This is a genomic window from Nocardiopsis trehalosi NBRC 14201 (assembly GCF_001552555.1).
Taxonomy (GTDB): domain Bacteria; phylum Actinomycetota; class Actinomycetes; order Streptosporangiales; family Streptosporangiaceae; genus Nocardiopsis_B; species Nocardiopsis_B trehalosi.
In genome coordinates, this window is the sequence record NZ_BCRK01000028.1 from 1 (window position 1) to 44,810 (window position 44,810).

The 44,810-nt window shown below is 76.0% G+C and carries 44 protein-coding genes; 25 read left to right on the plus strand and 19 right to left on the minus strand.

All coding sequences use genetic code 11. The features are described from left to right. Window positions 1-27: 27 nt before the first annotated feature. The 5 genes from NT8_RS07710 to NT8_RS07730 are packed head-to-tail and all read right to left on the minus strand — an operon-like array spanning window position 28 to window position 6,499. Window positions 28-894, minus strand: coding sequence for a phytanoyl-CoA dioxygenase family protein (locus tag NT8_RS07710; RefSeq protein ID WP_067965753.1), 867 nt, complete (start codon window positions 892-894; stop codon window positions 28-30). Next, entirely contained in the window at window positions 894-1,958 is a 1,065-nt protein-coding gene (locus NT8_RS07715) for a hypothetical protein (protein WP_067965755.1), read from the minus strand. The genes NT8_RS07710 and NT8_RS07715 overlap by 1 nt, the downstream gene beginning before the upstream one ends. A 44-nt stretch (window positions 1,959-2,002) precedes the next feature. Beyond that, window positions 2,003-3,214 (minus strand): aldehyde dehydrogenase family protein, encoded by a 1,212-nt coding sequence (locus NT8_RS07720; RefSeq protein ID WP_067965757.1) that lies wholly within the window; start codon window positions 3,212-3,214, stop codon window positions 2,003-2,005. Next, window positions 3,211-5,280, minus strand: coding sequence for a DegT/DnrJ/EryC1/StrS aminotransferase family protein (locus NT8_RS07725; RefSeq protein WP_067965758.1), 2,070 nt, complete (start codon window positions 5,278-5,280; stop codon window positions 3,211-3,213). The genes NT8_RS07720 and NT8_RS07725 overlap by 4 nt, the downstream gene beginning before the upstream one ends. A gap of 10 nt (window positions 5,281-5,290) precedes the next feature. Next, a complete protein-coding gene (locus NT8_RS07730; protein WP_084468734.1) occupies window positions 5,291-6,499 on the minus strand; it encodes a radical SAM protein in 1,209 nt (402 codons plus the stop codon). Window positions 6,500-6,772: 273 nt separating this feature from the next. Here NT8_RS07730 and NT8_RS07735 point away from each other — a divergent pair, with 273 nt between their 5' ends. Further along, window positions 6,773-7,837 carry a zinc-dependent alcohol dehydrogenase gene (locus NT8_RS07735; protein WP_217999109.1) on the plus strand — a complete coding sequence of 355 codons (1,065 nt, stop codon included), beginning with the start codon at window positions 6,773-6,775 and terminating at the stop codon, window positions 7,835-7,837. Beyond that, window positions 7,819-8,832, plus strand: coding sequence for a Gfo/Idh/MocA family protein (locus NT8_RS07740; protein ID WP_067965760.1), 1,014 nt, complete (start codon window positions 7,819-7,821; stop codon window positions 8,830-8,832). The genes NT8_RS07735 and NT8_RS07740 overlap by 19 nt, the downstream gene beginning before the upstream one ends. Here the strand turns inward: NT8_RS07740 and NT8_RS07745 are convergent. Next, window positions 8,812-9,714: a TIGR03564 family F420-dependent LLM class oxidoreductase gene (locus NT8_RS07745; protein WP_067965762.1), complete on the minus strand. Its 903-nt coding sequence runs from the start codon at window positions 9,712-9,714 to the stop codon at window positions 8,812-8,814. The genes NT8_RS07740 and NT8_RS07745 overlap by 21 nt on opposite strands. 109 nt (window positions 9,715-9,823) lie before the next feature. Here NT8_RS07745 and NT8_RS07750 point away from each other — a divergent pair, with 109 nt between their 5' ends. Beyond that, window positions 9,824-10,792 (plus strand): LysR family transcriptional regulator, encoded by a 969-nt coding sequence (locus NT8_RS07750; RefSeq protein ID WP_084468735.1) that lies wholly within the window; start codon window positions 9,824-9,826, stop codon window positions 10,790-10,792. Here the strand turns inward: NT8_RS07750 and NT8_RS07755 are convergent. Next, on the minus strand, window positions 10,741-11,436 hold the full coding sequence (locus NT8_RS07755) for a pyridoxine/pyridoxamine 5'-phosphate oxidase (protein WP_067965764.1): 696 nt from the start codon (window positions 11,434-11,436) through the stop codon (window positions 10,741-10,743). The genes NT8_RS07750 and NT8_RS07755 overlap by 52 nt on opposite strands. A 168-nt stretch (window positions 11,437-11,604) precedes the next feature. Here NT8_RS07755 and NT8_RS07760 point away from each other — a divergent pair, with 168 nt between their 5' ends. After that, the gene (locus NT8_RS07760; protein WP_067965766.1) at window positions 11,605-12,456 is read left to right on the plus strand and encodes a siderophore-interacting protein; all 852 of its coding nucleotides are present in this window, start codon (window positions 11,605-11,607) and stop codon (window positions 12,454-12,456) included. 163 nt (window positions 12,457-12,619) lie between these two features. Here the strand turns inward: NT8_RS07760 and xylA are convergent, their stop codons facing one another. After that, entirely contained in the window at window positions 12,620-13,777 is a 1,158-nt protein-coding gene (gene xylA, locus NT8_RS07765; RefSeq protein ID WP_067965770.1) for a xylose isomerase, read from the minus strand. A 10-nt stretch (window positions 13,778-13,787) separates the two neighbouring features. Next, window positions 13,788-15,200: a xylulokinase gene (xylB, locus tag NT8_RS07770; RefSeq protein WP_067965773.1), complete on the minus strand. Its 1,413-nt coding sequence runs from the start codon at window positions 15,198-15,200 to the stop codon at window positions 13,788-13,790. A gap of 109 nt (window positions 15,201-15,309) precedes the next feature. Between xylB and NT8_RS07775 the strand changes: the two genes are divergently transcribed. After that, window positions 15,310-16,569: an ROK family transcriptional regulator gene (locus NT8_RS07775; protein WP_067965775.1), complete on the plus strand. Its 1,260-nt coding sequence runs from the start codon at window positions 15,310-15,312 to the stop codon at window positions 16,567-16,569. Window positions 16,570-16,674: 105 nt separating this feature from the next. Here NT8_RS07775 and NT8_RS07780 read toward each other — a convergent pair whose 3' ends face one another. Together NT8_RS07780 and NT8_RS07785 are read right to left on the minus strand one after the other, a co-directional pair. Further along, window positions 16,675-17,583, minus strand: coding sequence for a helix-turn-helix domain-containing protein (locus NT8_RS07780; RefSeq protein ID WP_067965777.1), 909 nt, complete (start codon window positions 17,581-17,583; stop codon window positions 16,675-16,677). A 289-nt stretch (window positions 17,584-17,872) separates the two neighbouring features. Then, on the minus strand, window positions 17,873-18,109 hold the full coding sequence (locus NT8_RS07785) for a DUF397 domain-containing protein (RefSeq protein ID WP_067965780.1): 237 nt from the start codon (window positions 18,107-18,109) through the stop codon (window positions 17,873-17,875). A 480-nt stretch (window positions 18,110-18,589) separates the two neighbouring features. On the opposite strand from NT8_RS07785, the gene NT8_RS07790 reads away from it, so the two are divergent. Further along, on the plus strand, window positions 18,590-19,153 hold the full coding sequence (locus NT8_RS07790; protein ID WP_067965781.1) for an ATP-binding protein: 564 nt from the start codon (window positions 18,590-18,592) through the stop codon (window positions 19,151-19,153). Between the two features lie 135 nt (window positions 19,154-19,288). On the opposite strand, the gene NT8_RS07795 is transcribed toward NT8_RS07790, so the two are convergent. Next, window positions 19,289-19,528 (minus strand): EF-hand domain-containing protein, encoded by a 240-nt coding sequence (locus NT8_RS07795; protein ID WP_394326568.1) that lies wholly within the window; start codon window positions 19,526-19,528, stop codon window positions 19,289-19,291. A gap of 159 nt (window positions 19,529-19,687) precedes the next feature. Here NT8_RS07795 and NT8_RS07800 point away from each other — a divergent pair, with 159 nt between their 5' ends. From NT8_RS07800 to NT8_RS07820, 5 genes are all read left to right on the plus strand, one after another. Beyond that, entirely contained in the window at window positions 19,688-20,008 is a 321-nt protein-coding gene (locus NT8_RS07800) for a hypothetical protein (protein WP_067965783.1), read from the plus strand. Then, window positions 19,995-21,548, plus strand: coding sequence for a sensor histidine kinase (locus NT8_RS07805; RefSeq protein ID WP_174549541.1), 1,554 nt, complete (start codon window positions 19,995-19,997; stop codon window positions 21,546-21,548). Before NT8_RS07800 ends, NT8_RS07805 begins: the two co-directional genes overlap by 14 nt. Continuing rightward, window positions 21,545-22,204, plus strand: a complete 660-nt coding sequence (locus NT8_RS07810; protein WP_067965787.1) for a response regulator transcription factor — start codon at window positions 21,545-21,547, stop codon at window positions 22,202-22,204. Before NT8_RS07805 ends, NT8_RS07810 begins: the two co-directional genes overlap by 4 nt. Window positions 22,205-22,337: 133 nt before the next feature. Beyond that, on the plus strand, window positions 22,338-23,426 hold the full coding sequence (locus tag NT8_RS07815; protein ID WP_067965789.1) for a malic enzyme protein: 1,089 nt from the start codon (window positions 22,338-22,340) through the stop codon (window positions 23,424-23,426). Next, on the plus strand, window positions 23,423-25,141 hold the full coding sequence (locus tag NT8_RS07820) for an ATP-binding cassette domain-containing protein (protein WP_067965791.1): 1,719 nt from the start codon (window positions 23,423-23,425) through the stop codon (window positions 25,139-25,141). The genes NT8_RS07815 and NT8_RS07820 overlap by 4 nt, the downstream gene beginning before the upstream one ends. 154 nt (window positions 25,142-25,295) lie before the next feature. On the opposite strand, the gene NT8_RS07825 is transcribed toward NT8_RS07820, so the two are convergent. After that, window positions 25,296-25,976, minus strand: a complete 681-nt coding sequence (locus NT8_RS07825; RefSeq protein ID WP_067965793.1) for a PhzF family phenazine biosynthesis protein — start codon at window positions 25,974-25,976, stop codon at window positions 25,296-25,298. 295 nt (window positions 25,977-26,271) lie between these two features. Between NT8_RS07825 and NT8_RS07830 the strand changes: the two genes are divergently transcribed. Then, entirely contained in the window at window positions 26,272-27,486 is a 1,215-nt protein-coding gene (locus NT8_RS07830; protein ID WP_067965795.1) for an MFS transporter, read from the plus strand. 160 nt (window positions 27,487-27,646) lie between these two features. Further along, complete coding sequence (locus NT8_RS07835; protein ID WP_067965797.1) at window positions 27,647-28,057, plus strand: VOC family protein; 411 nt, start codon at window positions 27,647-27,649, stop codon at window positions 28,055-28,057. 28 nt (window positions 28,058-28,085) lie between these two features. Here the strand turns inward: NT8_RS07835 and NT8_RS07840 are convergent, their stop codons facing one another. Next, on the minus strand, window positions 28,086-28,856 hold the full coding sequence (locus NT8_RS07840; RefSeq protein WP_067965799.1) for a DeoR/GlpR family DNA-binding transcription regulator: 771 nt from the start codon (window positions 28,854-28,856) through the stop codon (window positions 28,086-28,088). Window positions 28,857-29,111: 255 nt separating this feature from the next. Between NT8_RS07840 and NT8_RS07845 the strand changes: the two genes are divergently transcribed. The 4 genes from NT8_RS07845 (at window position 29,112) to NT8_RS07860 (ending at window position 33,112) form a co-directional block, all read left to right on the plus strand. Next, window positions 29,112-29,879: a glycerophosphodiester phosphodiesterase gene (locus NT8_RS07845; RefSeq protein WP_084468736.1), complete on the plus strand. Its 768-nt coding sequence runs from the start codon at window positions 29,112-29,114 to the stop codon at window positions 29,877-29,879. Between the two features lie 213 nt (window positions 29,880-30,092). Beyond that, entirely contained in the window at window positions 30,093-30,716 is a 624-nt protein-coding gene (locus NT8_RS07850) for a TetR family transcriptional regulator (protein WP_067965801.1), read from the plus strand. Window positions 30,717-30,797: 81 nt separating this feature from the next. Beyond that, on the plus strand, window positions 30,798-32,426 hold the full coding sequence (locus NT8_RS07855) for a sensor histidine kinase (protein ID WP_067965803.1): 1,629 nt from the start codon (window positions 30,798-30,800) through the stop codon (window positions 32,424-32,426). A gap of 26 nt (window positions 32,427-32,452) precedes the next feature. Further along, window positions 32,453-33,112 carry a response regulator transcription factor gene (locus NT8_RS07860; RefSeq protein WP_067965805.1) on the plus strand — a complete coding sequence of 220 codons (660 nt, stop codon included), beginning with the start codon at window positions 32,453-32,455 and terminating at the stop codon, window positions 33,110-33,112. Between the two features lie 171 nt (window positions 33,113-33,283). On the opposite strand, the gene NT8_RS07865 is transcribed toward NT8_RS07860, so the two are convergent. Both NT8_RS07865 and NT8_RS07870 read right to left on the minus strand, forming a co-directional pair. Beyond that, entirely contained in the window at window positions 33,284-34,084 is an 801-nt protein-coding gene (locus tag NT8_RS07865) for an ABC transporter permease (RefSeq protein ID WP_067965808.1), read from the minus strand. A 103-nt stretch (window positions 34,085-34,187) separates the two neighbouring features. Next, window positions 34,188-35,132: an ABC transporter ATP-binding protein gene (locus tag NT8_RS07870; RefSeq protein WP_067965809.1), complete on the minus strand. Its 945-nt coding sequence runs from the start codon at window positions 35,130-35,132 to the stop codon at window positions 34,188-34,190. Window positions 35,133-35,329: 197 nt separating this feature from the next. On the opposite strand from NT8_RS07870, the gene NT8_RS07875 reads away from it, so the two are divergent. Continuing rightward, window positions 35,330-35,932, plus strand: coding sequence for a PadR family transcriptional regulator (locus tag NT8_RS07875; protein WP_067965811.1), 603 nt, complete (start codon window positions 35,330-35,332; stop codon window positions 35,930-35,932). A gap of 25 nt (window positions 35,933-35,957) precedes the next feature. On the opposite strand, the gene NT8_RS07880 is transcribed toward NT8_RS07875, so the two are convergent. Then, complete coding sequence (locus tag NT8_RS07880) at window positions 35,958-36,566, minus strand: DUF5919 domain-containing protein (RefSeq protein ID WP_245646081.1); 609 nt, start codon at window positions 36,564-36,566, stop codon at window positions 35,958-35,960. Window positions 36,567-36,994: 428 nt separating this feature from the next. Between NT8_RS07880 and NT8_RS29220 the strand changes: the two genes are divergently transcribed. The 3 genes from NT8_RS29220 (at window position 36,995) to NT8_RS07895 (ending at window position 39,595) form a co-directional block, all read left to right on the plus strand. After that, window positions 36,995-37,444 (plus strand): ATP-binding protein, encoded by a 450-nt coding sequence (locus tag NT8_RS29220; RefSeq protein ID WP_067965814.1) that lies wholly within the window; start codon window positions 36,995-36,997, stop codon window positions 37,442-37,444. Window positions 37,445-37,755: 311 nt separating this feature from the next. After that, window positions 37,756-38,712 (plus strand): ATP-binding cassette domain-containing protein, encoded by a 957-nt coding sequence (locus tag NT8_RS07890; RefSeq protein WP_067965818.1) that lies wholly within the window; start codon window positions 37,756-37,758, stop codon window positions 38,710-38,712. Window positions 38,713-38,842: 130 nt separating this feature from the next. Then, window positions 38,843-39,595 (plus strand): ABC transporter permease, encoded by a 753-nt coding sequence (locus NT8_RS07895; protein WP_067965820.1) that lies wholly within the window; start codon window positions 38,843-38,845, stop codon window positions 39,593-39,595. 36 nt (window positions 39,596-39,631) lie between these two features. On the opposite strand, the gene NT8_RS07900 is transcribed toward NT8_RS07895, so the two are convergent. Further along, complete coding sequence (locus NT8_RS07900) at window positions 39,632-40,072, minus strand: Lrp/AsnC family transcriptional regulator (RefSeq protein WP_067965822.1); 441 nt, start codon at window positions 40,070-40,072, stop codon at window positions 39,632-39,634. Between the two features lie 162 nt (window positions 40,073-40,234). Here NT8_RS07900 and NT8_RS07905 point away from each other — a divergent pair, with 162 nt between their 5' ends. Together NT8_RS07905 and kynU are read left to right on the plus strand one after the other, a co-directional pair. Further along, on the plus strand, window positions 40,235-41,080 hold the full coding sequence (locus NT8_RS07905) for a tryptophan 2,3-dioxygenase (RefSeq protein WP_084468739.1): 846 nt from the start codon (window positions 40,235-40,237) through the stop codon (window positions 41,078-41,080). Between the two features lie 65 nt (window positions 41,081-41,145). After that, complete coding sequence (kynU, locus tag NT8_RS07910; RefSeq protein ID WP_067965825.1) at window positions 41,146-42,372, plus strand: kynureninase; 1,227 nt, start codon at window positions 41,146-41,148, stop codon at window positions 42,370-42,372. A gap of 44 nt (window positions 42,373-42,416) precedes the next feature. Here kynU and NT8_RS07915 read toward each other — a convergent pair whose 3' ends face one another. Continuing rightward, window positions 42,417-42,932, minus strand: a complete 516-nt coding sequence (locus NT8_RS07915; RefSeq protein ID WP_067965827.1) for a CGNR zinc finger domain-containing protein — start codon at window positions 42,930-42,932, stop codon at window positions 42,417-42,419. A gap of 25 nt (window positions 42,933-42,957) precedes the next feature. Between NT8_RS07915 and NT8_RS07920 the strand changes: the two genes are divergently transcribed. Together NT8_RS07920 and NT8_RS07925 are read left to right on the plus strand one after the other, a co-directional pair. Beyond that, complete coding sequence (locus tag NT8_RS07920; protein ID WP_067965829.1) at window positions 42,958-43,143, plus strand: hypothetical protein; 186 nt, start codon at window positions 42,958-42,960, stop codon at window positions 43,141-43,143. Window positions 43,144-43,795: 652 nt separating this feature from the next. Next, window positions 43,796-44,674 (plus strand): hypothetical protein, encoded by an 879-nt coding sequence (locus NT8_RS07925; protein ID WP_067965833.1) that lies wholly within the window; start codon window positions 43,796-43,798, stop codon window positions 44,672-44,674. Window positions 44,675-44,810: the final 136 nt, after the last annotated feature.

Here is a 44,810-nt window from a genome sequence, read left to right on the forward strand (position 1 = left end):
GGGCGGCCGCCCGCCGCGGTCGGCCGGTCAGGCGCCGTCGTCGCCCGCCCACCGGCGGGACCAGCGGGTGTCGACGGCCGCCCCGCTCCGGACGAACCGGACGTCGGCGGAGATGCGCATCCGCTCCGTCAGCGTGTCGAGCGAGGCGTGCACGATGTGCGGCCCGTGGACGTTGACGTCGCCCGCCTCGTAGTCGGCCCACAGCCAGCGGCGGCCCAGCGACCGCGCCGTCCACCCCAGGTCGTGGCTGATCGGGCGGGTGTCGCCGGGGCGGTCGGTGCGCTCGCGCAGCGGCGCCAGGGCCTCGGCCGGCAGCGTGTGCGAGCCCTCCAGGTACACCAGGCCGCCGGTCTCGACCGGGCAGTCGCCGACCGGGATCCACATGGTGACGACCTGCTCGCTGCCCTGGTCCATGTAGGCGTAGTCGGTGTGCGCCCGCGAGGCCCGGCCCTCGCCGGAGTGGAAGTGCCGCAGGATGCAGCGGGGCAGCCGGTCGGCCGGGCCGCCCAGCAGCGCCTCGGCCAGCCGGGACAGCGCCGGGTGGTCGGTGAACGCGTCGAACTCCGGCGAGCGCACGAACGCGTGCGCCGGGTGGCCCGCCACCCCGTGGGCGGGCATGTCGGGCACCCGCCCGGAGAACACGCCCTCGGCCACCGGGGTGCCGGGGGCGATCATGCCCTCGGGCAGGGTCGACAGGTAGGAGGCGCGCAACCGGACGACCTCGTCGCGGTCCAGCAGCCCGCGCAGCCGCAGCGCGCCCTGCTCGCGGAACCGCCGGCGCAGCGCGGGCGGGTCGTCCAGCAGCGCGGTGCTGTCGGGCAGCGGCGTGAACAGGTCGTCGTCGAAGGGCAGCTCCACCCCGTTCGACCGCAGGGTTCTGCGTCCTCGGTCCATCAGTACACCCCTTGCGTGGTCTCGGTGCCGGCGTCGTCGTCGGCGTAGTGTCCGATCCGGCTGACGCCCTCCCAGGGGAACCACGGGTGCGGGCCCTCGCGGACCGCGGTGTCGCGCTCCAGCAGGTTCGGCAGGAACAGGTCCTCCAGCAGCGTGGTCACCCGCACCCGGCCGCGCTCGCCGCGCGGCACCGGGCGCCACGGGTCGGCGGGGTCGACCACGTCGATCGCCGCGAACGGCGGCGGCAGGTGGTAGGTGTGCGGCGCCCCGTCCTCGGCCGGGTCGCCCTGGAGCGCGTGGCCCATGAGCGTGTTGCCGTAGGTGTCGATCCAGGACACCCCGGCCAGGTACTCGCGGCGCAGGTAGCGGGCCTCCTCGGCGGAGCACATGGTGCCGCCGGTGCACACCGCCCGCACCCCGTAGTGGGCCAGGGGTTCGGGCAGCGCGGGCGCCAGCGCCAGCAGCAGCTGGGAGGTGGTGAACAGCAGCGCCGGCTCCTCGGCCTCCAGCACCGCCCGGGTCTGGGCGACGAGGTGGTCGACGTAGTCGTCGGCGTCGGCGCCCGCCCGCAGCCGGGCCTTGACCCAGCGCGGGTCGAAGTCGATGGCGAACGCCGCCCCCGCCCAGCTGTCGGCGAGCCGCTTGACGAAGTGGCCGTAGGCGTGCGGCCCGCTGGGGGTCATGGCCAGCACGTCGCCGCCGAGCAGCCCGCGGGCCTCCAGCATCACCCGGTACATCTCGACGTCCAGCGTCGCGCGGACGACGTCGACCACCCGGCACGGCGCCCCGGACGACCCCCCGGTCTCGACCACCCGGAAGGGCCGGCCGGCGAAGCCGCGCGGCAGCAGGTCGCGCACGCGCGCGGTGCGCAGCTCGGCGGTGTCGAACAGGCCGAAGGCGCGCAGCGACGCGTAGTCGGTGATGTCGCGGAGCGGGTCGAAGGGCAGGTCGGCGCGGCGGGCCAGCCAGAACGGGGACCCGGTGGCCTCGGAGAAGTGCCAGTGCATCATCCGCACCGTCCACGCGTCGAGGGACTCCCGCATCTCGGGCACCCGCTCCCGCATGGGCTCCAGCAGCGAGGTACCGCGCGCGGCGAGGTCGATGGCGTTCAGTGTGGTCCTCCTTCTTCCACCCCCGCCGCGAACGGCGCGGTGTAGACGTAGCGCGCGCCGCCGGTGATGGCGCGCGCCCCGGCGGGGTCGGCGGCGGTGATGACGGCGAAGGGGAACAGCGGCTCGTGCCCGATCAGCGGGTGGCGGGCCCCCTCGACCCGGACGAGCGTGGGCGGCAGCGCGGGGGCGCCCCCGCCGCCGACCGGGCGGCGCCGGGTGACCACCCGGCCGCCCGCCGCCAGGCCCGAGTCGAGCGCCAGGGCCGCGCGGCGCTCCTCCTCGGCGGTGCAGCGCGCCAGCGGCCAGTGCGGGTCGGGCGGGTCGAGGGGGATGCGGTCGAGCAGGGCGCCCAGGGCGGACGCCAGCGGTCCGGGGTCGCCCAGGCAGGCGATCGTGCGCACGTTGGTGCAGAACCGGCCGCCGTCGGCGGCGATGAGCGGCACCAGGCGGGCGGCGGTGCCCTCCGGGTCGGCGAGGGCGTCCGCGTCGACCACGGCGCAGGCCCGGCCGGGGCCGCGCAGGTCGACCCGGGGGCCGTCGGCGAGGTCGACGGCGAGCCCCGGCCCGCCGTAGACGATCCGCCGATCGGCCGCGCGCACCAGGGCGGGCAGCACCCGGGGCTCGGTGGGGTAGTAGCCGAGGCGCTCGGCCGGCCAGCCGACCGCGAGCAGCGCCGCCACCAGCCGCGCCGACGACAGGGGTTCGCGCCGGCTCGGCCGGATCCACACCGCCCCGCTGTCGAGGACGGCCTCCAGGACCGCCTCCAGGCAGGTGAACGTGTTCGCGGGCAGCGACACCAGGGTCAGCCCGGCGTCGGCGCCCGGCGCGGCGGCGGGGCCGGGCGGCCCGGCCGCGAGGCGGTCGGCGGTCGCGCGCAGCGTCCCCGACCAGCGCCGCACCAGCGCCCCCGGCAGCCCGGAGCCGGCGTCGAGCGCCGCGGCGAACGCCTCGGGGCTCTGCGGCCCCAGCCCCTCGACCGGCACGGTGGCGTCGCGGAACGCGTCGACCGCCGCCGACAGCAGCCGCAGCCGCTCGGCCCGCGGCAGCGGGGCGAGGTCGGGCAGGCGCGCCCGCAGCCGCCGCGCGTCGTCGCGGACCAGGATCTCCGGGGCCAGCGACAGCCGGGCCGGCGCCCCGGGCACCGGCCCGGTGTCGTGCGACGGGTACCAGCCGGAGGGCCGCAGCAGCGGCAGCACCGGGGCGGTCACGCGAGCTCCGCGCGCAGGGCCTCGACCACCCGCCGCTGCTCGTGCTCGGTCATGCCGGGGAGCACGGGCAGGCACACGTGCCGCGACGCGAACCACGCCGCGTTGGGCACGGCCGCTCCGGAGAGGGTCGCGGCGAAGTAGGGCTGCTCGGGGATGAGGGTGTCGTAGATCTCGCCCGACAGGCCCACGCCCCGGGCGCGCAGCCGGCGCTTGAGGTCGGCCCGGTCGACCCCCTCGGGCAGGAACGCCAGGTACTTGTAGTGGTTGGTCGCCACCCCGTCCGGCACGGTGTAGCGGGTGAGCCCGGGGACGTCGGCCAGGTGGGCGTCGTACCAGGCCGCCAGGCGGCGGCGCTCGGCCAGCACGGCGTCGAGCCGGGCGAGGTGGACGGTGCCCACGGCGGCGTGCAGCTCGCTCATGCGCCAGTTGCTGCCGAGGTCGGCGTGCAGGTTCTCGGTGAAGGAGCGCTTGCCGTGGTCGCGCAGCCGGCGCGCGCGGTCGAGGTCGTCGCCGTCGGCGCTGAGCAGCCCGCCCTCGCCGGCGGTGATGACCTTGGTGGGGTAGAGCGAGAACGTGGCCAGCCGGCCGAACGTGCCCGCCGGCGCGCCGCCGAGGGTGGAGCCCAGGGCGTGCGCGGCGTCCTCGACCACGGGCACCCCCCGCTCGGCGCACAGGGCCAGGATCTCGGGCAGGGCGGGCGAGACCACGCCCGCGATGTGCACCGGGAGCACGGCGGCGGTGTCGCCGTGGGCGTCGAGTGCGGCACGGAGCGCGGCGGGGTCCATGCCCAGGCCGTCGAGCTCCATGTCGACCGCCTGGACGCGCGCGCCCGCGCGGACGGCGCTCGCGGCGGTGGCGAAGAAGGTGTTCGCCGGGACCAGGACGGTCCGGCCGGCCACCCCGACGATGCGCAGCGCGATCTCCAGCGCGGCCGACCCGGAGCTGACCACGGCGGTGCCGCGCCCCAGCACCCCGGTGGCGGCCTCCTCCAGGCCCGCGCCCACCGGCCCCAGGGTCAGCGCCCCCGAGGCGAGCGCGCCGTCGACCAGGTCGGTGACGGCGAGGCGGTCGGTGACGCTGAACGCGACCCGGGCCGGGGGGACCGGGGGCGGCGGCGGTGCGGGTTCGGCGAGGGCGCGGGTGAGGAACGCGGCGGCCTCGGCGGTGCCGGTGCCGTGCCCCATGGGCAGGGCCAGGACCTCGGCCTCGGCGCCCGCCGCGGCGTAGTCGTCGCGCACGCGCTTGCCCGCCGCCGCGGCGTCGTCGGGGTCGAGGAGCCGGTCGTCGAGCCCGTACTGCAGCTGCAGCGGGGCGGGGGCGAGCGCGGCGTAGAGGTCGGGCAGGTCGGCGTGGCGCAGGACGGACGGCAGCGCGGCGAACTGGTCCCAGGTGGCCAGCCGGCCGAACAGGGTGGCGTAGCCGCCGAGGTGGCTGGCCGCGCACACCGGGACCGGGGCGTCGTGCAGCAGCGCCGCGTGCAGCGCGACCGCGGCGCCGAGGCTGTGCCCGGCCAGCCCCACCCGGGTGGTGCCGGGGCGGTCGGCGAGCCAGGCGAGCGCCGCCCGCGCCTCGTCGACGAGCACGCCCAGCAGGCTCCGCCCGTGGAGCCGGAGTTCGCCGTCGAGCACGGTTGCGGGGTCGCGCCCCTGGTCGGCGACCGCGGCGTGGGCGCGGTCGAGCCCGTAGTCGAGCGTGAGCGTGCGCAGCCCGGCGCGCGCCAGGTGGACCGCGACGTCGCGGTCCGGGTAGTCGGGGGGTTCGCCGCCGGTGACCGCGTCGAGGCGGGCGTTGCGGCCCGGGCAGACGAGCACGGCGGGCAGCGGGTCGGGGGTGTCGGGTCCGAGCAGGACGGCCCGGACGCCGGCGCGCCCGTCGTGGTCGAACAGCAGCCGGGTGCGGCGCAGGCCGTCGCGGACGACCGTGTCGGTCTCGGCGCGCGGCTCCAGCCGGACGGGACGGGGGTCGGCCAGGCGGGCGACGGCCGCCCGGACCCGCCGGTTGCGCGCGACCTGGCGGGCGCGGCGCTCGGCGGGGTCGGACGGCCGGCCTCCGGAGTGGACGTTCACGTGCCCCCGCTCAGACGAACTCGGCGTGCAGCGGGGCGGGGACCTCGACCTTGTAGTCGGCCAGCGCCTGGTCGAGCTTGATGTGGCCGCGCTTGAGCCACTCCAGCAGCTCGTTCTGCGGCCGGTAGAAGCACGACTTGCACAGGTCGGTGCGGCGCGGGTTGGACTCCTCCCACTCCTGGCGGGGGCCGCCCTCCAGCACCTTGAGGTAGCCGTCCTTGACGACGTCGCCGATGCGGTACCGGCTGTTCAGGTGCACCTGCGGGCAGGGGTAGAGGTGGCCGTCGGCGCCGACCGCGGTGACGAACCGGCTGTAGTGGCAGTGCTCGAAGTCGCCCTCGACGTCGTCGACCTGGTCCATGGGGCCGCGGTCGAGCTTGGGGATCGACACCTCGAAGTCGTCGTCGGCGAGCCCGGCGACCTCGTCGAGCGCCCCGGAGATCTCGGCCATGCGGGCCTCGATGGTCTCGTGGCCCATGGCGCTGTAGAACTCCGGCTCGAACCGGATGTAGTGCGCCCCGGACTCCTGGGCCACGTGGGCGGCCTGCCGGATCTCCCGGTAGTTCTGCTCGGTGATGACGTAGTTGAAGCCGATCCGGAACTGGGGGTCGACCGCGTTCTCGCGCAGCCGGCCCACCGCGCCGACGAAGGAGGAGAACGTGCGCTCGCGGTCGCGCGTGATGGCGACGAACGTCTCCTCGGTGCCGGCGTTCATGCCGACCCGGACCCAGGTGTGGGTGCGGGCGATGGTGTCGGAGAGGCGGTCGCGGTGCAGCCGGGACCCGTTGGTGATGAGGCCGATGCGCAGTCCGGCCTCGTGCGCGGTGTCGCTGATGGTCGGATACCCCGGGTGGATGGTGCATTCGCCGCTGCCGCAGAACGTCACCGCGCGGCCACCGGTTTCGGCGAACTCCTTGAGGAGCTTGACGCTCTTCTCGGTGGAAAGCGAGTCCTTGAACGAGAAGAGGTCGTAGAAGTTCTCCTCGTTCGGCGAATGGAAGTTGCAGAAGTTGCAGCGCATATTGCACGCGCCCATAATCCCGATGCGCATGTGGATGGGGCGGAATGTCTCGCCCTTGACGAATTTGCGCAGGAGGTCGTCGTGGGCGAGGACCTTGTCGGGGGAATGGGCCTTGTCGAGCGTGACGTCGGCGAGGCCCTCGCGGTTCGCCGGACGTGCGGCGGTGTAGTGGGCACCCGTGCTGGTTGCGTCGCTCATGCGTGTGCCTTCCCCTCCGCGCCCCCCGGGGGGAGCGCGCCGGATTCGGAGAACGGGTGGGAGAACTCTGCCGCACGGCGAAGGAGCGCCCGGCCGGTATTTCGTGGCCGTTGCGCAAGATCGTCACGGCGGCGGGCAAGATCGTTTTCGAGGACGTTTTCGCAAGCGCCTCGGTTAAGAAAGTAGTTCGCGCCCCGGGGCGTGTCAACGCTTGCTTGCGGCGCTTCTACCGGCTGGGTAAGGTCCATGAGTCGGCAGGGATTTGGAGAATTGATGACCCAGCATTCCGCCCCGTCCGCGGCCGCGCCCCCGGCGGCGGTCCCCTCCACCATGCGCCGCTACGTGCTCGCCGGCCGCCGGCGCGTCGAGCTGCGCTCCGATGCCCCCGTCCCCGTCCCCGGGCCCGGCGAGGTCCTCGTGCGGGTCGCTGCGTGCACGGTGTGCAACCGGAGCGACCTCGCCTACTTCCACTACCACGGGCTGCGCGACCACTGCGCGACCGGCTGCTTCGGCCACGAGGTCGCCGGGACCGTCGCCGCGGTCGGCCCCGGGGTCACCCGGACCCGGCCCGGCCGCCGGGTCTTCCTGCGCACCCCGCTGACCTCCGGGTTCGCCGAGTACGCCACCGCCCGCGAGGTCGCCGTGGGCGCGCTGCCCGACACGGTGCCCTTCACCCAGGGGGCGATCCTCCAGCTCCTCCCGCTCGCGGTGCACGCCACGCGCGGGGTGCGGCTGGGCGACCGGGTGGCCATCGTCGGCCAGGGGCCGGTCGGCCTCATGGCGCTCCAGGCCGCCCGCATGCGCGGGGCCGCCGAGATCACCGTCGCCGACCTCGACCCCTGGCGGCTGGAGCGCTCCGCCCTGCTCGGCGCCGACCGCCGCGTGGTGGCCGACGGCACCGCCGCGTCCCTGGCGGCCATGGGCGGCGGGTTCGACGTCGCCATCGAGGCCGTGGGCACCCCGCTCACCGCCAACGCCTGCGTCGACCTGCTCCGGCAGAACGGGCTGGTGGTCTTCCTCGGCACCCACCACGTCGACACCCACGTCACGTTCGACATGGTCGCCTGGGAGAAGAAGGGGCTGCGCGTGCACACCGCCGCCGAGCCCACCGACCAGGACCGCGCGGCGGCCATGCGGGTCGCCGAACGCCTCGCCGCCGCCCCCGACCGGCTGCACCTGGACGCCCTGCTCACCCACGCGCACCCCCTGGAGGAGCTGCCCGACGCCCTCGACCGGCTCTCCCGCAGCCCCACGCTCGTCCCCGAGGGCACCGCCACCCCCTACACCACCCCGCCCGAGGCCACGCTGAAGATCGCGGTATGCCCCGGCGCCCCCTGAGGTGGGGGGTCGCCGGGCACGGCGACATCGTCCGGCGCCGGGCGCTGCCGGCGCTGCGCGACCTGGGCGAGCCGCCCCGGGTGCTGTGGGGGCGCGACCCCGCGCGCACCCGGGCGGCGGCCCGCGACCTCGGCGTGCCCCGCGCGACCACCGACCCCGACGCGTTCGCCGCGGCGGCCGACGTCGTGTACATCGCCACCCCGGTGGCCGCGCACGCCCCGCTGCTGGCGGCGGCGCTGCGCGCCGGGCGCCCCGCGCTCGTCGAGAAGCCGCTGTTCGGCGCGCGCGGTCCGGCGGACGGGCCGGTGCCCCCACTGCCGCCACCGGGTGGCCCGGTCGCCGGCGCCGCCTACTACCGGCGGCTGGCCCCCGCCGTGCTGCGCCTGCGCGAGCTGCTGCGCGGCCGCACCGTGACCGCCGCCGCGTCCGACTTCCGCGCCCCGTTCTCCCCGGCCGCCGACGACCCCATGCGGTGGCGGCTCGACCCCGCGGTGGCGGGCGGCGGGGTGCTCGCCGACGCGGGCAGCCACCGCCTCGACCTGCTCTGCCACCTGCTGGGCGGGGTGCCGGAGGTGGCGGCGGCCGCGGTCGACCGCACCGGCCCCGGCGGGGTCGAGCACGCCGCCCGGCTCCGCCTGGTCTGGCCGTCCGGGGCGACGGCGGACGTGCGCGCGGCCTGGGCCGAGGGGCCGGGCCGCGACCGGTTCGCCGTGGCCTGCACCGGCGGCCACCTGGCGCTCGACCCGCTCGACTCCGGCCGGATCACCGGCCGCCTCGACGGCGCCGCCGTGGACGAGGTCCACCCCCCGCACGCCAACCCGCACCTGCCGCTCCTGGCCGACTTCGGCCGCGCGGTGCGCGCCGGGACGGCCCCGGCCTGCCCGGCGGCCGAGGCGTACCGGGTCGACCGGGTCCTGACCGCCGCCTACGCCGCCGCCGACAGCGCGGCCCCGCCCGCCGCCCCGCTCCGCCGGCTAGGCGGCCAGGCCCGGTAGCAGCACCGTGGTCCGCTCGCGCTCCTCGGCCGAGCCCATCGGGATCGCCATGAACTCGGTGGTGCCCGCGTCGGCGTAGCGGCGCAGCCCGCGCGCCACCTCCTCCTCGTCCCCGGCGAGCACGGTCGCGCCGACGGAGGCCAGGCCCTGCCGGTCGAGCACCGCGCGGTAGCTGGGCATGCCGCCCGCGACCCCCAGCTGCGCGTCCACGTCCGCCCGCACGCGGTCGGGGTCGGCGGTGACGCTGACGCACACCCCGGCGACCACGCGCGGGCGGGGCCTCCCGGCGGCGTCGGCGCCGCGGGCGAGGGCGGGCACGACCTCGTCGGCGATGAGCGCGGGCCCGCTCCAGGTGAGCACGGTGCCGTCGGTCGCCTCCCCGGCCAGGCGGAGCATGCGCGGGCCGAGCGCCGAGATGAGGACGGGCGGGGGCGTGGCCCCCGGCAGGGCGAACGGGCCGCCGACGGCGGTCCAGTGGGGGCCGCGGTGCTCCACCGCCTCACCGCGCAGCAGCGGTGCGAGCGCCGCCAGGTAGTCGCGCAGGTTGGGTTCGGGGGCGGCGAAGGAGAGCCCGTAGGAGCCCTCGATGATGGCGGCGTGGCTCGGGCCGATCCCCAGCACGATCCGCCCGCCGGTGGCCGCCTGCGCGGTCAGCGCCTGCGCCGCCAGGGCCAGGGGGTGGCGCGCGTGGCTGCGGACCACGGAGGTGCCCAGGTCGATGCCGGGGGCCGCGCGGCCGATGGCGGCGAACAGCGTGAGCGGGTCCCAGCCGCCGTTCTCGCCCACCCAGGCCGTGGTGTAGCCGGCCTCGGCGGCCGCGCGGGCGCTCGCCGCCACCTCCTCCGGGGTGCCGTCGGCGGACAGCCAGATTCCCATGCGCATGGTCGCTCCTCGGGTCGTCGGGTGTCCCATGAAACCGGGGGGAAGACGGCGGGCCAAGACGCGGTTGCCCTGTGCAGCGATAGGCGGTCGTGATCGGTGGAGGTCGGGCATGGAATTGCGGCAGTTGCGGTACTTCGTCGCGGTCGCCGAGGAGCTGCACTTCGGGCGGGCGGCCGAGCGGCTGCACATCGTGCAGCCCGCGGTGAGCCAGCAGGTGCGGCGCCTGGAACGGGAGCTGGGCCTGCGGCTGTTCGACCGCACCCCCCGCCGGGTCCGGCTGACGCCCGAGGGGCGCGACCTCCTCCCCGAGGCGCGGGCCGTCCTGGCCGCCGCCGAGCGGGTGGAGCTGACGGCGGCGGCGCTGGCCGCCGACCGTCCGCGGCTGCTGCGCATCGGCACCGGCCCGGGCATCGGGGCGGGGCTCGCCCTCGGCCTGGAGGAGCTCCGGCGCATCGCCCCCGGCCTGCACGTCGAACTCGACGCCCGCCCGGCGGCCCGGCAGCAGGACGCCGTCCGCTCCGGCGAACTCGACGCCGCGCTGGTGCGCGCCGCCTCGGGCGGCCCCGGCCTGGCGGCGCTGGAGGTCTGGCGCGAACCGCTGCTGGCGGCCCTGCCCGCCGACCACCCGGCCGCCGCCCGCGCCGCCGTCGACCCGGCGGAGCTGACCGGGCTCCCGCTGCGGCTTCCGGCGGCCGACACCGACCCCCTGCTGCGCGACCTGGTGCTGCGGGCCTGCCGCGCCGCGGGCGTGGACCCCCGCCTCGGCCGCCCGGCGGGGACGGTCGCGGACACCCTGGTGGAGATCGGCGCCGGCCCGCCCGCCTGGACGGTGGTCTACGGCGAGCCCCCCGCGACGCCGCCGTACCGGACCGCCGTGCTGCCGTTCGCGCCCGCGCTGTCCGTGCCGGTCGCCCTGGTGCTGTCGGCGACGCGGCCGCCGCACTGCGTGCGGGCGCTGCGCGCCGCCTTCACCGCCCCCGACGTGGTGGCCGGTCCGCGGTTCCCGGCGCAGGCCCCGGCGCCGGATCAGGGCCGGAGCAGGGAGCGGGTCCAGCCGCCGCCGGTGGCGGCGGTGTAGCGCAGCCGGATGTGGGCGCGGTCGCGGTCGGCCTGCCAGAACTCCACGTACTCGGGGCGCAGCGTGTACAGGGTCCAGTGGGGGTCGACCAGGCCCGGGTCGGCGGCGACGCGCGCCCGCGCGGCGGCGGTGGCCTCGGCCAGTTCGGCGCGCGACGCGACGGGTGTGCTCTGCCCCCCGGCCAGCGCCTCGGCGCGCGCGGCGGGCGAGCGGGCGAGGAAGTCGGCGGCGCAGCGGCGGGGGTCCTCGGGCGCCACGGTGCCCCGTACGCGCACCTGGCGGGCCACCCGGCTCCAGTAGAAGGCGAGCGCGGCGTGCGGGTTCGCGGCGAGCTCGGCGCCCTTGGGCCCGGCCGACGTCGACGCGAACCGCCACCCGTCGGCGTCGACGTCCTTGAGCAGCAGGAACCGCGACGACGGCCGGCCCTCGGCGTCGACGGTCGCCAGGTTCACCACGTGCGGCTCCGCCACCCCGGCCGCAACGGCGTGGTCGAGCCAGGACGCGAACAGCTCGACGGGGTCGTCGGGCGCCGCGTCGGGGTCGAACCTCGGGATGGCGGTGGCGAACACGGGCAGCGCGCGCAGCCGGGCGCGCAGCCCGCTGTGCGCCGGGCGCTCGGGCGGGGGTGCGGGCGCAGGGGTCATGGTGTCCTCCGCGGACGGGGCCGGAACGGAGATCCTACGCCGTCCCCCGGCCCCGGACCGGGCGGCACCGGCGCGCCCGGGCGGGCCGTGGTGGACCACGGCGTCGGTTAGGGTTACCTAACGCCCCGGGGAGGCCGGGGGACGCGGACGTACGGAAGGCGGGCGGCCATGGCGGAACGGACGGGCGGACGCGGCAGGGCGGTCCATCGCGGCCGGGTGGTGCACGCCGCCCACGTGACCCCGCACATGATCCGGGTGGTCCTCGGCGGCGACGGCCTCGCCGCCTTCGACGCGGGGGCCTGCACCGACCACTACGTCAAGCTGCTCTTCCCGGCGCCCGGCACCGACCTCCCCGAGCCCTTCGACATCGACGCGGCCCGCCGCGACCTGCCGCGCGACCAGTGGCCGCGCATGCGCACCTACACGGTCCGCGCCTGGGACCCCGCCGCCCGCGAACTGACCGTCGACTTCGTCCACCACGGCGACCGCGGCCTGGCCGGGCCCTGGGCCGCCGCGGCGCGGCCCGGCGACGAGATCCTGTTCCTCGGCCCCGGCGGCGGCTACGCGCCCGCGCCCGACGCCGAACGCCACCTGCTCGCCGGGGACGAGAGCGCCCTGCCCGCCATCGCCGCCTCGGTCGAGCGGCTGCCCGAGGGCGTCCCGGCCGACGTCGTCGTCGAGGTCGCCGGCCCCGCCGAGGAGCAGAAGCTCGCCGCGCACAGCGGCGTCCGCGTCCAGTGGGTGCACCGGGGCGACCGGCCCGTTGGCGAGGGGCTGGTCGCGGCCGTCCGGGCCCTCGGCGCGCCGACGGGCGACCTGCACGCCTTCGTGCACGGCGAGGCCGGCTTCGTCCGCGAGCTGCGCCGCCTGCTCCGGGTGGAGTGGGGGGTGCCCCGCGAGCGGCTGTCCATCTCCGGCTACTGGCGCACGGGCAGCGACGAGGACGGCTGGCAGGCCGGCAAGGCCGAGTGGAACGCCGGGGTGGAGCGCGAGGAGGCCGCCGCGCTCGGCGGCGCCTGACCCCCCGACTGACCGGCCGCCGCGCCGCCCGGTCAGTCGGTCGGGATGAGGAACCCGCCGGTGTCGAGCTTGAGCTCGAACAGCCGCGTCGGTCGACCTGGAACTGCTGTGCCCGGGCGCCGGCGCCGCGCGGCCGGGGCCGCGCCGCGCGGCCGGGCGCGGCTCAGCGGACCCCGAGGAGGTGGTCCACGGCGAGCTGGTCGAGGCGCTCGAACGCGTAGCCGCGCTCGGCCACCGCCGCCAGGTCCAGCTCCTCGGCGAGCAGGTCGGCCGTCGTCTCCCCGGGGTCGAGCGTGGGCCGGGCGAGTTCGCCGACCCGGGCGGCCTCCAGCGCCGCCGCGACCTCGGGGTCGGCGCGGAACGCCGCCGCCTTCTCCCGCAGCACGAGGTAGTTGCGCATGCAGCCCGCCGCCGACTCCCACACGCCCGCCATGTCCTCGGTCCGCGGCGGCTTGAAGTCGAAGTGGCGCGGCCCCTCGTAGCCCGCGCTCTCCAGCAGGTCGACCAGGAAGAACGCCTCCTTCACGTCGCCCGCGCCGAACCGCAGGTCCTGGTCGTACTTGACGCCGCGCTGCCCGTTCAGGTCGATGTGGAACAGCTTGCCGTGCCACAGCGCCTGGGCGACGCCGTGCGCGAAGTTCAGCCCGGCCATCTGCTCGTGGCCGACCTCCGGGTTGACGCCGACCATCTCCGGGTGCTCCAGCTCGGAGATGAACGCGAGCGCGTGGCCCACCGTGGGCAGCAGCACGTCGCCGCGCGGCTCGTTCGGCTTGGGCTCGATGGCGAACCGCAGGTCGTAGCCCCGGTCGCGGACGTGCGCGCAGAGCAGGTCGAACGCCTCGCGCAGCCGGTCCAGCGCCGCCCGGTCGTCCTTGCCGGCCTCGGTCTCGGCGCCGTCCTGGCCGCCCCAGCACACGAAGGTGCGGGCGCCCATCTCGACCGCCAGCTCGATGTTGCGCAGCACCTTGCGCAGCGCGTAGCGGCGCACGTCGCGGCTGTTGGAGGTGAACCCGCCGTCGCGGAACACCGGGTGGGTGAACAGGTTGGTGGTCACCATCGGCACCACCAGCCCCGTCTCGTCCAGCGCGGCGCGGAACCGCTTGAGGACGGCGGCGCGCGCGGCGGCGTCGCTGCCGGGCGGGATGAGGTCGTCGTCGTGGAAGGTGATGCCGTAGGCGCCCAGGTCGGCGAGGCGGCGGACGGCCTCGGCGCCGTCGAGGGGCGGGCGGACGGCGTCGCCGAACGTGTTGACGCCGCGCCAGCCGACCGTCCACAGGCCGAAGCTGAACTTGTCCTCGGGGACGGGGCGGTAGTCGGTCATGGGTCCTCGCTCATTCTGCTCGGTCGGTGGCGGCGGTGAGCGCCGCGCGCGCCCGCGCGTAGCGCTCGCGGACGTGCGGGGCGGGGTCGGCGGTGGACTCCTCGGCGGGCCGGGCGGTCCAGGCGGGCGGCGCGGCGCCCCCCGCCAGCGCCCACGCGGCCTGCCGGGCGGCGCCGTCGGCCACGTACTCCCCGGCCTCGGGGACGAGGACGGGGCGGCCGAAGACCTGCGGGGCGACGGCGCGGACGGCGCGCGAGCGGGCGGCGCCGCCGATGAGCAGCACCCGCTCGGCGGGCACGCCCTGGGCGGTGAGGGCGTCGACCGCGTCGGCGAGCCCGCACAGCATGCCCTCCACGAACGCGCGGGCGATGGCGGGCGGCTCCAGGTTGGCGCGGGTGATCCCGTCGAGCCGGCCGGTGGCCTCGGGCAGGTCGGGGGTGCGCTCGCCGTCGAGGTAGGGCAGCAGCACCAGGCCGCGGGCCCCGGGCGGGGCGGCCAGCGCGAGCGCGTCGAACCCGGCGGGGTCGGTGCCGAGCATCCGGGCGCCCGCGTCCAGGACCCGCGCGGCGTTGAGGGTGCACACCAGCGGCAGGAAGCGCCCGGTGGCGTCGGCGAACCCGGCGACCAGGCCGGAGGGGTCGGCGGAGGGGGCACCGGCCACCGCGAACGCCGTGCCCGAGGTGCCCAGCGACACCACGACGTCACCGGGTCGGGCGTCCAGGCCCAGGGCGGCCGCCATGTTGTCGCCGGTCCCGGCGGAGACGGTGCCGATGGGCGGCAGGCCGGGGACGCGCACGGCCGGCCCGGCCTCGGCGGGGCCGGCGACGCGCGGGGTGGCGAGGTCGCGGCCGAAGGCGCGGCGGAGCAGGTCGGTGCGGTACGTCCCGGCCGCCGGGTCGAAGTAGCCGGTGCCGGAGGCGTCGCCCCGGTCGGTGGCGGGTTCGGCCGCGCCCCCGGTGAGGCGCCAGGTCAGCCAGTCGTGCGGGAGGAGCACGCGCTCCGCGCGGCGGGCGGCCTCGGGTTCGTGCTCGGCCAGCCAGCGCAGCTTGGTGACGGTGAAGCTGGCGACGGGCACCGATCCGGTGGCGCGCGCCCACGCCGCGGCGCCGAGTTCGGCCACCAGGTCGCGGGCGGCCCCGGCCGACCGGGTGTCGTTCCACAGCAGAGCGGGGCGGACGACCGCGCCGTCGCCGTCAAGGGCGACCATGCCGTGCTGCTGGGCGGCCACCCCGATCGCGTCGACGCCGTCGAGGAGGCCGCCGCCGGCGGCGGTGAGCAGCGCCCGCCACCACTCCTCGGGGTCGACCTCGGTGCCGTCGGGGTGGGGGGCGGCGGCCGAGCGGACGAGGGCGCCGGTGTCGGCGCGGCGGACCACGATCTTGGTGCCCTGGGTGGAGGAGTCGACGCCGGCGACGAGGGACATGGGGGCCTCCGGGGCGTTCTCGCCGGTAGGGGGTGGACACCGATTAGTTTGGTTTCCGTACGAACTAAAAGTCAATAGGCTGGCGGGCGAGTCGGCGGGAGGGCGGGCGATGGACGACGGGGTCAAGAGCGGGCAGCACGCCGTGCGCACCAGCAACCTGGGCCTCATCCTCCGCGCCGTCCGCCGGCGCGCGCCCTGCTCCCGCGCCGAGGTCGCCGCCGCCACCGGGCTCACCAAGTCGACCGTGTCGAGCCTGGTCGGCGAGCTGATCGACCGCGGCCTGCTGCGCGAGGCCGGCGCCGCGGCGGGCGAGCGCCGCGTCGGGCGCCCCGGGGTCATGCTGGAGGTCGACGACCGCTCCATCGCGGCGATCGGCCTGGAGGTCAACGTCGACTACCTGACCATCGTCGCGGTCGACCTGGTCGAGCGGGAGCTGTTCTCCCGGCACGCCGACTTCGACGCCCGCGCCGCCGGCCCCGGCGCCAGCGTGCACCGCATGGCCGCCCTGCTCGCCGAGGCCCTGGCCGACCCGCTGCTGGCCGAGCGCACCGTCCTGGGCGTGGGCATCGCCGTGCCCGGCCTGGTCGACGCCGCCACCGGCACCGTCACCCACGCGCCCAACCTGCGCTGGCACGACGTCGCCCTGCGCGGCCCGGTGGCCGCCGCGCTCGCCCGGCAGGGCCTCGGCGCGGTACCGGTGGCCGTCGACAACGACGCCGGCCTGGGCGCGGTCGCCGAGCACCGGGGCGGCCACCTCGCGGGCACCCCCGACCTCGTCTACGTCACCGGCGAGGTCGGCATCGGCGCCGGCGTCCTCGTGGGCGGGGTGCCGCTGCGCGGCGCCCGCGGCTACGGCGGCGAGATCGGGCACATGCCCGTCGACCGCGGCGGGCCGCGCTGCGGGTGCGGCCGCCGCGGCTGCCTGGAGGCGCGCGCCGGGATCGCCGCCATCCTCCGGGGCACCGTCCCCGACCTGCTCCCCGACGGACCCCTCGCCGGGGCGGCCATCGCCCGCGCGGTGCGCGCCACGGCCGAGCGCGCCGCCTCGGGCGACGCCCGGGCGCGCGGCGCCCTGGCCGAGGCGGGGGAGTGGCTGGGCCGCGCCGCGGCCGTCCTCGCCAACCTGCTCGACCCCAGCGCGATCGTCCTCGGCGGCTACTTCGTGCCGCTGGCCCCCTGGCTGCTGCCCGCCTGCGAGGCCGCGGTGGCCGCCCACACCATCGCCCCGCCGCGCGGCGGGGCGCTCGTGCACGCCTCCACGCTGGGCCTGCGCGCGGCCGCGCGCGGCGGTGCCGCCTCACTGGTCGACGCCCTCGACCGGGGCCGGCTGCCGCTGCCGCCCCGGCGGCGGCCCGCCCCCCGCGGGTGAGCGGACCGGCGCGGCGAGTAGCCCGGCGCGGCCGGGCGGACCCCGGACACGGCGGCGCCCCCGGTGCGGCAGCGGGAGCCGCCGGGGGCGCGGAGCGTGCCGCCGTCAGGCCAGGTCGTCGAGGATGCGGCCGAGGTAGCGCGGGGTCTCGGCCGCGGGGGCGGCCTCCAGCGCGAGCCGGTCCATGACCGCCATGTAGTGGTCGGTCTCCTCGGGCTTGTCGAAGTAGAGCGCGCTGGTGAGCTGCTCCATGTAGACGACGTCGGGCAGTTCGGCGCCGGTGAACCGGAGGATGCTGAACGGGCCGCCCGCGGCCGCGTGCCCGCCCCGGTCGAACGGCACGATCTGCAGCGTGACGTTGGGCAGCGCCGCCAGCTCGATGAGCTGCTCGATCTGGCCGCGCATGGCGTTGCGCCCGCCCAGCGGGCGGCGCAGGGCGGCCTCGTCGACGACCGCCCACAGCCGCGGCGCGTCGGGGCCGGTGAGCCGCCGCTGCCGGGCCATGCGCAGGTTGACGCGCCGCTCGACCTCCTCGGCCGGGGACTTGGCGTGCGCGAGCATGATGACCGCGCGGGCGTACTCCTCGGTCTGCAGCAGGCCGGGGATGAACTGGATCTCATAGGTCCGGATGATCGACGCGGCCTCCTCCAGGCCGACGTAGACCTCGAACCAGTTGGGCAGCACGTCGCTGTACTTGTGCCACCAGCCGGGGCTGTTGGCCTGGCGGGCGAGCCCGAGCAGGGTCTCGCGCTCGTCGGCCGCGTTCACCCCGTAAAGGGTGAGCAGGTCGGCGACGTCGCGCTCCTTGAAGCTGACCTGGCCCAGTTCCAGGCGGCTGATCTTGGCGTGCGAGGCGCGGATCTCGTATCCGGCGGCCTCGCGCGTGATGCCCTTGGCGGTGCGCAGGCGGCGGAGCTGGGTGCCGAGCAGAATGCGCAGCACCGTGGGCCCGCCACGCGATTGGGCGAGTACGTTCGCCGGTGGCGCTTCGCCATCCGGCCGCGCGATCTCCATGTGCCCTCCCCAGAGCAACCGAACCGTGGCCAGTGAATCAGAATAGTGGAGATTACGGCAATTGCCGGGGCGACCGTGATTCCGGCGATCGATAATGCGTTACGGCTGGTGGCGCGGGGTGATCATCCGGGTACCCCGCATTTCGCCCCGCCCTTGTCGCGTGCGCCTCGCCCCGTGGTGGGGCGCGACGGGCGCCGGGTGCGCGGTCGGGGCGGCGGACCGGGGTGGGTGCGCGCCGCCGCCGTCATGGCGGCGGGTGCGGCCCGCCGGCACCCGTGGCGGGGCGGTGTCAGTCGATCAGGTAGTCGAAGGCGCCCTGCTTGGCGCCCTGGACGAACGCCGTCATCTCGCCGGGGGTGTAGATCAGGGCGGGGCCGTTGGGGTGGCGCGAGTTGCGCACCGCGATCCCCCCGTCCGCCAGGCGGGCCACCTCGACGCAGTTCCCACTGGGGTTGCTGAGAGGGCTCTTGCGCCACACCGCGTCCCGCAGCCTGTTCGCGGGGATGCCGTTGTAGGCGTGCTGCATCTGTCTCTCCAATCGGGCCGGGATTCCAAGATCATCCGCGACCGGCGCAGACTACAGGATGCACGTGCATCTGTGTTTGCATCGGTCCTTGCGTCCGTAAACTACGCCATCCCGGACGAAACCAGCCAAGCGGGTGATCGCGGATCAAGCAGGTCGTTGTACCGCGAGTTGGTGCATACGCCTCCGGTGGCGCCTGAGGAGAGCCGTCCGACCGGTCGGTGGGCCGCGCTCGGCTGTCCAGAGAAGTCCCTTATGTGGCTTTTGACCGGCCCGGATGGGTGTCCGCGCGGGCGAGGACGCCGTCGGGCGGCCGGGGTTCGCTTGCGTTTTCATAACGAAGGGGCACGGGGAGGACAGAACTCTCACTACTCACTAGACTGCGTTTTGCACATGCATTCGTGCTTACGTATGTAAGTAACGAGAGAAAAGGGTGCAAGTGTCCCCATACGGTGCGAGTAGCCCCACAGTGCAAGGAACCCCATGACTGCGCACTCTGCCTACTACCGGGCCGACGGCCTGTTCGTGCACGCGGACGGCGTCCGGCTTCCGCCGCCGCGCGGCTTCGGTCACGAGCCCGCGGGCTGGCAGGGCCTGTCGGTGGCCCCGCTGCCGGTGGGCGACCACGTCATCCGCCCGGCGCGGGCCGTGCGGGGCCTGGGCTTCCACCCGGCCTCGGTGAAGGAGGCGCGGGACTTCACCTCCGCCGTCCTCGCCGACTGGGGCCTGCCGCGCCTGTGCTCCGACATCCGGCTCGTCGTCTCCGAACTGGTCACCAACGCCTGCCGGCACGCCGCCCCACCGGCCGCCGGGATGCTGTCGGAGTGGTCCATCCAGTTCGGCCTCGTCCGCGAGGGCGGCACCGTCACCTGCATGGTGTTCGACCCCAGCCGGCGGCCCCCGGTCATGGGCGACCCCGGCGACTTCAACGAGGGCGGGCGCGGACTCCGCCTCATCGAGTGCTACAGCTCCGACTGGGGCTGGGACATCCTCGACGGTCAGGGCAAGGTGGTCTGGGCGGCGTTCGCCATCCCCGGCGCGTCCTGAGGGGCACCACTTCGCCCGTGTCCGTCGTCCCAGGGCGCCGCCGCCCCCCACCCGGGGGGCGGCGGCGCCCGCTTTCCGTCCCGGGGCGCGCCCCGCGCCGCTCCGGCGCGGGCGGGCGCGCCCGCCGGGGCCGCCTCAGGCGGAGCCGGTGGACCGCTCCTCGCGCAGGTAGGCGCTCAGCTCCTCCAGCGAGATCCGGCCGTCGCCGTCGCCGTCCAGGCGCCGCACGGCCGCGTCCGCCCGCTCCTCGGAGATCTCGTCGCCCAGCGCCCGCATCAGCCGGACGAGCTCGCCGGCCGAGATCCGGCCGTCGCCGTCGGTGTCGACCAGCTCGAACGTCGCCGCGTAGTCGGTGGTGTCGGCCAAGGTGTTCACGCTTCCTCGTGGTGGGGGGCAGGTCGCCCGGCGGCGCCGGGTGATGGCACGATACCGGCGTAAGGCATAACCCGCGCATACCGACCTGCCTGCGTCGATGAACGTTTCCTCATCCCCGTTTCATCGGGACGCGCGGTTCACGCGCCGATCCTGAGGGGTATGAGACCGCTGCACCGCACCCTCCTGCTCGGCGTCCTGGCCATCGCCGTCGTCACGGCGGCGGCCACGGCCTGGGCCATGGGCCGCGACGCCCCGCCCTCCCGACCCCCGCACGAGGTCGTCGTCGGCGAGTCGCCGGGCTCCGGCGACGACGGCCCCGGCTCGGCATCGCCCGGAGCGAACGGCACCGCGCCCCGGCCGACCGCCACCCCGACCCCGAGCCCGAGCCCGACACCCGACGACGGCGTCGTCGACCCGCCCCCGGCCGTGAGCGGGGACGACGACGACGATGACGACGACGACGATGATGACGACGACTGACCCCGGCTCCCGGCCCCCATGGGGCGGGCACGGCGACGACACCGTCCCGCTCCCCCCGGGGGCCGGAGCCGCCCCCGCCCCCGCTCCCGACCCCAGCATCGGAGGCCGTATCCCCGCCCGGGTCCTCATCATGGCGTGGGTGCTGGTGCTCATGACCACCGCCCTCGCGCTGGTGAACCTCGTCACCTGGCAGGCGCTGCGCACCGAGGTGGACGACCGCATCGACCGCGCCCTCACCCAGGAGATCGACGAGTTCGAGGAGTTCGCCGCGGTCGGCGTCGACCCCGTCACCGGCGCCGGCTTCACCGACGTCGACAGCCTGTTCCGCGTCCACCTCGGCCGGCAGCACCCCGACCGCAACGAGATCATCTTCGGCCACGTCGACGAGGAGCCCGGCGCCACCGTGCGCACCGGCCGGGTCCGCCAGGGCCAGGACCCCCTCTACGACGCGTCCGCCGACTCCGGTGTGCGCGACGCCATCCTGGCCGCGGGCGGCGCGCGCGGCGAGGTCGACACCCCCGAGGGCCGGCTGCGCTGGGAGAAGCTGCGGGTCGAGTCGCCCACCGGCTCGGCCAACCCCGGCGGCTGGTTCGTCATCGGCTACTTCGTGGACGCCGACATGTCCGGCGTCAACCGCACCGTCCGCACGCTCATCCTGGTCAGCCTCGCCGGGCTCGCCCTGACCGGCGCCGCCGCGTGGTGGGTGGCCGGGCAGATCCTCGCGCCCATCCGGCTCGTCCGCCAGACCGCGGCGCAGATCACCGAGGAGGACCTCACCCGGCGCATCGACGTCCCCGGCAACGACGACGTCGCCGCCCTCGCCGAGCAGTTCAACGCGATGCTCGACCGCCTGGAGGACGCGTTCTCCGTGCAGCGGCGGTTCGTGGACGACGCCAGCCACGAACTGCGCACCCCCATCACCATCGTCCGGGGCCACCTGGAGTTGATGGGCGACGACCCCGACGAGCGGCGCGAGGTGGTGCGGCTGGTCACCGACGAACTCGACCGCATGGCCCGCATCGTCGAGGACCTGCTGCTGCTCGCCAAGGCGCAGCGCCCCGACTTCCTGCGCCCCGAGCGGGTGCCGCTCGCCGAACTCACCAGCGACGTCGACGCCAAGGTGCGCGCGCTGGGCGACCGCGACTGGCGGCTCGACGCCATCGGCGAGGGCACCGTCCACCTCGACCCCCAGCGGGTCACCCAGGCCATGGTGCAGCTCGCCTCCAACGCGGTCCGCCACACCGGGCCGGGCGACACCGTGCGCGTGGGCTCCCGCATGGCCGACGACCGCCGCACCGTCGCCTTCTGGGTCGGCGACTCCGGGCCCGGCATCCCCCTGGAGGACCAGGAGCGCATCTTCGAGCGGTTCTCCCGAGGCGGAGCCGGGACCACCGACCGGGCGGGCGCCGGGCTGGGCCTGGCCATCGTGCGGGCCATCACCGAGGCCCACCACGGCTCCGTCACCGTGCGGTCGGCCCCGGGCCAGGGCGCCCTGTTCGAGCTGACCTTCCCCGTCGACGTGAGGAGTGCGCAGACGTGACCAGCATCCTGATCGCCGAGGACGAGGACCGCATCTCCTCGTTCGTCCGCAAAGGGCTGACCGCCAACGGGTTCGCCACCACCGTGGTCACCACCGGCCGCGACGCCGTCGACTACGCCCTGACCGGCGGGTTCGACCTGATGGTCCTCGACCTCGGGCTGCCCGACGAGGACGGGTTCAGCGTGCTGCGGCGCATGCGCGAGATGGGCTCGGACCTGCCCGTCGTCATCCTCACCGCCCGCGACGGCGTCCGCGACACCGTCACCGGGCTGGAGATCGGCGCCGACGACTACATGACCAAGCCCTTCCGGTTCGAGGAGCTGCTGGCCCGGGTCCGGCTGCGCATGCGCACCGACCGGGGCGGCGAGGCCACCGTGCTGCGCGCCGGCGACCTCGCCCTCGACCTGCGCACCCGCCGCGCCTCGACGGACGGCGGCACGGTCGACCTCACCGCGCGCGAGTTCGCCCTGCTGGAGATGTTCCTGCGCCACCACGGCCAGGTGCTGTCGCGCCAGCAGATCCTCTCGCAGGTGTGGGGCTACGACTACGACCCCGGGTCCAACGTCGTGGACGTCTACATCCGGGCGCTGCGCAAGAAGATCGGCGGCCGCTACTTCGAGACCGTGCGCGGCATGGGGTACCGGCTCGCCGGCTGACCCCGCTCCGGCCCCGGGCGGCGGGACATGAACGCTTCTTCATCCCGCCCTCAGAGGAGGCTCATCCCCGCCGCCCAGGCTGGAGCCCGTTCCCGGCGGAAGCAGCCGCCGGCCACCGAGAACGGGAGTACCCATGTCCGCCTCCGCCCTGACCGGCCTGTCCGCCGCCCGCCGCGCCGCCCTCAAGGTCTCCTACACGGCCCGCGCCCTCGACGGGGCCCGCCCCGAGCGGCTGCTGACCGGAGCCGGCGTACGGCCCCGCCACGGCGACCTGGTCGTCGCCGAGGTCACGGAGATCGGCAAGCACACCCGGCTGGAGTCCGCCGAAGGGCGCCGGGTCCACCTGTTCCCCGGCGACGAGGTGCTGGTCGCCTACGGCGCCCGCTACGCGCCCGACCAGTTCGAGGCCGAGCCCCCCACCGACCTCGGCGCCTGCCACCTGGTCGCCGCGGGCGGCATCGCCTCACTGGTGCTGAGCGCCCGCAGCGACATGGGCGCGCCCACGGGGCTGCGCCCGGTCGGCCTGGTGGCCGACGCCGCCGGTGTCCCCGTGAACCTGGCCGGCCTCGCCCTGCCCGCCGTGCCCCGCCCGCTGCACGCGGTCCCGACCATCGCCGTCACCGGCACCTCCATGAACGCCGGGAAGACCACCACCGGCGCCATGCTGATCCGCGGCCTGGCGGCCGCCGGGTACCGGGTCGGCGCGGCCAAGATCACCGGCACCGGCGCCGGCGGCGACCGGTGGATGTTCCGCGACGCGGGCGCCGCCGAGGTGCTCGACTTCACCGACGCCGGACTCGCCACCACCTACCGCGTCCCCGCCGAGCGGATCGCCGCCGCGGCCCGCGGGCTGCACGACCGGCTCATCGTGGGCGGCGCGCAGGTCGTGGTGCTGGAGGTCGCCGACGGCCTGCTCCAGCCCGAGACCGCCGAACTGCTGCACCGCGACGACGTCTCCGCCATGGTCGACGCGTGGGTGTTCGCCGCGGGGGACGCGGCGGGCGCCCTGTACGGGCGGGAGCGGATGCGCGCGGCCGGCCTGCCGGTGGCCGCCGTCGGCGGCCGGATCACCGCCTCCCCGCTGGCCGCCCGCGAGGCAGCCGACCGCCTCGACGTCCCGCTGTACGGGTCCGCCGAACTGGCCGACCCCGCGGTCGCCGCCTCGCTGGTGGCCCGCCCGGCCCTGGAGGCCCTGGAGGCCGTGGGGGAGCGCAGCGCATGAGCGCCCCGCCGACCCGCCCGTCCCCGCCGCCGGCCGCCGGGCGCCCCGCCGCCGACCGGGACGACGCCGCCCCCGTGCCCCGGCTGCTCGCCGGCGGCCGCCGCTGGACCTTCGCCGCGCTCGTCGCGGTCGGCGCCGGGCAGGCGGCCACCGCCATCGCGTGGGCGCTGCTGGTGCGCCGCATCGCCGGGGGCGGCGGCCAGTGGGCCACCGGTCCCGCCCCGCTGCAGGACACCCTGCCCTGGCTCGGGGCCGCCGTCGCCGCGACGGGCGCCCTCCTCTACACCGAGCGGGTCCTGGCCGAACGCCTGGGCCAGGCGTGGGTGAGCGACGTCCGCACCGCCCTGTTCCGCCGCGCCACCGCGGCCCCCGCCCGCGAGGAGGGGCGCGGCCGCTCCACCGGCGGCACGTCGCTGCGCATGATGGGCAACCTCGGCGCGCTGCGCCGCTGGGCCGGCCTGGGGCTGGCCAAGCTCGCCGTCGCGCTGCCGCTGCTGTGCGGGTGCCTGGCCGCGTTCGCGGTCATCGCCCCGATGGTCGCGGCGGCGGCGGGCACGGTCGCCGCGGTGGGGCTGGGCGCCACGGCGGCGCTGTCCCCGTGGCTGCGCTCCTCCCACCGGGCGGCCCGCCGCCGCCAGGCCCGGGTGGCCTCGCACGTCGTCGAACGGGTGGGCAAGACCCTGGTCGTGCAGGCGTTCGGCCGCGAGCAGGGCGAGCGGCGCACGGTCTCCCGCCGCTCCCGGCGGCTGGCCGAGGCGCAGGTGGGCCGGGCACGCGCGGTGGGCACCGTGCGCGCCATCGGCGAGGCCACCACGCTGGTCATGACGGCGGCGGTGCTGGTGGCCGCGTCGCTGTCGGGCGCGGGCGCCGCATCCGCCACGGCGGCGATCGCCCTGGTCGGCATCATGGTCACCCCGCTGCGGGAGCTCACGCGCATCAGCGAATACCACTCGGCGCGGACCGTGGCGCTGCGCCAGATCCGCGCCGAACTCGCCCGGCCGCGCCGCCGGCGGCCCGGCCGCGAGGCCCCGGAGCTGCCCGAGGGCGGCGGCGACCTGCGGCTGGAGGGGGTGCGGGTCAACGGGGTGTTCGCGCCGATCACCGCGCACGCGCCGGCCGGGTCGGTGATCGCGGTCACCGGAGCCAACGGCAGCGGCAAGTCGACCCTGCTGTCGATCATCGCCGGGCTGGTCACGCCCGACGCGGGCCGGGTGCTGCTCGACGGCGCCGACATCGCCACCTGCCGCGCGTCGTCGGTGCGGGCCGCCATCGGCCTGGCGGGGCCGCACCTGCCGCTGCTGCGCGGCACGATCGGCGACAACGTGCGCTACGCCGACCCCAAGGCCGACGGCCGGAGGCTGCACGAGGCGATCCGCGCCAGCGGGCTCGACGAACTCCTCGCCGACCTGCCGCTGGGGCTGCGCACGCCGGTGCGGGAGGACGGCGGCGGGCTGTCGGCCGGCCAGCAGCAGCGGGTGGCGCTGGCCCGCGCCCTGCTGCTGCGCCCGCGCCTGCTGCTCCTCGACGAGGCCGACGCCCACCTCGACGCCCGCGCGGGCGAGCTGGTGGACCGGGTCATCGCGGACTTCGCCGGAACGGTCGTGGTGGTCACCCACCGCCCCGAGCGCCTGCGCACCGCCGACGCGGTCTGGCGCCTGGCGAACGGCGTGCTGCGCCCGGCCCGCCCGGAACCGGCGGCCACCGCCGCCCCCTGACGCGGTCGCACCGGGACGTGCGGAGAGGGGGCGACCCGGTGCGATCGCCCCGCGCGGCGCCCGCCGCCGCGCACGCCGCCCCCCGGAGGCCGCCCCGGGGGGCGGCCCCGTTCCCGGGGCGGTCCGGCACCGGAGCGGGGCGGGCGGGGACGGTCTAGGGCAGGCGGTAGGGGCGGGTCGCGACGAGCGCGCTGCGGCCGCCGATCTCGACGGTGCCGTCCGGGCCGGGGCGGACGTCGATGCGCGACCCCACGCCCTGGCGGATGGTCAGCGGGCGGCGCAGCAGGTCGCCCAGGCGCAGGGCCGCCGCGCCCGTGGCCTCGTCCTCCGCGATGCCCATCGCGTCGGGGAAGACCCGCACCCGGACCCGGCCCGCGGCCTCGTCCTCCCACGCCCAGACGTGCAGGTTGGTGCCGGGTTCGCCGCCCGTGCGGGCGTCGACCTCGGCGGGCGTCGCGTACCGGCGGGTGTCGAAGCGCGGGGCCAGCCCCGGGTCGGCGCGGATCCAGTCGGCGCCGCCCTCGCTCCAGGTGGGGATCGGGCCGGCCGGCGGGTTCAGCTCGGTGCGGGCGTCGCCCCGCTGGCGGAGCAGCCACGCGGTGCCCACCAGGGGGTGCCCGGCCAGGGGGAGCTCCACGGCGGGGGTGTGGATGTGCAGCCGCCCCGTCGCGGCGTCCTCCACGAAGACGGTCTCGGCGAAGCCGAGGTCCGCCGCGACCGCCTGCCGGGTGGCGGCGGGCAGGCCGGGGGCGTCGAGGAGCACACCGAGGTGGTTGCCCCCGGTGTCCCCGTCGCCCAGGAAGACGGTGACGACGTGCAGCGTGGTGGTGTCCATGCCGACATGCTGCCACCTCCCACGCGACAGCTCCACTTAACTTTTCTTCGCCTCACCGTTCAGTTTCGCTGCACCCACCGGGCGCGCATCCGAGGCGGCCGTGGTCGGGGCGCGTCGGCGGGGCCCGCGCCCGGTACAGTGGTTCCGCTATTGAGCTGATGATGGGACCTCCTCCGGTCTCTCGTCCGGTCCCCGCGCCCGCCGGGCGGCTCCGCGCCGCCGGTGAGAGCGGCCCGCGCCTTCGCGCCGGGCCGCCGCGCCCGTCAGCGCAGGTGACGACAGAGACAGGAGTCCCATGTCCCCCTTGGGCACGCTGCGCCGCATGCGCGCGATCGCCGGAACCCCCCTTCTGCTGGTGGCCTTCCTCGCCCGGCTGCCGGTGTCCATGGTCCTCATCGGGACCCTCACCCTCGTCACCGCCGAGGCGGGCGGGGTGGCGGCCGGCGGGCTCGTCTCGGGCGCCATCGCGCTCGGCGAGACCGTCGGCGGGCCCGTGCTCGCCCGCCTCGCCGACCGGCGCGGGCAGCGGACGGTCGTGCTCGCGGCGTCCCTCGTCGACGCGGCGCTGATCACCGCCCTGGTCGCCGGGGTCCTCGCCGGGCTGCCCCTCCCGGTGCTCGCCCTCCTGGCGGCCGCCGCCGGGCTGTGCATGCCGCAGATCGGCCCGCTGGCGCGGTCGCGCTGGATCGCCATCGCCTCGCGGCGCCCGGCCGCCGAGCGCGAGCGCTCCGTCGCCGCCGCGCTGTCGGTCGAAGGCGTCCTGGACGAGAGCGGGTTCGTCATCGGCCCGGCCCTGGTGGGGCTGCTCGCGCTCACCGTGGGGCCCGCCGCCGCGGTCCTCGGCGCCGCCGTGCTGATCGGCGTGTTCGGCGCCGCGTTCGCGCTGCACCCCACCGCGCTGCCCGGCACCCCCGACGCCCCCGCCGCCGACCGGGTGGCCCGGATCGGGCTGGTGGTGCTGGCCGTGCCGATGTTCTGCCAGGGCGCGTTCTTCGGCGGCACCTCCACCGGGGTGACGGCGTTCGCCGAGCAGGCCGGCCGCGCCGACCTCTCCGGGCTGCTCTACGCGGTGATGGGGGTGAGCAGCGCGGTGGCCGGCCTGCTGATGGCGTCGGTCCCGGCGTCGGTGCCGCTGACCGCGCGGCTGCGCCTGGCCGCCCTCGGCCTCACCGCGGGCACCCTCCCGCTGTTCTGGGCGGGCGGGGCGGTGCCGCTGGCGGCGGCGATGCTGGTGCTCGGCTGCTTCATCGGCCCGCACATCGTCACCCTGTTCGGCCTGGCCGAGCGCGCCGCGCCGGCCGCCCGGCTGGGCCAGGCCATGGCGGTCATCACGTCCGCCCTGATCCTGGGCCAGGCGCTGGGCTCCATGTCGGCCGGCGCGCTGGCCGACCGGTTCGGTCCTGAGGGCGCGTTCGCGGTGAGCGCGGCCGCCGCGACCGCGGCGCTCGTCGTCGCGGGCGGCGCCGTGCGGTCGCGCTGGTACGGTCGGCGCGCGCCCGCCCCGGCGTGAGCCGGCGGCCCGGCGGTGCGGATCGCCGCAGATGGGAATGCGTTAATCATCCGTTAACGGCCGTACCGACGACCCCGTGCGCCGCGTAAGCTCCACGACTGTGCTGACCTTGTTCCCTCCCCGCAGACGCCGGGTGCTCGACCGCCGAAGAGAGGTTCCCGTGCCCCGTGTGACCGGTCTCGCGCACATCACGTTCTCGGTGCGCGACCGCGACGCGAGTATCGACTTCTACCGCTCGGTGCTCGGCTTCAAGGCGGTCAAGACCCGTGACGGCAAGCAGTGGCTGCACACCGAGTGCCGCCACCCCTCCGGCGTGGTGCTGGGCTTCATCCAGCACCGCGACCACTTCAAGGCCGTGTTCGACCACCGGCACGCCGGGGTCGACCACGTGGCGTTCCACGTGGGCACCCTCGGCGATCTGGAGATCTGGGAGGAGCGCCTCACCGATCTCGACATCGACCACTCGCCGATCGTGCACTCCGAGCAGGGCTCGACCCTGACCTTCGCCGACCCCGACGGCATCCAGCTGGAGCTGTTCAGCCCGGCCGACCCCGACAGCGGCGAGGACTGACCGGCCGCCCCCGCGCCCGCGCCCGGCGCTACTCGGGCGCCACCAGGTCCAGGCGGACGTCGGCCGCCCGGATCTCGTCGACCGCCGACTGCGGCAGGCGGTCGTCGGTGATGATCAGGTCGAACTCCTCCAGCCGCGCCACCCGGAACGTACCGAACTTGCCGTACTTGGTGCTGTCGACGGTGAGCACGCTCTTGGAGGCGATCCGCAGCAGTTGCTGCTTGGCGACCACCTTGGCCTCCGACGGGGTGGTCGAACCGCGTTCGAGGTCCCACGAGCTGCTGGCGACGAACGCGAGGTCGACGTTGACCCGGCTGAGGAAGTCGGCGGTGAACTGGCCCACCGACGAGTGGTCGGCGTGCGACACCACGCCGCCGGTGTGGATCAGCTCGATGTTCGGGTACTCCATGAGGTGGCCCACGACGTTGAAGTCGTTGGTGACCACGGTGAGGCCGACCTTGTCGGTGAGCATGGGCACCATCTGCAGCGACGTGGTGCCGGCGTCGAGGTAGATGGTGAAGTTCTCGCGCACCAGCTCGGCCGCCGCCCGGGTGATGGCGCGCTTGGCCGGCACCTCCAGCTGGGCCTTGGCCAGGTACGACGGCTCGCTCTTCAACCGGGCCGCCAGGCGCACGCCGCCGGTGACGGACAGCACCTTGCCGTCGTTCTCCAGCGCCTGGATGTCGCGGCGCACGGTCATGTGCGACACGGACAGCATCGAGGTCAGCTCGTTGATGCTCAGGACGTGCCGCTCCTGCAGCAGCTTGAGGATGTGCTCGCGGCGCTGGTCGGGGATCATGCTTCGCCTTCGGGCTCGGAGCGGAGTGCGTGTGCACCACTGTGGCAGACGCACGGCCTACGCCACGAGTTTCCCAGGTCGGCCCGCGGCCCCGGCGGTAGCCCCCGGGTGACACCGCTCGCACTCGCCGCGCGGGGACCTATTGCGCCGGTTTTTGCCGGTCTCCGTCACGGTCGTCCGCGGACACTGGCACTCTTGTCTGCAGTAGCCACCGACGGCACCGTCGATGTTCCGCGGCGTAACGGAGACAGCACCATGACGCTGGCCATCGCCTTGCGCGGCGATACCCACCGCTATCGGGAGAACACCATCCCCGCCCTGCGTTCGGCGTTCGCGGCGGGCGCCGACGTGGTGGCGGTCGACCTCAGGACCACCGCCGACGGCCACACCGTGCTGCTCCAGGACGACACCCTGGAGCGGCCGTGGGGGCCGCCGCTGCCGGTCGCCTCGCTCACCCTGGCCGAACTCGCGGCGTCCGGCCCCGAGGTCGAGCAGCGCGTCCCCACCCTGATGGAGGCGCTGGCCGAGACCGCCGTCCGCCCCTCGGCGGCGCTCATGCTCAACGTCCCCACGGCCGACACCGCGCTGGCCGCCGACACCCAGGTGCGCGAACTCGGCGCGGTCGACCGGGTGCTGTTCACCGGGGCCGCCGACGCCCTGGCCACGCTGCGCGCGCACAGCCCCAACGCCGCCATCGCCCTGACCTGGGACCGGCCCTCGCTGCCGCCGGGCGACCTGTGGCAGGCGCTGCGCCCCCGCTACTACAGCACCGACCACCGGCTGCTCACCCGCGAACTCGTCGCCGAGGTCCAGCGCCACGGGTACGCGGTCGCGGCGTGGACGGTCAACGACTTCCCGGAAATGGTGCGGATGGTCGGCATGGGGGTCGACGCGATCATCACGGAGAACACCGCCGACCTCGTCAGCCTCACCGGTGACCCGCGTCGGCTGCACGCGGCGCGCGACGCGCCCGACGACCGCGGAACAGCCCGCGACCTGCGGCGGAGCGGGTACGGCGGATAGTCGAAAACTGAATTCAGTTCATCCGAAAACCGGTCCGCGGCACCCCGCGGCCGCGCGAACTGTGGATTTTCCAATCCGCCGGGCGACATCCGGGATTCTCGCCGACTTTCGATCGGGGCGGCGCTATCCTCGAAACCGATTCGCAATGAACGGACCCTCCGCCGCCCCTCGACCGCGTCCGTCCCCGTGGTCGGCGCACCCTTCCGAGATGACATGACGGCCGACCTCTCCTCGCACGACGCGCGCTCCACCGAGCGCGCCCTGTCCGCCGCCGCGCGGGTCCTCGCGCGCCGGGGCGCCGACCGCCTGGGCATGGCCGACCTCGCCCGCGAGATCGCGGTGCTGAGCGGTGCCGACCCCGGCGACCTCCGGCGCGCCTACCCCACGCGGCTCGACCTCGACTACGCCGTCGCCGTCCGGGCGGCGCGCACCCTCGTCGCGGCCGAGGCCGCCGACCCCGGTGCCGCCGACTCCGCCGCCGACCGCATGGCCCGGCTCATCCGCCGGCACATCTCCCACTGCTGGCAGAACCGCGTCGCCGAGGAGCTGCGCCGCCGGCTGCTGCCCACCCTCCGCGCCATCCACCCCGGCCGGCACCGCGAACTCGTCCGCCTCCGCCGCGAGTACCGCGAGCACATCGCCGGCATCGTCGCCGACGGCGCCGCCGAGGGCACGTTCACCGTCCGCGACGGCGAGGCCGCCACCACCGCCGTGCTCGCCACCCTCGACACCTCGCTCGACTGGTACGACGCCGACGCCGACATGGCGCTCACCGAACTCGGCGACGTCTGCGTCGACCTCATCGTGCACCACCAGCTCGGGGCTCCCCGCGGGTGATCCGCGCGGGCCCCGGCCGGGGGCCCGCCCCTGTCTTTCGGCAGTGCCCGCGACCGCCCTGGGCGGGTAGCGTCGATGCCCATGGACAGCCCCGCCGCCACCGCAGCGCGCCTGGCCCGCACCCTTCTCCGGCCGCTCAGCGGACGCCCCACCGGCGGGGACGTCGCCAAGGACGTGCTGCTCTGGACGGCGCTGAGCTGGCCGCCCGCCGCCGAGGCGCTGCTGCGCGGCCCGGCCTCGGCGAGCGCGATCGGCACGGTCGCGGCCGTGCTGGTGCTGGCGGCGGCGGTGGCGCTGAGCCGCCCCTATCCGGTGGCGGCCGCCGTCATCGGGCTCGCCGCCGTGCCGCTCATCCCGCTGACCGCCGCCGGGGCCGCCGTCCTCTGCTTCCTGGCCGGCCGGCGCGATCCCCGGGTGGGCCCGGCCGCCGCGGCCGCCGCCGCGATCACGGCCGCCGCCCTGGCGGCCGCGGTCCTCGGCGGCGCGGTGGCGGTGATCCCCGCGCTCCTCACCTCCGGCGTCATCGGGTGCGTGCTCCCGTGGATGGTCGGCGTCCACCTGCGCCAGCGCGACGACCTCGCCTACGCCGGGTGGGAGCGGGCCCGCCGGCTCGAAACGGAGCAGCGCATCACCGCCGACCGCGTGCGGCTGCGCGAGCGCTCCCGCATCGCCCGCGACATGCACGACTCGCTGGGCCACGAACTCGGCCTCATCGCCCTGCGCGCCGGCGCCCTCGAACTCGCCCCCGACCTGGGCGAGCGGCACCGGGCGGCCGCCGCCGGGGTCCGCGAGAGCGCCACCGAGGCCACCGAGCGGCTGCGCGAGATCATCGGCGTGCTCCGCGACCCCGGCGGCCCGGCGCCCCTGGAGCCCGTGGGGGAGGACGTCACCGGCCTCGTCGCGCGGGCCCGCGCCTCCGGCATGGACGTGGCGCTGGAGCGCGCGGGGGAGGGCGCCGGGCCGGGCCCCATGGCCGACCGCGCCGCCTACCGCGTCGTGCAGGAGGCGCTGACCAACGCCGCCCGGCACGCGCCGGGCGCCGCCGTGCGCGTGCTGCTGCGCCGGGACGCCGCCGGCACCGCCGTGGAGGTGCGCAACTCCGCGCCCCCGGCGGGCGCCCCCGACCGGCCGGCCGCCGGCGGGCACGGCCTGGTCGGCCTGGCCGAGCGGGTCCGGCTGGCCGGGGGGACCCTGGAGGCGGGCCCGCGCGAGGGCGGGTTCGCGGTCGCCGCGCGCTTCCCGGCCGGCGCGTCCCCCGCCGCCGCGGCGTCCGGGTACGCGGCGGGGGACGGCCCGGACACCGCGGCGCCCGGCCCCCGCGCCGGGGCGGACGACCCGGTCCGGCGGGCCCGGCGGCGGCTGCGCACCGGAGCGGCGAAGATGGCCGCGACCGCCGTCCTGCTGCTCGCGGCGGCGGTGGGCACCGGCGCGGCGGCGTCGTTCTACCGCATGTCGGCGTCGACGCTGGACCCGTGGACGTTCAACGCGCTGCGCGTCGGCGATTCCGAGGCGGAGGTGGCCGAGGTGCTGCCCCGGATGGAGTCCCCGGTGGTGCCCGAGGGCCTGCCGCCCGCACCACCGGGCGCCGACTGCCGCCATTACCGGTCGGAGGTGTCCCTGGCGGGCGGCGGGGCCACCACCTACCGGCTCTGCTTCGCCGGCGGGGAACTGGTCTCCGCCGACGCCCGCTCCTGGGAGGCGGGCACGTGACCGCGACGACGAAGGGACGCGCGCCGGTGATCCGGGTGCTGCTGGTGGACGACGAGGCGATGATCCGCGCAGGGGTGCGGGCCATCCTGGAGACCGACGCGGGGCTGGAGGTGGTCGCCGAGGGGGCCGACGGGCGCGCCGCCGTCGACCTGGCCCGCGCCCACCGCCCCCATGTGGCGCTGCTCGACATCCGCATGCCGCGCATGGACGGGCTCGCCGCCGCCGAGGAGATCCGGCGGACCGCCCCCGCGACCGCCGTCGCCATCCTCACCACCTTCGACGAGGACGCCTACATCGAGCGGGCGCTGGCCGGCGGGGCGGCCGGGTTCCTGCTCAAGGCGGGCGACCCCCGCGAACTGCTGGCCGGGGTGCGGGCGGTCGCCGAGGGGGCGGCCTACCTCGCGCCCCGGGTGGCCCGCCACGTCATCGACGAGCTGAGCGGGGGGCGCATGGCGCGCGGCGCGGACGCCCGGCGCCGCGCCGCCGCCCTGACGGCACGGGAGCGCGACGTCCTGGCCCTGGTCGGCGCGGGGCTGTCCAACGCGGACATCGGGCGGCGGCTGTACCTGGTGGAGGGGACGGTCAAGAGCTACGTCAGCTCGATCCTGCAGCGCCTGGAGGTGCGCAACCGGGTGCAGGCGGCCGTCCTCGCCCACGAGGCCGGCCTGGTCGACCGCGGCGCCTGATCCCAGGTCACGGGGGAACGGCGGTCGGCCGTGCGCCGCCCCGGTGGGCGGGGCCTCCGGGGCGGCGCGGGGCGCGCGGCGGAGCGGGGATCGGCCCCACGCGCGCGGGCAGCGGAGCGACCCCGGCGGGGCGCGGACGCCGGAGGGGGCCGCGCCCCGCCGGGGCGGGGGTCAGGCGTCGCGCCACCGCAGGGCGGCGTATCCGGCGGCCAGCGTGGCCGCGGCCCAGCCGGTCAGCAGCGCGGCGGCGGTCGGCCATCCGTAGGGCTCGGTGATCCCCGTCATCAGGGCCATCCCGGCGTCGGCGGGGAGGTAGGCGGCGATGTCGGCCAGGTCGGGGTCGCCCACCATCATGACCACGAACGGCACGCCGATCAGCACCCCGATCGCGGCCGATACGGCCCCGGCGGTGCCGCGCAGGACCGCGCCCAGGCCCAGCGTGAACAGGGCGATCGCGGCGGTGTAGTAGCCCGTCCCGAGCACCGCGTGCGCGAGCGGGGCCGCCTCGATGATCATCCGGTCCCCGTAGACGGCGAGGGCGGCGAGGTCGGCGACCGCTCCGGCGCCGCACCCGAGTGCGAAGGCGGCCGCGCCGGTGACGGCGGTCTTGGCCGCCAGCACGCGGCCCCGGCGGGGCACCGCGCCGAGCGTGGACCGTATGGCGCCCGTCGCGTACTCGCCGGTGATGACCAAAGCAGCCAGGGCCACCACCCCGAACTGGGAGAGCATGACGACCGTCGGGAAGAGGCCGTTGGCCGTCATGGCCTCGGCGTGCCCGCCGCGGTCCAGCGCGGAGGCGGTGTACCCGGCGGTGGCGGCGGTGACCAGCAGCGCGGCGGCGGCACAGGTCCACGTGGACCGCAGTCCCCACAGCTTGGTCCACTCCGCGGCGAGGGCGCCGGGCAGGCCGCCTCCGTTCGGGGGAGCGGCGGGCCGGGGTGCGGTGGTGCGGGCGGGCGAGGTGGTGGTCACGTCCGGGTCCTTCCGGTGGCGGCGGTCGGGGAGGCGGAGGCGGCGAGGGCGCCGGGCAGGCCGCCTCGGCCCGGGGGAGCGGTGGCGCGGGCGGGGGCGGTGGTCATCTCCGGGCCCTTCCGGTGGCCGCGGCGGCGGGTTCCGCCGCCGGGGCGGCGTACTCGACGCTGGAGGCGGTCAGTTCCAGGTAGGCCTGCTCCAGGGAGGCGGTGCGCGGGCTCAGCTCGTCCACGCGGATGCCGGCGGCGTGGGCGGCGCCGCCGACGTCGGCCATGGTGCCGCCGGTGACGATCAGCCCGCCGGTGTCCTCGCGGACCACGTGCATCCCGGCGCGGACCAGGTGCCCGGCCAGGTCCTCGGCGTGCGGGCTGCGCACGCGCACGGCGTTGAGCGAGCTGCGCCGGATCACCTCGCCGATGGGCGCGTCCGCTATGAGCCGGCCGCGCCCGATGACGACGAGGTGGTCGGCGGTGTGCTGCATCTCGCTCATGAGGTGGCTGGAGACGAACACGGTGCGGCCCTCGGCGGCGAGCCCGCGCATGAGTCCGCGGATCCAGCGGACGCCGTCGGGGTCGAGCCCGTTGACCGGCTCGTCGAACATCAGCACCTCGGGGTCGCCGAGGAGCGCGGCGGCGATGCCGAGGCGCTGGCCCATGCCGAGCGAGAACGTGCCGGCCCGGCGCCCGGCGGCGTCGGCCAGGCCGACCGTGTCGATGACCTCGTCCACCCGGCGGGCGGGGATGCCGTTGCTGCGGGCGAGGGCCCGCAGGTGGTTGCGGGCGGTCCGGCCCGGGTGCACCGCGCGGGCGTCCAGCAGCGCCCCGACCTCGCGCATCGGGTGGCGCAGCGCGGCGTAGGGGCGGCCGCCGATCAGCGCCGCCCCGGCCGACGGGTGGTCCAGGCCGAGGACCATGCGCATGGTCGTCGATTTGCCCGCCCCGTTCGGGCCGAGGAACCCGGTCACCCGGCCGGGCGCCACCTCCATGTCCAGGCGGTCGACGACGACCTTGGCGCCGTACCGCTTCGTCAGGCCGCGCAGTGCGATCACGGCGGTTCCCTCTTCTCTGAGCCGTCCTTCGGAACACGGCCACGCTAAGGAGCGGGGGCGGTCCGGCGCAGTGGACGATCGGCACCGGCCGGACCCGACTTTCGGCGGGTCGCCGCCGCGCGCGGCGGCCGTAGGCTCGGGGAGGGGCCGGAGCAGGCCGGACGGGCGGAGCGGGCGGAACGGAGGCCGAGGGGCGGATGACGGCGACGCGGCTGCTGGTGCTGGGCACCGTGCGGATGTTCGGGCAGGCGCACGGCTACCAGGTGCGCCGGTCGCTGGTGGTGTGGGGCGCCGAGGACTGGGCCAACGTGAAGCCGGGGTCGATCTACCACGCGCTGCGGCAGCTGGTGAAGGTCGGGATGCTCCGGACGGCGGGGACCGAGGAGAGCGCCGAAGGCCCCGAGCGCACCCTGTTCGAGCTGACCGAGGACGGCACGACCGAGTTCGTGCGGCTGCTGTCCCGGGCGCTGTCCGACGCCGGGGCCAAGCCGGAGCTGTTCGGCGCGGGCATCACGTTCATGACGTCGCTGCCCCGGCGGACGGTCGTCACCCTGCTGCGGCACCGCCTCGCGGAGCTGGAGGGCGGCCAGAGCGTCATCGACTCCCTGCGCGAGGACGGCGCGGCCGACGCCAAGCCCGCGCACGTCCGGGAGCTGTTCGAGTGGTGGTCGGTCCAGGGCGCGGCGGCGGTCGCGTTCACGCGCGGCATGATCGAGCGCCTGGAGGACGGCGCCTACGAAATGGCCGGCGAGGTCCCCGCCCCCTTCGGCCTCCCGGCCCCCCACCCCGACCCCCGCTAGCGTCGAGATCAACGAGGCCCGGGGCCTAATGTCCGGTACCACCCATTCCGGGAACAGGGGTGCCGCGCTCCCATAGTTCTTCCGCGTGGGCGGTGAAGCGGTCGTAGGCCCCGGCGTCCTGGTGGCGGCGGAAGTGCATCATCGGGCTGTCGTGCCCGACGTTGCGTGCCAGGTGCGGGGTGACGAGGACGTCACCGTCGAAGCGGAAGACGCTGAGCGAGATGTGGTTGACGGCGTCCGCAGGGTCGCTGAAGCGGGCCTCGATCGCCGCGACATCGCCCAGGTCCGCCAAAGCGTCAAGTGAGGTCCTGATCCGGGTGGAAACGGTGAGGGGGACGTCTTCGATCCGCTCCCGCTGCCGGACGGTGTCGGAATCGGGGTCCCCCAGGAGAAAGCGCACCCGGCAGCCCTGTTCCGCCTTAGCGCGCAGGGTCGACGCGAAATCGGGCTGCTGGAGCCAGAGGAAGTAGTTCGTGAACCCGGCGAACAGGAGTTCCCGCTGTGCGTCCGCGATCAGCTTCGCCCAGACCGACGTCGGACACGCGGCCCGCGTGGGATAGACCGCGACGACCTCACGGTCGGCTCCGGTTTTGATGACCGACTGCACTTTGGGCCACAGCATGGCCTCACTCACCCCCAACATCTTACTGACGTCCACGCGGTTTCGAGCGTGGGGAATCAGTTCGGCGTTCGCCAGCCAACGTTCGACTGTCTTCGGGGTGACCCCTACCCGAAGAGCGAGTTGGCGAGGCGAGATGTGCGCCTCCTCCATAGCAGCGCGCAATGCGGTGTGCAAGGAATTCTCCTCGGACGTCTGGGCTTTCTCGCACGTTACCGCGAGACGTCTCCGATGTCCTGGAGTTGGGTTCGGAAACGTCCTCCATGGCTGCGGATCATCTTTTCGAAAGGAGGGCCCCGCGACGGGCGCAACCGTCCGGGGCTATGGCCGCCAGCAAATGGAGTGCTGATGACACGAACCACCCTAAGGGACCCAAGGCGTCGGGTACGCCCGTATGTGGTGATCGGGCGGCGGGCTCGGCTGCGGTGTCGGGGGTGTGGCCGATGACGCCCCCGTTCCGGCGCGTGCCGCGACCGTGCCGTTGCCACGTCCGCGTCTTCACCGCCGTCCCGGAGCAGGTGGCCGACGCCCGGTCGTGGGCCGTCGCGCTGCTGCCCCGGCCGCCCGCCCGCGTCGCGGACGCGGTGCGGCTGGCGGTGTCGGAGGCCGCGACCAACGCCGTCCGGCACAGCGTCGGCCCCGACTACCGGCTGCACGTCACCGTGGGCCGCGCCTGCGCCCGCTCCTGGGTCTACGTCCAGTGCGAGGACCGGGGCGGCCCGACGGTCCCCCGGTCCGCCGATGTCCCGCACTGGTCCGAGACCGGGCGCGGCCTGCACCTGATCAGCGCGGTCACGGACCTGTCCGGTCCCCTCGCCGAGGACATGAGCGGAATCTACTTCTTCCTCTCCTGGTCCCCCGGCGCTGTCCGGTCCGTCGCCGAGAGCGGCTGACCGTCCCCCGAACGCCCGCCGCCGCTGCCTGGGAGAGGGGGAGGCAGTGGCGGCGGGCCGCATCTTCTTTGGAGGGGTTCCATGCTCGATGGCGACGACCGCCCGCCGCTGCCGCGTCGGGATCGGGGGCGGGCGTACTTCCACGTTCCTGATCCGGGGCCTGAGGCGGGGGCGGCTTCGCCGGCGGAGGGTGTGCCGGGGGACGACGGTGCGGGGTCGGGGGAGAGGGCGTGGATCGGTAATCAAATTTGACTAGTGGAGCGCCGGGGTGGATGCTGGCGCGGTAATCAAACTTGACTACTGGGGTTGACGTGATCCATACCCGAGCACTGACCCGTGACTTCGGCACCAAGAGCGGCACCGTGCAGGCCGTGCGCGGCCTGGACCTGGACGTGGGGGCCGGCGAGCTCGTCGCCCTGCTGGGCCCCAACGGGGCCGGCAAGTCGACCACCCTGCGCATGCTCACCACGCTGCTGCCGCCCACCTCCGGCGGGGCGACCGTGGCCGGGCGCGACGTCGTGGCCGACCCGGCGGGCGTCCGCCGCCGCATCGGCTTCGTCGGCCAAGGCCACGGCGCGGGCTTCGACCAGCTCGCCCGCGACGAACTCGTCACGCAGGGCCGCTGCTACGGCCTGGGCCGGGCCGAGGCGCGCCGGCGCGCCGAGGCGCTGCTCACCGAACTCGAACTGGACGGCGCCGCCGACCGGGAATCGGTCCGGCTGTCCGGCGGGCAGCGCCGCCGCCTCGACATCGCCATGGGCCTCATCCACCGCCCCGACCTGCTCTTCCTGGACGAACCGTCGACCGGCCTCGACCCGCACAGCCGGGCCAACCTCTGGTCGCACGTCCTGCGCATGCGCGCCGAGCACGGCACCACCGTCGTCCTCACCACCCACTACCTCGACGAGGCCGACGCCGTCGCCGAGCGCGTGGTCGTCATCGACCACGGTCGCGTCATCGCCGACGGCACCCCCGACGAGCTCAAGGGCAAGGTCTCCGGCGACCTGGTGTCGCTCACCACCGCCACCGCCGACGCGGCGCGCGCCGCCGCCGAGGCCGCCGGGCGGCTGCCCGGCACCACCGCTGTCGAGACCGACGGCACCGAGGTCCGCCTCCGCGTCCCGCGCGGCGACGCGGTGCTGCCCGAGCTGCTGCGCGCCCTGGACGCCGCCGGGGCGCCCCTGACCGGCGTCCGGGTGCAGCGCCCCACGCTGGACGACGTCTTCCTCACCCTCACCGGCCGCAGCCTGCGCGAGGGCGCGGAGTGAGCCCCCGCCCTCCTCGGACGGACCGGACCGGTCGGCCGCAGTCTGTGCGCGAGCGCCGGCCCCCTCGGAAAAACCGCACCGGAACCGGCCGCCGCCCGCGTGTGTGCCCCCACCCCCCTCGGAAGGACCGATGAACACCCTCCGCGACACCTGGATCGTCTACGCCCGGCAGATGCGCCCCACCCTGCGCCGCCCGGTCGTCACGGCCCTGTACAGCATGCTCCAGCCCGTCCTCTACCTGGTGCTGTTCGCCCCGCTGCTGACCGGCATGCCCGGCGCGATGGGCGAGGACCCCTGGCAGTGGTTCGTGCCCGGGATGCTCGCCATGCTCAGCCTGTTCACCACCGCCTACGCCGGGTTCGGGCTGCTGCCCGAGGTCCGGTCGGGCGCCCACGAGCGGCTGCTCGCCACCCCGGTGAGCCGGAGCGCGCTGCTGCTCGGCCGGGTGCTGCGCGACATCACCGTGATGCTGGTGCAGGCGCTCGTCATCGTCGCCGCCATGCTGCCGTTCGGGCTGCGCCCGTCCCCGGTCGGCGTGCTCGCCGCGCTGGTGCTCCTCGCCGTGCTCGGCGTCGGCCTGGGCACGCTGTCGTACCTGTTCGCGCTGGTGGTGAAGGTGGAGTACCTGTTCGCCGCCCTGCTCCAGGCGGTCACCATGCCGCTCATCCTGCTGTCGGGCGTGCTGCTGCCCATGGACCTGGCGCCCGGCTGGCTCTACGCGCTGTCGCGCGCCAACCCGGTCAGCCACGTGGTGGACGCCGAGCGGGCGCTGTTCGCCGGCGACCTCACCGATCCGTCGGTGGCCGTCGGCACCGCCGTCGCCGTGGTGCTGGCGGTGGTCGCCCTGGTGCTGGGCACCCGCACCATGCGGCGCCTCGCGTGACGGGCGCGGCGGGCCGCCGAGCGCGGTCCCGCCGCGTCACCCGGGCGGCGCCAGCGGGCGCCACGGCACGGGCGACGACAGGATGGTGGTGCTCGACGGGCGGCCGTGCTCGGCCAGCCGGTCGATCAGCTCCTCGAAGCGCGCCATCGACGCCACCGCCACCAGCAGCACGCAGCACGCGTCGCCGGTGACCCGGTGCAGCTGGCGGATCTCCGGTAGCTCCCGGGCCGCCGGGTCGCGCAGCAGGCACCCCGGCCCGAAGCACTCCATGCGCACCAGCGCCGCCACCGGCAGCCCGGCCGCCGCCGGGTCGACGTGGGCGTGGTAGCCGGTGATCACCCCGCTCTCGCGCAGCCGGCGCACCCGGTCGGCGACCGCCGGGGGCGACAGGTTGACCCGGCGCGACAGCTCGTTGAAGGAGAGCCGGCCGTCGGCCTGGAGTTCGTCGAGGATGCGCCAGTCCAGGGCGTCGAGCATGGACCTTCCGATCGTCAGGTGATCCCGCGCAGACGCTTACGAGTGTGAACCGCCGGGGCCCGATCGGCAAGCGACGCCCCTTCAACCCCGGCCGCCGGCGGAGCATCATGGTGGTCCCGGCGGACGCCGGGCCGCGACCACCGCGCCAGAGGGGAGACCACCGTGCACACCGTCGACACCGTTGTCAGCCGGGACGCGTGCCCGTTCGCCGGCGCCGAGGACCGGCCCACCGCCTACGCCGAGTACGGCGCCATCGAGACCCTGCTGTCCCTGCAGCACCCGCGCACCGGCGAGCCCGCCGAGCGGTCGTTCCTCGTCGCCACCCAGGTCATGGAGCTGCTGTTCGACCTGCTCCGGCGGCACTGGGAGCAGGCCCGCGACGCCCTGGAGGCCGACGCGGTCCCCGCCGCCCTCGCCGCGCTGCGCCGCGGCGCCGCCGTGCAGGACGTGCTGGTGGCGTCGTGGGACCTGGTGGGCTCGCTGACCCCGGCCGAGTTCGGCCGGTTCCGCGCCGCCCTCGGCGACGCCTCCGGCGTGCAGTCGGCCGGCTACCGCCATCTGGAGTTCCTGCTCGGCGAGCGCGCACCGGGGTTCCTCACCGCCTTCCGGGGCATGCCCGAGGTCCGCGCCGACCTGCGGCGCACGCTCACCTCGCCCGGCCTGCACGACGCGGCGCTGCGTCTGCTGCACCGGCGCGGCCTGCCCGTCCCGGCCGAGCGCGTCGACCGCGACTGGGCGCGCCCCTGCCCGCCGCACCCCGGCGTCGAGCGGGTGTGGGCGATGGTCACCGCCGACCCCCGGCCGGGCGACGAGGCCGCCGACCTGGCCGAGGCCCTGCTGGACACGGCCGAGCGGCACACCCGCTGGCGCCGCCGGCACGCCGCGGCCGTCAAGCGGTCCATGGGGCGCGCGCCGGGCACCGCCGGCACCAGCGGGCTCGACTGGCTGGAGCGCACCGCCGCCCGCGACGTCTTCCCCGAACTGTGGGCGTCGCGCACCCTGGTCTGACGGCCGCGCCGCCCCGGCGCCGCCCGGTACCGCCCGGTACCGCACCCCCGCGAGAGGACCCCCCCATGACCACCCGCGCCGACTGCGCCCGCCTCGACGCCGCCGACCCCCTCGCCCACCTGCGCGCGGAGTTCACCCTGCCGGAGGACGTGGTCTACCTCGACGGCAACTCGCTGGGCGCGCTGCCCCGCGCCGTCCCCGGCCGTGTCGCCGACCTCGTCGAACGGCAGTGGGGGCGGGGGCTCGTCGCCAGCTGGAACGACGAGGGCTGGTGGGACGCGCCGCGCACCCTCGGCGCGCGCGTCGCCCCCCTCGTGGGCGCGGCCGCCGAGGAGGTGGTGGTCGGCGACGGCACCTCCGCCAACCTGTTCAAGGTCCTCGTCGCGGCGCTGCGCCTGGCCGGCGACCGCCGGGTCGTCGTGGGCGAGGCCGGCAACTTCCCCACCGACCTCTACGTCACGCAGGGGGCGGCGGAGCTGATGGGCGCCACCGAGCGGCGGGTCGACCCCGACGGCCCCGGGCTGGCGGCGGCGCTGGCGGCCGGCGACGTCGCGGTGGTGCTGCTCAGCCACGTCGACTACCGCACGGGCGCGCTGCGCGACATGGCGGGCATCACCCGCCTGGCCCACGCGCACGGCGCGCTGATGGTCTGGGACCTGTGCCACAGCGTGGGCGCGCTGCCGGTGCGGCTGTCGGCGTGTGAGGCCGACTTCGCCGTGGGCTGCACCTACAAGTACCTCAACGGCGGCCCCGGCGCGCCCGCGTTCACCTACGCGGCCGCCCGCCACCACGACGCGGCGCGCCAGCCGATCACCGGCTGGCACGGCCACGCCGACCCGTTCGCCTTCACCGCCGACTACCGGCCGGCCGCCGGGGCGTCCCGGTTCCTCAGCGGGTCGCAGCCGCTGGTGGCGCACGCCGCGCTGGGCGCCGCGCTCGACGTCTGGGAGGGGGTCGACCTCGACCTGGTGCGGGCGAAGAGCCTGGCCATGACCGGCCTGTTCCTGGAGCTGACCGCGCCCGCCGGGCTCGCGTCGGCGACGCCGCGCGCGCCGGAGCGGCGCGGCAGCCAGGTGTCGCTGCTCCACCCTGACGGCTACGCGATGGTGCGGGCGCTGGGCGAGCGCGGCGTGGTCGGGGACTTCCGCGCCCCCGACGTGCTCCGGTTCGGGTTCACCCCGCTCTACCTGCGCTACGTCGACGTGTTCGACGCCGCAGCGGCGCTGGTGGAGGTCGTGCGCAGCGGGGAGTGGCGCGAGCCGCGGTTCGCCGCGCGCCGGACGGTGACCTGAGACCCCCGCCCGCCCGCCCACCCACCCGCCCGCCCGCCCGCGCGTCAGCGGGCGCGGGCCCGGTGCGCGGCGACGTTGACCCGGTTGGCGCACGCCACCGAGCAGAACCGGCGCCGCCCGTTGCGGGACGTGTCGATGAACACGGTGGCGCACCCCGGGCGCCCGCACCGGCCGAGCCGGCTCCCGCCCGCGCCGCAGATGGCGACGGCCAGCCCGCCCGCCGTGGTCGCCTTGATGCGCTCGGCGGTGTCGAGGTCCTGGCTGACGTAGTGCAGGTGCGGCGCCGTGCCGTCGTGCGTGGAGACCTGGACCCCCGTCGCCGCGTCGGCCAGCAGGGCGTTGACCGCGGCGATCTGCGCGTCGGGGTCGGGGGCGCCGAAGACCGGGTGCAGCCGGGCGGTCCAGGCGCTCACGCGCTCGGCCTGCGCGTCGTCGAGGTCGGGGTCGGTGACCTCGTGGGCGCGCAGGACGGCGGAGAGCGTGGCCGCCCGGTGGTCGGGCGCGTTGAGGAGGCCGACGGCGAGGGCGGCACCGGTGCCGCCGTAAGTGTTGAACTGCACAAGGGCATTACAGCACAGTTGGACCATGGTGATCCGGGACTGCAAGGACTGCGGGGAAAGGGATGCGGCGGCCGAGGTGGAGTCCTCCCACTACACCTCCGAGGGGATCGTCCGCTACGTCCGCTGCCGCTGCGGCGCGCGGAGCGTGGACGTGGCGCGCTTCGGCACCGTCGTCGGCGTGGGCGGAACCCCCTGGTCGACCCCCAACTGAGGGCCGGGTCGCGGGCCGGCCCCGACCGAGGGCCGAGCCCTTGGTCGGGCCTGAGGGTCAAGCCCCCGCTCGGCCCGCGCCGGTAGGCCGAGCCCCTGGACGGCTCGCGCTCGAGGGCCGGAACCCCCTGGTGGGCCCGCATCGGGGCGGCGGGACCCCCTGGTCGGCCCCTCGGCTGAGGTGCGGGCCACGACTTGGTGTGGCGCGTGTCCTATTTTTACCTTCTCAGGCGTTTGGAACCCCTGGCATGCGGGCGATCCGCAGCGCCGGCTGGTCCAACCGGTATGCCCTGATCTGCGACTTTACGTTTTGACCCGTCGCATTTTGCTCTTCCGTGGGTTAGAGTCCTTCGTGATCGGTTCGTGATCTCGCGGTCAACCGCGGGTCAACCACCGATGCCGAGCCCCGGGCGATCACCAAGCCCGGGGAAGTGAGGCCCCCATCCCCGCGGGCCGGGCCGCGCGTTCCAGCGCCTGCCCCCTCGGTCTCCGTTCCCAACGGAGCCCGAACCCGCACGTCTGGCGATCCAGCCACGGCGAACCCCTGAACGGCAAACCGGCTCCTCCGGCCGCGCCCTGAACCGCTTGCCCGGAATCCGCGCCGCCCTGCCTGTGGTCTCGCTCGGCCCCGCTCCCGACCTGGGTTTATCTCCATGAGTTCTGACAGTCCTGTCCAGCACGGCAACGTCAAGGCGTCCTACTTCTGGGACGACGGTTCCGGCATCAACGGCGACACCGGCGCCCCCGCGTCGGGCGAGCCCATGCAGAAGGGCCTCGCGGCCAGCCCGAGCTGGCCCCTCGGCACCGAGGGCTACGTCGAGTACAACGGCAAGAAGGCCGAGTTCTTCATCGGCGACCGGGGTCCCGGCGACCCCGCCGAAGGCTGCAACGTCCTGCTCGACCTCGACGGCAAGACCTTCGCCGAACTGGTCGGCGAGTCCTGGAACGACAGCAGCTACACCGTCAGCGGTGGCCAGGGCCACATCGACGTGAAGTACACCATCACCGAGTGGGGCGACGGCAACGGCACCGAAGGCGCCCCCCGCCCCATGAGCGGCTCCGAGGTCTGCGACGAGGCCGTCTCGCCCCTCCCCGAGGAGGAGAAGCCGGCCGAGGACGAGCAGGCCCGGGCCGACCAGGCCGCGGCCGAGGAGGAGTCCGAGCCCGCCGCGAAGGAGGAGGAGCAGCAGGCCCAGGACCAGGAGGAGCAGGCGCCCGCCGCCGGCTCCGACGACCAGGGCCCCGCTGAGGAGACCGGCGTGCAGGCCGAGACCGCCGCGAACGACCTGTCCGGCATCTCCCTGGCCAGCACCGACCTCCCGGTCGCCGCCGGCGCCCTGACCCTGGCGGTGCTCCCGGCGCTGGCCGTCGCGGTGCTCTTCGCCAAGCGGCGCCCCGCCGCCGACTACGCCGGCGACGGCGAGGACGGCCGCCACCGCGCCCCGTCCCTGCTCACCGCCGAGGGCCGGCAGCAGGTGTTCACCTCGCTGAAGGACCGCGCCGCGCGCCTGCGCGACGAGTACATGCGCTGATCCCCGCACCCGATCGGCGGCACCCGGCCGCCGGAGGACCCGCTCACGCGGGCGCCTCCGGCGGCCGCTCGCATGTCCGGCCCCGCGTTCCCGACCCGCGTGCCCGCACCGGCGGGCGCGCGGGTCGGGAACGCGG

What these genes read in the sequence shown, in the direction of transcription:
- NT8_RS07710 (WP_067965753.1), bottom strand. Translation starts at nt 894, where the DNA reads ATGGACCGAGGACGCAGAACCCTGCGGTCGAACGGGGTGGAGCTGCCC.
- NT8_RS07715 (WP_067965755.1), bottom strand. Translation starts at nt 1,958, where the DNA reads ATGCGGGAGCGGGTGCCCGAGATGCGGGAGTCCCTCGACGCGTGGACG.
- NT8_RS07730 (WP_084468734.1), bottom strand. Translation starts at nt 6,499, where the DNA reads ATGAGCGACGCAACCAGCACGGGTGCCCACTACACCGCCGCACGTCCG.
- NT8_RS07735 (WP_217999109.1), top strand. Translation starts at nt 6,773, where the DNA reads ATGACCCAGCATTCCGCCCCGTCCGCGGCCGCGCCCCCGGCGGCGGTC.
- NT8_RS07740 (WP_067965760.1), top strand. Translation starts at nt 7,819, where the DNA reads ATGCCCCGGCGCCCCCTGAGGTGGGGGGTCGCCGGGCACGGCGACATC.
- NT8_RS07745 (WP_067965762.1), bottom strand. Translation starts at nt 9,714, where the DNA reads ATGCGCATGGGAATCTGGCTGTCCGCCGACGGCACCCCGGAGGAGGTG.
- NT8_RS07750 (WP_084468735.1), top strand. Translation starts at nt 9,824, where the DNA reads ATGGAATTGCGGCAGTTGCGGTACTTCGTCGCGGTCGCCGAGGAGCTG.
- NT8_RS07755 (WP_067965764.1), bottom strand. Translation starts at nt 11,436, where the DNA reads ATGACCCCTGCGCCCGCACCCCCGCCCGAGCGCCCGGCGCACAGCGGG.
- NT8_RS07760 (WP_067965766.1), top strand. Translation starts at nt 11,605, where the DNA reads ATGGCGGAACGGACGGGCGGACGCGGCAGGGCGGTCCATCGCGGCCGG.
- xylA (WP_067965770.1), bottom strand. Translation starts at nt 13,777, where the DNA reads ATGACCGACTACCGCCCCGTCCCCGAGGACAAGTTCAGCTTCGGCCTG.
- xylB (WP_067965773.1), bottom strand. Translation starts at nt 15,200, where the DNA reads ATGTCCCTCGTCGCCGGCGTCGACTCCTCCACCCAGGGCACCAAGATC.
- NT8_RS07775 (WP_067965775.1), top strand. Translation starts at nt 15,310, where the DNA reads ATGGACGACGGGGTCAAGAGCGGGCAGCACGCCGTGCGCACCAGCAAC.
- NT8_RS07780 (WP_067965777.1), bottom strand. Translation starts at nt 17,583, where the DNA reads ATGGAGATCGCGCGGCCGGATGGCGAAGCGCCACCGGCGAACGTACTC.
- NT8_RS07785 (WP_067965780.1), bottom strand. Translation starts at nt 18,109, where the DNA reads ATGCAGCACGCCTACAACGGCATCCCCGCGAACAGGCTGCGGGACGCG.
- NT8_RS07790 (WP_067965781.1), top strand. Translation starts at nt 18,590, where the DNA reads ATGACTGCGCACTCTGCCTACTACCGGGCCGACGGCCTGTTCGTGCAC.
- NT8_RS07800 (WP_067965783.1), top strand. Translation starts at nt 19,688, where the DNA reads ATGAGACCGCTGCACCGCACCCTCCTGCTCGGCGTCCTGGCCATCGCC.
- NT8_RS07805 (WP_174549541.1), top strand. Translation starts at nt 19,995, where the DNA reads ATGACGACGACTGACCCCGGCTCCCGGCCCCCATGGGGCGGGCACGGC.
- NT8_RS07815 (WP_067965789.1), top strand. Translation starts at nt 22,338, where the DNA reads ATGTCCGCCTCCGCCCTGACCGGCCTGTCCGCCGCCCGCCGCGCCGCC.
- NT8_RS07820 (WP_067965791.1), top strand. Translation starts at nt 23,423, where the DNA reads ATGAGCGCCCCGCCGACCCGCCCGTCCCCGCCGCCGGCCGCCGGGCGC.
- NT8_RS07825 (WP_067965793.1), bottom strand. Translation starts at nt 25,976, where the DNA reads ATGGACACCACCACGCTGCACGTCGTCACCGTCTTCCTGGGCGACGGG.
- NT8_RS07830 (WP_067965795.1), top strand. Translation starts at nt 26,272, where the DNA reads ATGTCCCCCTTGGGCACGCTGCGCCGCATGCGCGCGATCGCCGGAACC.
- NT8_RS07840 (WP_067965799.1), bottom strand. Translation starts at nt 28,856, where the DNA reads ATGATCCCCGACCAGCGCCGCGAGCACATCCTCAAGCTGCTGCAGGAG.
- NT8_RS07845 (WP_084468736.1), top strand. Translation starts at nt 29,112, where the DNA reads ATGACGCTGGCCATCGCCTTGCGCGGCGATACCCACCGCTATCGGGAG.
- NT8_RS07850 (WP_067965801.1), top strand. Translation starts at nt 30,093, where the DNA reads ATGACGGCCGACCTCTCCTCGCACGACGCGCGCTCCACCGAGCGCGCC.
- NT8_RS07855 (WP_067965803.1), top strand. Translation starts at nt 30,798, where the DNA reads ATGGACAGCCCCGCCGCCACCGCAGCGCGCCTGGCCCGCACCCTTCTC.
- NT8_RS07875 (WP_067965811.1), top strand. Translation starts at nt 35,330, where the DNA reads ATGACGGCGACGCGGCTGCTGGTGCTGGGCACCGTGCGGATGTTCGGG.
- NT8_RS29220 (WP_067965814.1), top strand. Translation starts at nt 36,995, where the DNA reads ATGACGCCCCCGTTCCGGCGCGTGCCGCGACCGTGCCGTTGCCACGTC.
- NT8_RS07895 (WP_067965820.1), top strand. Translation starts at nt 38,843, where the DNA reads ATGAACACCCTCCGCGACACCTGGATCGTCTACGCCCGGCAGATGCGC.
- NT8_RS07900 (WP_067965822.1), bottom strand. Translation starts at nt 40,072, where the DNA reads ATGCTCGACGCCCTGGACTGGCGCATCCTCGACGAACTCCAGGCCGAC.
- kynU (WP_067965825.1), top strand. Translation starts at nt 41,146, where the DNA reads ATGACCACCCGCGCCGACTGCGCCCGCCTCGACGCCGCCGACCCCCTC.
- NT8_RS07920 (WP_067965829.1), top strand. Translation starts at nt 42,958, where the DNA reads ATGGTGATCCGGGACTGCAAGGACTGCGGGGAAAGGGATGCGGCGGCC.
- NT8_RS07925 (WP_067965833.1), top strand. Translation starts at nt 43,796, where the DNA reads ATGAGTTCTGACAGTCCTGTCCAGCACGGCAACGTCAAGGCGTCCTAC.